The sequence below is a fragment of the Sedimentibacter sp. MB35-C1 genome (assembly GCF_030913635.1).
In the GTDB taxonomy this organism is placed as follows: Bacteria; Bacillota; Clostridia; order Tissierellales; family Sedimentibacteraceae; genus Sedimentibacter.
This window is the reverse complement of record NZ_CP133188.1, coordinates 1-57,671: the sequence shown is the minus strand read 5'-3', so window position 1 is coordinate 57,671 and position 57,671 is coordinate 1. Positions and strand designations below refer to the sequence as shown.

Genomic DNA, 57,671 nt, shown 5'->3' with positions numbered 1-57,671 from the left:
ATGATTGCAAGCATTTTTATTATGGAGATAGATTTCAAAGAATTAATAAAAAAAAGGCGGAGAAGAATAGAACAAGAATAAAAAACTTGTGGTTCATATAAAATAAACAAGGACTATCCATAAAGGAAAAATCCTTGTTTTTTGATAATCTTGCCAATATGCAAGAACGCTTTGTTTGATTTTACTTTCCCAAATTAACCCAATGCTCGTATGCCTCATTAAGCTCCATAAACGCATCGGACATATCTTTCGCCTCTATTGCGCCGTTTAACCTTGCTAGGCTTTTATAAAAGCCGTTTATTTCATCTTTTTCGGCACTGAATTGGACTCTTTTAGTAATTTTGTCCCAAGTGTTTGTCAATTGTAAGGCTTTATTACTTGCCTCTGCCCAATTATCTTTTTTGATTTCGTCTCTTATTGAATCTATTACAGCAGGTATATTATCATCATTAGTCAGTGGATTTTTCAGAACTTTGTCACTTAACATCACTAGAATAAATAATACAGTCGTAACAATTGGTATTGATATAACTAAAAATTTTCGCATATAACCTCCTTAGTAAGGGCCTTTATAATCGCCTATATCAATAACTTTTTTAATGTGATCTTCATATTTATCAACATAAAAGGAACCGGCTGGATTTAATGTAGCTAGAAAAACTTCTGAGACATCTTTTATTCCTTTGCTTTTTAGTTGATCCATAAGCCACTTTTTGTTTTTATTCAACTGCCTTAGATTTTCTTCTATCAAAATCCCGTCATAAATAAGTTCTGTACTTATACCGGAAGGTTTTTTGGTTATTTTCATGTCTTTGGCTGTTAACGGCTCGTATTCAGGCTTTCTAAGTACTGACAATTGGCCGTTGGGTTCGATAATGGCAAAATCAACCTGAGATAAATCAAACACATCTTTATTTCTAAGGAGTTGCATTATGTCAGATACTCTGAACTGCATTTTTCTTAGTGCATCCTCCATTATTTTTCCGTTCATTATAACTATTGTAGGTTCTCCTTCTATATACTTTGCTGAATATCTCCATTTCATAGTTATAAATTCCATTAAATAACCTAATGCTGCCCAGGTTAATAATGCGACCCAATGAGGCCATGCTCTGCTTGACAAATCAGAGGCAAGGCTAGCGGCAATTGATCCGATGGTAATTCCCAATACATAATCAAAAAAAGCCAATTGACTTATTTGCTGTTTCCCCAGTATCTTTGCAAATATAAGAAGAGTAAAAAAACTTATTATTGATCTTACTAAAACAACTAAACCTTCATTCAAATTAAACACCTCTACATTAAACTATATTTAGTATTGAACATAAATTAAATATTATCCATATAAAATTCCGTATATCTTAAGGCTTTGACAATAATAAGCTTCATGTGATATTATGATTAAATCTCGGCATAAGAAAAGAGAACACTATGAAATATAAAAATATAAAGAAGGCTAAATTTATTAACAGACCGAACAGATTTATTGCTAATATTGAAATCGAGGGGAAAAATGAAGTCTGCCATGTTAAGAATACAGGCAGGTGCAAGGAGCTTCTTATTAAGGATTCTAAAATATTTGTCCAGGAATTTGATAGTTCAAAACGAAAGACAAAATATGATTTGATTTCAGTTTATAAAGGAAACAGACTCATTAATATTGACAGTCAGGCACCAAATAAAGTATTTCATGAGTGGGTAAAGAAAGGGTATTTATTTAATAATATAAGTCTGATAAAACCGGAGTATAAATATAATAATTCTAGATTTGATTTCTATATAGAAGCAGACAATAAAAAAATACTAATAGAGGTTAAAGGTGTTACATTAGAGGAAGATAATATAGTTCTGTTTCCGGACGCACCCACGGCCAGGGGGTTAAAACATATTAATGAACTGGCAGAATGCCTGCATGACGGATATGAAGCATATGTTGTATTTATTGTGCAGATGAGCGATGTGCTATATTTTACTCCAAACTACAAAACTCATAGAGAATTCGGAGAAGCTTTAATAAGAGCAAAAAAAAGAGGGGTTACCATATTGGCTCTTGACTGTGAAATTACAGAAAATTCAATAGAAGCTAAAAATAATGTTGACGTTAGATTGTAATTCATTGTATAAAAATTGCTCCTCCATGCCTGTAATTATGGCAAGGAGGAGCAATTTATATATACTTGGATGTATCGATGGAGGAATTAATTGAAAGGTTAATTAATTAACAAATTAATGATAACACATATATGCACAATTTGTCAATTAATAGTTTGTCCTTTATTTATTTTGAACTAAACAAATAATTAAAAAGAAAAAAATGATTTGTTAGTTTTTAGAAGCAGAAGTAAAAGTAAATATTTTAACAATAAAACCCAGCGCTAAAGCACTTAAGCTTTTCTCTTAAAAAGAAAAAATACTTAATATTAATACTAAGTATTTTTATCCTCTGTTAACTATTCTTATCGTTGTCTGAATCTTTAGCTTCAGTAGTAGTGTCTTCTGAGACTTTGTTTGCATGACGCTTAAATTGTCCAAAAGCTTCGCCGATTGATCTTCCGATTTCGGGTAGCTTAGAAGGACCAAAAATTATTAATGCAATAGCTAATATTAATATTAACTCTGGTGCTCCAATTCTGCCCATGTAATCCCACCTTCTGTGCTTTTTTGTCTATTATACTATGAAACGTTACATTTTTCAATCTAAAAATTATTAAATAAACGAGGAAGAATAATCCTCGTTTATTTAATAATTTGCTTTTTATGCATATTGAGCATTAAGCAATTCTACCATTTTTCTGGTTACATCTGCTGCAACACCTGCACAGCGAGCTTTTCTTTCATCGCTTCCCATTTCGACTCCTGTTTTCTCCATAAAGGTTCCCACTGAGTCTGCACATAGAATAGAGTTTGCAACAGTTGTTTCTAATTTAATATCCGGTTGGTATATAGGAAGTTCAGCTTCTTTATACCAGCTTTCCAATTCTCCTAGTAGTTTTTTAGCTACATCTGGTTCGCAAACAGTTCCAAGACATAGTGCTGCTGCTCCTACAGATCCGCATAATGCGGCCTGCTGGAATCCTGCTCCAAAATTTGTAAATGCTGCTACAGGAACTTGATTGAATGGATATCCTACTTCTTGAGATAATACGCCGAAGAAACCTTCAGCCACTCCGGAGCCTCAGCCACCCTTTTCTTTATATCCTTGAAAAGCTGCCGCCTCTACTACTGCAGGGTCAAGCTTTTTATAAGGCCATGGAAACTCTGGAGCCTGAGAAGTATCAACATCTGCTGCTGGTGCAGAAGTTGAGCAACCTGTAAGAAGTCCGCCTAACGAACCGGCTGCAACTACACCTGCTGCCGTGTATCCCATGCTTTTGATGAATTCTTTCCTTGATATCTGTTTGTTTTCTGACATATTCACTCTCCTAATATAAGTAGTATGTTAAAACTATATAATAATTATAATCTAAAATTTAAAATATATCAATAATTAAATTTTGACATATGCCAGTAAATTGTGCTGGTATTTCAATGAAAACAAGCAAAATCAACGCCTTTAAAGCATGAATTTTTTTTAAAAATAGACAACAATTAATGAAAAAATATTATACAAAAAAGTTTGAGTGTAAAAAAACAAACAATCGTTATAATTATAATAAAATTTTGTTTGATATTCTAAAATAAAAAGCGGCATTATTTCTTGATGACAAAGTCACCAAGAATAATGCCGCTCAGATAGTTGAAGAAGATTGTTTTATTTAGCCTGGTACATTCCCTTGCTTTCCATATATTTATATAGAGTTTCCCCATGCTGCTGTTCTTCTTTTTGAATGTGATTTAAAATACTACGAACCTGTGGATCTCTAAATTCAAATATGGCTGTATCATACGTTGATGAAACATATTTTTCAGTCATAAGCAAATCACTGCACAAATCTTTGTCTGAATTGCTATAATTTAGAGATTGGCCTTTAGGCACAAAACTGGGCGATTGATTTGCCTGCTTTTGCTGACTGCCTTGCATTGACTGCAACTGCTGAGATTTCATCTGCATGCCGCTGCTCTGATTCTGCTGTGATCCTCCCTGCTGCATTTGTGGTACCTGCCCTTTTAAGAGCTGATCAATAGTGTTGTAATGCTGCTGTTCTGTTTGAGCAATTTGATTGAAAATATTCTTTAACTCTTGATCTTGTGCTAAACTTGCATAGTTAGTATATTTTTGTATGCAAATTTCCTCGTGGCTTTTTTGATCTTCCAGCAAAGTTCTTTCTTTTTGTGTAAAATTCATAAAAACACCTCCTGTAATATTATTTTCAAAATATCAAAATATATCCTGCTAATGTTAAAATATAAAAGATATAAATTCAAAATAAATTGAATTTTTTGGAAGTTACGATATAATATAATAAATATAAATATAAAACGAGGAGAGCGTGATGAAATATACAATTGATAAATCCGTTTTTGAATTAGAACAAAAAATAAAATTTGGAATTATAGTTGCGCATAATATTAAAAATTCTGAAACTTTGCCTGAGGACGAGCAGCGGCTAAGAAAGGCAGAATCCAGAATGAAAGAAGATATAAATCCTGCCCAGCTTAGGCAGTTGCACAATGTGTCGCTTTACAGAGAAGTAATGCTTAAGTCGGGGATAAATCCTAATAAATATCCGCCTTCTGTGGAAGCAATGTTTAAAAGAGTATTAAAAGGAGGGCATCTTCCTGTTATAAATGCTTTGGTTGACTTGTGCAATGCTGTTTCAATTGAAAACGGTATCTCTCTTGGTGGACATGATTTGAAAGACATTAGCGAAGATTTAGAAGTTCGATACAGTAGAAATAATGATATCTTTCTGCCTTTTGGTGCAAGCGAGTATGAGGGTGTGCCCGAAGGTGAACTTGTGTTTACAAGCGGGAATAAAGTCCAAACTTTAAAATGGGTTTGGAGACAGAGCGAGTTGGGAAAAATTACTTTAAACAGTAAAGATGTATTTTTTCAGCTTGTGGGTTTTGAATATGAGGAGGGGGCATCACTGTATAATGCTATGGCTGAAATTGAGAATTTAGTGGCAGAAAGGTTTCAAGGCACATGCGAAAAATATTTGGTGGATGTTAATAATCAATACATAGAATTTCATTAAATTAAATTACACCCCTAAATTTTATTTGCTGGTACCGAACATTATTGTGTATCTGGAATTTCAGAAGTAACAATTATAATTAGTAGTAAATGGAGGAAATTTATGAAAAGCAAAGTTTTAAGAATTATATCATCCACAGTTGCATTGAGTATGATATTTACAACTGCGGCATTTGCAGTGCCGTCGGCAAAGAAAGACAAATGGAAAACACATCAGAAAACATACCAAAAAACATACCAAAAAGTAGAAACGAAGGATTATGAAAATGCTCTGGATCTATTGATTAGAATGAATATAGTGAAGGGATACGGCAATGGGGACTTTGGCTTGAGCGGAAATATAAAACGTGCTGATGTGATTGTAATGATCACTAGGATGCTAGATCAATATGATGTAATTGACGAAGACGACTACGACGATAAAGCCGAAGAATTTAAAGAAATTTTTGATGATGTTGATTTTAACGAGTATTATTATGAATCGGTTAAAATAGCAAAGGATCTGGGCATTGCTAAAGGAGATGGAAAATATTTCAGACCTGGAAACCCGGTTACAATTCAAGAGGCAATATGGCTTATACAGCGTTCGGGAGAAATCTTAAATGTGGATTTTGAAGATGGTAAGATAGAGGAGTTAGAAGAAATCTACAAAGATGAATTAAACAGCTTTGCAAAGAGAAGAGATGTCTTTTGGATGATGTTTTATATAATGAACGAATATGATTATGATGAAAAGGAATATGACATAAACGATATTAAGGTAAATGTTGAAAATGGAGAACAGTTGGACTTTAAAGACAGCTGGTTTACAGAGGCTTTAGACGATGTTATAGAAGATGACATTGAATATGTGAAGTTCGAACTGCCGGAATCCGGAGGAAAACTATATTATGATTATGACGAAGATCAAAATGAAAATTCCTTGGTATCTGAGGTAACAAAGTATTATTTAGGCAAGTATGAAAAAAACATAATAAGAAATATTGCATTTGTTCCGGAAGAGTATTTTGAAGGAGAAGTTACAGTAAAATATACGGCGTATACAGAAGAAGATTCCTATGACGGGTCAATAATAATAAGAGTTGACTATGAGAACCTTAAGCTTATTACCTATGAAATTTCTGAAAACGAATATGTGCGCATAGATGAAGATGATTTTGAAGATTTTGTTGATACGGTTAAATTTGTAATTCCTTCAGAAAAACAGGGTGTTTTGTACTATGACAGTGATGGGGACGGAAAACCTGAAAGCAAGGAAGTTGTGACCAGAACAAAAACATATGATATAGAAGATGTTGATTACATCATATTTGAGCCAAATCAAGGTTTTGACGGGGAAGTTGTTATAAAATATTATGCAGAAGAAAAATCAAGCGATAAAGTATATGAAGGGGAAATAAAGATAACGGTTGAAGCTGTTCAAGAAATTTCTACGATGAAACTGACGACAGATTATGAGGATGAATTCATAGATGTTGATTTTGTAGAAGAACTGTTTGAACTGGTTGAAGATGACATAGACGAAGAAGAACTCGAGTATGCAATGTTTGTGATTCCTGACGAAGGAACTCTTAAAATTAAGCTTGATGGCAAGAGAAATTTAATCAATGTTCAAAATGATGTAAGCTATGAATTAGAGGATATTGAATATATAAGATATATTTTTGAGGATGAAGGTAATATAGAATTTAATTATACTGTTTTTGAAGATGAAGATGAAGATAACTATAATGTTTATGACGGATTAATTAAAATCTATGTAAGATAATAAGATAAAAAGAAAAAGCTGAGGTTTATATCTCAGCTTTTTTGTTGATTTAGTTTTTAGCTTTTTCTGAAGAGAAAAACTCTTTTGTAAGTTTAAATACTGTTCCGCTCAATGCTACAACGCCTATTAAGTTCGGAATAGCCATTAATCCGTTTAATGTGTCTGCTAAAGCCCAAATAACTTCAAGACCACCGATAGCGCCTATTAAAATAAACGGTATCCAAATTATTCTGTAAACCATAATTGCTTTAGGTCCGAATAAGTACTCAGCACATCTTTCACCGTAGTATTCCCATCCAACTATAGTTGAGAAAGCAAACATTACAATACCTATTGATACGATGTATCCTCCGCCTGGTAACGATACGTCGAAAGCCTGTGTTGTAAGTGCGGCTCCTGTCATGCCTGTTTCCCAAACACCTGATGTAATTATTGCCAAAGCTGTTATACTACATATAACAAGTGTGTCTGCAAATACTTCAAATACTCCCCAAAGGCCTTGACGAACAGGGTGATCTGTAGTAGCAGCAGCGTGAGCTATTGGAGCACTACCTAAACCGGCTTCGTTTGTAAATACACCGCGGGCAACACCGAATCTAACAGCCTGCATAACTGTTGCTCCTGCAAAACCGCCGACAGCAGCTCTTCCAGAGAATGCGCTTTCAAATATAGTAACGAAAGCAGCAGGAACCTTACCTATGTTAATTATAATAATTGCTAATCCACCAAGAATATAAATAGCAGCCATAAAAGGAACAAGTTTTTCTGTGAAGGCACCAATTCTTTTTATTCCGCCAACTATAACCAAAGCAGTGACAACTGCCAATACAATACCTGTAATCCAAGGATTAAGGCTGAAAGAAGATTGCAGAGCGTCAGCAACTGAGTTTGATTGAACCATGTTACCGATTCCGAATGCTGCAAGTGTACCAAACAGAGCAAATAGCACTGCAAGCCAGTTCCATCCTAAGCCATTCCTAATATAGTACATGGGTCCGCCGACAAAACGTCCGTCAGGTGTTTTTTCTCTGAATTTAATGGACAGTACAACTTCTGAGAACTTAGTAGTCATACCTAGTATTGCGGCAATCCACATCCATAATAATGCTCCTGGACCTCCGGCAGCAATAGCGGTTGCAACACCTGCTATGTTACCTGTTCCAACTGTAGCGGCAAGAGCTGTAGCAACAGCCTGGAATGCCGTTACTTCACCTTCTCCAGATTGGTCCTTAGAAAAGATTTTAAGAAGAGTGTTCTTCAAGATGTACCCTAACTTGGTAATTGAGAAGAACTTTGTACTTACTGATAAAAATAGTCCTGTTCCAACAATCAGTATTAACATTGGTGGTCCCCACACAATATTATTTAGCCAACTGTTGATGTTCATAATTGCTTCCATAGAGTAGCCTCCTATAATAATATAATGAATGAAAAAGCGTTATATTAGAGAACGTAAAATATAACGTTTTCACCATTCTATCACATATATGATATATAAACAATGCTGAAAAATGAAAAAATGTTCATATATGAGAAAAAATATGTAAGTTTTTAAAAGTTGTCCTTAACCGAAAAAATATGTATATTAGAAAAAAAAGTCAAGGGTGATAAATTTTACATTTTGTTAATATATAGTTAATTAACTAACGAAAAAATGTCTTACAGCCTTATAAAAAGTACTTCAAATTGAAGATAATACTAATTTTTTAAAAAATAGTTAGCGAATTTGTTAAAATTGTTACAATAATTGAAAAATTATAAACTTTTAAATTGAAAAATATTGCTTAGTAATAAGATTCGTGATTTGAAATATATTTCTTTTTTCACCTAATGATTTTTTTGTTCAATATTATAATAATTTGTGTAAAAAAACGGCCTGTAAGACCGCTTTTAACTATTTGCTTTTTATCTTTCAAAGACGAAATCTCCGTCGACCATAGTCTTAACCACTTTTATATCTTTAATCTTATTATGGTCGATGGTAAATATATCAGAGTCCAGTACAGCCAGGTCTGCAGCGAATCCGGGCTTGAGCCTTCCTTTTTCATGCTCCTTAAATTCGTTGAAAGCACTACCTATGGTATATGCATCAACAGCATCTTCAACACTCATCTTTTCGCTGGGAATAAATCCGCCTTCAGGTGTCATGCTCATTCTTTGTCTTGTTACAGCTGAATAGATGTTTGGAAACGGATTTAAATCTTCCACAGGCGAATCAGTACCGAAACTTATAGGGACACCTAGCTTATTCAATGTATTAAAAGCATATGAAGTTTCAGCCAATGTTTTCCCTACGCGGGATTCCACTATCTGTATGTCGTAGTCAAGGAAAATAGGCTGCAGCATTACAGGAATATTGAGACGTGCAATCCTTTCTATTTGACTGCGGTTTGTAATTTGGCAGTGGACAATGCCGTGTCGAAGAGTATTGCTGCTTCCTTTCATAGCCCGTTCATAAGCATTTATAACACTTTCAACAGCACCGTCTCCTATGGCGTGAGTAACGACTCTTATTCGGTTTTCCGTTGCTAAATTGCAGAGGGCCTGAAGCTGCTGGTCACTTAAAGCAGGAACGCCTTTTATTCCAGGTGCGTCATTATAATCATTAATCATAAGTGCAGTTCTGGCTCCTAAGGAACCATCCTTAAACAGCTTTAATGCTCCTTTTGATAAAAATCTACCGTTGTAACTGCCGTTTATATGTTCGGTTTCCAAGTATTCCTTAAATACATCTATATCCTGAAAATTGAACTGAGGGCTATATCTTAATTTTGTTTTGCCGTTATCGTAAATATTGTGTATTACCTTAAATACACTTTTAAAATCTTTGCTCATTACATCACATGATTGTACGGAAGTAATACCTGTACTTAATGCATAACTTGCGGCTTTAAGAATTTCATTTTCTCTGTCAAGAAGGCTTTTATCAGGCATGACCGGCAGCAGCAGCCTTGTGGCATTTTCCGTAAATATTCCGTTAGGCTTTCCATCGCTTCCTTTTATAACTTCACCGCCGTCAACCTCTGTATTTTCGTCAATTCCCAGCAGTTCAAGAGCTTTTGTGTTGCCGCATATAACGTGACCGCAAACTCTTTCCAATACAACAGGTATTTCTGATGATATTTTATCCAAATCATGGCGGGTTGGCATTCTTTGTTCCCCTGAAGTAAAATAGTCCTGGTTCCAGTTTTTCCCGTGGAGAGCGGTTGGATTTTCGCAGTTTTCCAAGTAATTTTTTCCCATGCTGATTATATCATCAATGGATTTGGCGCTTGTTAAGATGCATGCGTTCATTGACTCTCCAACCATGGCAATATGAAGATGGCTGTCGTTTAAGCCGGGTATAACGGTTTTTCCCTGCAAGTCTATTATCTTGTCCGCATGATTTAGCATAATATTTTTGCTGGGCCCGATTGCTTTAATGACTCCGTCTTCAATTAAAACAGCCTCTTGAAAAACGTTTTTTTCAATATAAATTTTTGCATTGTAAAGTATTGTTTTCATGATTATCACCACCCGGTATTTTTAAATAAGTATAGCAGAAATTACTAAATTAAACAATATGTAAGAAGAGCTGCTGAAATTAAGCTCCTATATTGATATCTAAAACTAATGGTATAAATTTTTAAAGTTTTTGCTTAAAACTTTAATATGAGGGTATAAAAAGAATGTACATTTATAATAAAAATAATTTCAGGAGGAATAAATGAAAATATATGATTTTAAAGTGAAGGATATAGAAAATAAAGAAGTATCATTATCGGAGTATAAAGGAAAGGTGTTGCTTGTAGTAAACGGTGCAACAGGCTGTGGTTTCACTCCTCAGTATGACGGATTACAGAAGCTGTATAATAAATATAAAGACGAAGAATTTGAAATACTGGATTTTCCAAGCAATCAGTTCTTAGAGCAGGCCCCTGGAACAAACGAGGAAATTGCCGGCTTTTGCAGACTAAACTTCGGTGTTGATTTTAAACAATTTTCAAAAATTGAAGTGAACGGTAAAAATGAGGAACCTTTGTACAAATATTTAAAAACTACTGCAGAAGAGTACAGAAGTGAAGATACATTAGGATTTTATGAAAAGGTAAAACAATTCACACCGGATATAAAAGAGAATGATATTAGATGGAATTTTACTAAGTTCTTGATTGACAAGGAAGGAAATGTAAAAGCGAGATTTGCTCCTAACATTACACCTGAAGAGTTAGATCAGCATATAGCTAAACTGGTCAGAGAAGAAGAAATAGAAATTGTTTGCCATCCGGATTTTTCTGATGGATGTATATAAAGATATTTATATCTAAAGTGAAAAATATAAAAGCCACAAAAAATCGTTGAAGATCAACGATTTTTTTTGTGACTTAAAAATGATGCCGTAAAAAAGAAAACGGCCGGAGTATCTTATCCGGAATAGGAAAAAGGGCGCAAAAATTCAATTCCAATAAATAACAAATAAGCAATAAAAAGGGAGTATGAAGATTTGTATATAAATTAGATATTCTTATAATTATTATTCATGGCTGGCTACCTTGACTTAATTTTTTAAAGCTGCTACCCTAAAAATGTTAATATATTAAACAAATTTGGAGGATGAAAATGAACAAAAAGTATTTATCTTTATTTTTAGTGCTAATGTTGATGGCAAGCGTATTTGCAGGATGCAGTGCTCAATCAGATGCACAGCCGCAAGATGCACAGCAAGAGTCTGCAGAGACGCAGTATATGACTGCTGATGAACTGAAAGCTATTATAACAGAAGGAAACAGCGACTACTTAATATTCGATGTTAGAAAAAAAGCAGATTATGACATTGAACACATCAAAGGTTCTATATCTACTGATGTAGATTCTATAATATCTAATGAGGATCCTGCACCAGCTAAAGCGAACATGGAAAAAGCATTAGCTGAAACTGACAGCAAAGATAAAAAATTTGTTTTGCTGTGCTATTCAGGTAAAAGATATGCTGCAGCAGGAACAGAATTTTTGAAGGAATTAGGCATAGATGCTGCTAATATCTATACTTTAGAAGGCGGCTACAAAGGCTGGACTTATTCTGATTTACTGGAAAAATAAAACTTATAAAACAAAAGAGGGAATGGCTTGATTACAGGCTATCCCTTTTTCAATGCATGTATTTTGAATAAAACTATTTTATAGTCAACGAACCTAGAATAAAAACAAGTTAGAGGTGCATAATGAACAAGTTAGTTAAAAATTTAACAAAAATATTAATTCCTGTTTTTATAATAGTCGCATGCCTTTCTCCTGCTTTTAACATAACATTTGCAGATACAGAAAACGGCTGGGCTGCGGAAGATTTTACATATGATGAATCCATAGTTACGGGACTTAGTGAAGCAGGCATAGCTAAGATTGAAACAAACAAAGATCTTGTAATACCGTCTCAAAATGTTACCGGTACTGCAATTACAGGTATTGGGGCAGATGCTTTTAAGGGTGAAGGCTTAACATCCATTACTTTTCCGGATACGATTGAGACTATAGGTAAGTATGCTTTTATAGGAAATAAAATTACTCAGGTTGAAATTCCTAAAGGTGTTACTGTAATTAATGCGGGTGCATTTGCTGCTAACAAATTAACTGAAATTGCCTTTGAAGAAAACCGGCATACACTTCCGGAAGGAATAGATATTCAAAGTACGGCATTTGGTAATAATCAGCTTAAAACAGTACGCCTTCCATATAATGTGAAAGGGATTTACAGTAATGCCTTTATGAGGAATCCCGGCAATGATCCGGAGGTTGATAAATTAGTTTATTTATATTCGGAAAACCCTTCCCATCTGAATAATCCTAATATTTATCATTATGACGGAGAAAGAGATCAGAACTACTCAGCTTTTGCGAAACTGATTGTGGAAGAAAAGCCATGGATAGCAGAGGACTTCACATATGATTCCGATGATGAAACAATCATAACCGGTTTTAGCCCTGAAGGTATTGATAAACTGACTGACAATAAAGTCTTAGAAATTCCTTTAAAAAATAAAGAAGGCAATATAATTACTGCTATTTCTTCCAATGCTTTTACAAATAAGGGTCTGACAAAGGTTATCTTTCCGGAAGGCTTAGACGAGTTTACAATCGACGGCAGTGCTTTTATGAGCAACAATATCAGTGAGGTTACGATTCCTGAAGGTATTCGTATTTTTGAAAGCCAATGCTTTCTTCACAATAAAATTACGGAATTAAGCTTGCCTCAAAGCACTCTAAAGGTAGGAAATTCTGCCTTTGGAGACAATGAAATTGCTTCTTTGACTATTGCAGATACAAAAGAAAAAATTCAAATAGACGGAAATGCTTTTTATGATAACAATATAAAATCATTTGTCCTTCCATATAGAGTAGAAAAGTTAGCAGGTACCGCATTTCTGAACAATCCTGGCATGGAACCTTCATCTACAGACGGCTCCGGCATTGTTTATATGTATACTTCAAATGCCAACCATTTTAACAATGACCGTATTTCACGCATTGGCGGAACAAATCCTGTTCCTTATCAAAAATTGATTTTGAGGGATTCAGAATATTCAGATGAGTGGGAAGTAAATGACTTTACATATGAAGAAGGAAAAATTACAGGTTTGTCTGAATCCGGAACAACAAAAGCGATCTCTAATAAAATTCTCGTATTGCCTGATATAAGCCCGCAAGGTGAGAAAATTACAGGAATTGCTGACAATGCCTTTGAGGTGGAAGCTGATTTTAGTGACGATGAAGTTATTTCTCCCGACGGGTTTACCAGCGTAGTTTTTCCAAAGGATTTGCAGTCAATAGGAAACAATGCTTTTAGGTATAATAATTTTACGGAACTATCATTTCCGCAGTCTTTGGAGCACATAGGAGCTCTGGCTTTCAACAGCAATAAAATTACAGCACTGACATTACCGGAAAATTTAACAACAATGGGTGCTGGTGCTTTTGGGGTTAATAAACTGACGACACTGGAGATAAATCATAAATTAAAAGTGATTCCGACAGGAGCATTTACTTCCAATACGACTTTAACAAATCTTGAGATACCGGAAGGAGTAGAGGAAATCGGCAGCAACGCTTTCGCAGGTGCCCCATTAAAGACTTTAGCTATTTCTTCCACAGTGGAGAAAATCGGCAGATCAGCTTTTAAATTGCACCGCTTGGATACGCTGACTGTTCCGGGAAATGTTAAATATATTGATAGAAATGCATTTGAAGGGGATGGAAATTTTAAAACTTTGAAATCCCTAAATCTTAATGAAGGATTGGCAACCATCGCTAAAGGGGCTTTTAATAAAAATCTGTTGACAAGAGTGGATCTTCCAAGCAGCGTTACCGCACTAGACAGCAAAAGTTTTGTTGATAATTCAGGCTGTGTGCGTGTTTACACCACAAATGAAGCTCATAAAGATTTTTCTTCAGATGAGAAAAGCCATGAGATAATATTTTATAGTACGGAAGAACTGTGGACAGCAGAAGATTTTATTTATGACGGAACAACTTTAATGGGCTTTTCAGAAGAAGGAAAAGCAAAAGCTGTATTATATAGATATGCAGTTTTACCCGATCTGAATCTTGAGGGAGAGAAGATTACAATAATAGGTCAGAATGCATTTGTTCCAGACGATTATGATATAATAAAAGAAGAGATTATTTCTCCTAACGGTTTGAACAAGGTTGTGTTACCGAAATATCTGGAAGTTATTGAGCAAAGAGCTTTTCAATATAATAATTTAACAGTTGTTGAATTCCCCGACACTTTAACTACTTTAAAGCTGCAATGCTTTAATGGTAATAAGCTGCAAAAGCTCGTTATTCCGGAGACTATTACCAACATTGAAGAAGGTGCATTTTCCACCAACAAGCTGACAGATGTTACTCTGCCCGATAATATGAAGGTGATTCCAAAAGGTTTATTTGCCCGCAACATTACATTGCAGCACATTGACATCCCACAGGGCGTAGAGATAATTGACGAATATGCGTTCAATGGTGCTCAGTTGAAAAGTCTGGACATTCCTGATTCTGTTACGGAAATCAGAAGGGGAGCGTTCTACTATCATCAAATCAAGGAATTGGAAATACCGGGCAGTGTTAAAGTCTTAGGACACAGGGCGTTTTCCGGTACAACAAAGGCCATCCGTTTGGAGAAGCTTGTACTTAATGAGGGATTAGAGGAAATCGGGTCTGAAGCCTTCGCTGTAAGTCTTTTAAAAGAAGTTTATCTTCCTAAAAGCCTGGAAAAGTTAGATGCAACTGCTTTTGATCATAATACAGGCTTTGAATCAAGCGGTAAGATTAACTTGTATACTCGTAATAAAAATCACTTAGATTTCCCGGATTCCGCATCCTATAATATTATTTATCGTAAATCAAGCAGCAGTGGAAGCCACAAGGGTTCGTCAACTGCGAAAACACCGGGTATTGTTTTGCCAAAAGAAACTCTCGGCGGGAAGGTAGCAATATCCGTTGATAATAGAACTGTAAATATAGTACCTGATGAAGGATATGAAATAGCTGATTTAATTATTGACGGAAACTCTGTGGGTGCTTTAAATTCCTATGAATTCTCTGATGATAAAGATCACAGTGTAGAAGTAATATTTAAAGAAAAAATCAATACAGGTAAATTTGCGGATATTAATGACCACTGGGCAAAAAACAGTATTGATTTTGTAATTGCAAATGGTCTATTTTGTGGAGTATCCGACGATGAATTTGCTCCTGATTACACCATGACCAGATCTATGCTTGTAACTGTGCTTTACCGCTATGAAAATAATCCTGAAATAAACAGTTCTCCGTCTTTTAAAGATGTGCAAGATAAATCATGGTACGGCGATGGAGTTGCATGGGCAGCTAACGCTGATATTGTTAAGGGCCTCACCGACGATTTCTTTGCTCCAAACGAGAAGCTGACAAGGGAGCAGCTGATTGTCATACTATACCGTTACGCTCAGTACAAAGGAATAGATACTACAGTTGGAAGTGATTTGAGTTCATACAATGACAGTAATGAAATTGCTGACTGGAGTAACTCTGCAATGGAGTGGGCAGTTTCTGCAGGCTTGTTACAGGGCAGAAACAATAAAATGTTAGCACCGGGTGATGTGGTAACACGTGGAGAATCAGCAATGATTTTAACAAAGTTTATTGAAGAGATTTTATAATTAAGCGTTTAAGTTTTACACAACAGGGAAAGCTGTGTATTAGCTTTCCCTGTTGTTATGTCTTAGTTTTTTTCTATATATATGTCTTTGTGCTCAGGATGTTTTTCAAACCAGTCGACAGCATATGAGCAGGTTGCAGCTGCCTTCCTGCTGTTTTTTTTCAAATCTTTAACTAATGAGGTCATTAACTTATCGGCAACTCCCTGTCCTCTTAGTGATTTGTCAACGTATGTATGGTTAACATTGACCATGTCTTCTGATACTGAAGGAAATGTAATTTCAGCAATACATTCTCCGCTTTCATTTTCCAAATATATTCTTTCCTTTTCGTGTATAAAGTCCATACTACCTCCGATAAAATTTATTTGCGCTTATGAAATAGACAATACATTAATAATTATAATATGTCAATCAGTCATTTTTACTATTATGTAACGTTTGGCTGTAGCTGCTTCAATGTTTTTAAAATAATATTAAAAATTTTCAAAAAGCGTAACAATTGTTACGGAAAAATATAATTATTTGCTTTATCATATAGTCATGAAGAAAAAAGAAATGAAAAAATTTAGGAGGAAATATATTAATGGAAAATAAAATGTTTTGTTATCAATGTCAGGAGACAGCAGGCTGCACAGGGTGTACAAAGGCAGGAGTCTGCGGTAAACAGCCGGAAACAGCAAGATTACAGGATTTGTTAATATATGTTTCCAAAGGATTGTCTGATGTGACAACTAGATTAAGAAAAGAAGGAAAAGAAATTTCATCAGATGTTAATCATTTAATAACTTTAAACTTATTTACTACAATCACAAATGCAAATTTTGACGATGATGTATTTTATGACAGAATAAAAATGACGCTTAATGTTAAAAATGATTTAATAAACCAATTGTTGTGCAGAGAAGGTTTATCAGAGGCGGCAATATGGTATGCTGATACTAATATGGCATTTGATAAAAAGGCATGGAACGTAGGTGTGCTGGCAACCAGAGATGAAGATGTCAGAAGTCTTAGAGAGCTGATTACTTACGGACTAAAAGGTATGTCGGCGTATATGAAGCATGCTAATGTTTTAGGTTACGATGATGAAAATGTAAATGCATTTATGCAGGGTACATTGGCTAAACTTTTAGATGATAATTTGTCGGCAGAAGAGCTTATTGCACTGACAATGGAAACAGGAAAGTTTGGCGTAAGCGGAATGGCTTTACTGGATAAGGCAAATACAAGCACTTACGGTAACCCGGAGATTACAAAGGTAAATATAGGAGTAGGCAAAAATCCAGGCATATTGATTTCGGGACATGATTTGGGCGATTTAGAGCAGCTGCTGAAACAAACAGAAGGCACTGGAATAGATGTTTATACACATTCAGAAATGCTTCCTGCTCATTACTATCCTCATTTGAAGAAGTACAAACACCTAGTGGGCAATTATGGAAATGCATGGTGGAAGCAAAAAGAAGAATTTGAATCTTTTAACGGGCCTATTCTAATGACTACTAACTGCATTGTGCCACCAAAGAGCAGCTACAAAGACAGATTGTTTACAACAGGTTCTGCAGGTTATCCCGGATGCAAGCACATTGACGGGTCTACGGGGACAGAAAAAGATTTCTCAGAAATTATAGAGATTGCCAAGAGAAGTCCTGTACCTACTGAAATTGAAACAGGAGAAATTGTGGGCGGATTTGCCCATGAGCAGGTGTTTGCGCTTGCCGACAAGGTTGTTGATGCGGTTAAGTCAGGAGCAATCAAGAAATTTTTTGTAATGGCAGGGTGTGACGGCAGAGCTAAATCAAGAAACTACTATACCGAATTTGCTAAGGCACTGCCAAAAGATACTGTAATATTAACTGCCGGCTGCGCAAAATACAAGTACAACAAACTTGATTTGGGAGATATAGGCGGTATTCCGAGAGTATTGGATGCGGGGCAGTGTAATGATTCGTATTCACTGGCGCTTATTGCTCTTAAACTAAAGGAAGTGTTTGAGCTTGAGGATATTAATGAACTTCCTTTGGCATTTAACATTGCATGGTATGAGCAGAAGGCTGTTATAGTATTGTTATCACTTTTATATCTTGGAGTTAAAAATATTCACTTAGGGCCTACACTACCTGCATTTTTATCGCCGAATGTTGCGGATGTTTTGGTTAGAGATTTTGGAATAGCAGGAATAGGTACTGTTGAAGACGATTTGAAAATATTTCTTGACTGATTGGTTAGAATACAATAATAATTCAGCGGTAAAAGATTATGTCTTTTACCGCAAAATAAAATGAAGAGGTGAATTATATGGAAAAAGTTACAAAGGATATGTATATAGGCCAAATATTGCAAATGAACCAAGGCTTTGCAGACATTCTGATGAATGCCGGAATGCATTGCTTAGGATGTCCATCTTCTCAGATGGAAACACTGGAAGAGGCAGCAATGGTTCATGGCTTTAATGTTGAAAATCTATTAGAGCAGTTGAATAGTTTTTCGAAAGCGGAGTAGTAATATGAATATGAGCATGGAGAAATTCATGCTCATATTTTTAAATAATAATGGAGGAAGTATGAGTGCATTTTTGGGACCTATACATTTTTGGCTGTATAATAAGATAAAAATACAAAATAAAATTGTAGAAGATATATTAGATTTACAATTGGTCATTAGTTCAGAGATAAGAGAACGAATTAATGTGAAATACGGTGACGGAGAATTAAAACCATTGGATGAAGTAATAGATGAGGACAATATACACAAGTGGCTTCAAAATCAGATATCAAAAGTTGAATATAAGCTTGCTGAGTCTGTAACCGAAGCAATAAAAAATGAAGCGGATAATATTGAGGATATTAAGGAAGTATTCAAATTAAATGGGGAAAGGTATTCTCCATTGGACAAAAATTCCGGAATTGAAGAGGCGTTTAAAGCCATTAATGATACACTGCTTGACGGCATGCCTTGCGATCACATCAATGCTATAGTCAAGCAGGATAAGAATGAAGCCGTATGGAAGAGATATGAATGTGTCCATTGTAAGTATTGGGATGAATTTAACAGTGATGTGCGCGTATTTTATATTTTAAGAGATGAGTTTATAAAAGGTCTTCTGCATTCTACAAATATAAAATACAAGAAATTAAATGATACAACTTATAAAATTTTGAGGATAGATCTATGAAAAGTGTGGAAATAATGGTAATGGAGCATGACTATATTTTGCGTATGCTAAATGTTATGCGCAAGGCATGCATTAATGCTATGAATGGTGAGAATATTAATTATGACGATTTCAGCAAAATAATTGAATTTATAAGAAAGTATGCTGATGCACACCATCATGGCAAGGAAGAAAAATTTCTTTTTAAGGAAATGCAGATAAATTTGGGAAAATTAGGAGAGAATTTAATAACACACGGAATGCTGGTTGAACACGATTACGGAAGGTTGTATGTAAGTAATCTTGAGGATGCTTTGCATAAGTTGAAAAAAGGCGATGATGAAAGTAAGCTTGATGTAATAAGCAATGCCGTTGCCTATACAAATCTCCTTAAAAGACATATAGCTAAGGAAAACGAAGCAGTTTATATGTTTGGTGAAAAGAATCTGCCAAAAGAAGTGATAGATAAGATTAATGAAAAAACGGATAAGTTTGAAAGAGAAGCTGAAAAGATGGGAACTCAAAAATATTTTATTGATATTCTTGAAAGCCTAGAAAAGAAATATATTTAAAAGAGGAGATAATAATGAATTTAAAAAATTTGAATGAATGCATAGTATTTAATGATAACCAGCTGACCAAAAAAATTGCGTTTAATGATGATGAGGTATTGGGATTTGTGCTAAATCTTAAAGCAGGTCACACACTTCCTGTTCATCAGCACAATGATTCTGCCCTTACATTGCTGGTACTTCAGGGAAGTGCAGAATTGCAGGTTGGCAATGACGTGCAGAAAATCCAAAAAGGTACGGCTGTAATGGCTAAGGGAAAAGAAGAGTTTGGTATTCCAAAGGTATATGAAGACATTTCATTATTTGTTATACTTTCTCCTAAACCCTCAGACCCCAAATTTTCAAAGGAAATATAATGAATCAAGCCTGTCGGATTAATATATTTTGACAGGCTTCCAATATATATAACCAAAAATAAGTTAAAATGTTAAGTAGTAAAAGGAGGGATTATGTTTAAAATTTCGGAAACGGTAAAATGGGTAGGAAAAATAGACTGGGAGTTGGAAAAATTTCACGGAGAAGAATATTCCACACACAAAGGATCATCGTATAATTCATACTTGGTTCAGGACGAGAAAAATGTTTTGATTGATACGGTTTGGGAGCCTTTTTCAAAAGAATTTGTTTCAAATTTGAAAGAAGAAATTGACTTGAAAAAAATAGACTACATAGTAATGAATCATTCGGAGGTCGATCATGCGGGAGCATTAGGAGAATTGATGAAGGAAATTCCGGATACTCCGATCTATTGTACAAAAAATGGTGCTAAAATTATAAAGGGCCTTCATCATAAGGATTGGAATTTTGTTGAGGTTAAAACCGGAGATTCGTTGAGTATAGGAAAAAACAAACTTATATTTGTTGAAGCAAAGATGCTTCATTGGCCTGATTCAATGATGACATATATGTCCGGAGAAAATATACTGTTCAGTAATGATGCTTTTGGACAGCATTATGCTTCAGAGCTTATGTACAATGATAAGGTTGATCAATATGAACTTTACAATGAAGCAATAAAGTATTTTGCAAATATTTTGACGCCATTCAGTAAATTTGTGGTGAAAAAAATTGAAGAGGTTGTTTCTATGAATATACCAATTGAAATGATTTGCCCCAGTCACGGTATTATATGGAAAACAGATCCCTTGCAAATTGTTAACAAATACATGGAATGGGCTAAAGAGTATCATGAAAATCAAATTACTATAATTTATGATACAATGTGGGGAGGAACAAGGAAAATGGCTGAAGCCATTGCAGAAGGAATAAAGTTAAAGGATAAAAACGTTACTGTTAAGCTATATAATTGTGCCAAAAAAGATAAAAACGATATAGTAACCGAGGTGTTTAAGTCAAAATTAATACTTGTGGGGTCATCTACAATAAACAACGGAATTCTGTCAGCTTCATCGGGTTTTTTGGAAATGATAAAGGGTTTGAAATTTGCTGAGAAAAAAGCGGCAGCATTTGGATGTTACGGATGGAGCGGAGAATCTGTAAAAATAATTACAGATTTACTTAAAGAAGCAAAATTTGAAGTTATTTCAGAAGGGATTAAGGAACTTTGGAATCCGGATGAAGAGGCAATTAACAGATGCAAAAAGTTCGGTGCGGAATTGGTTTAACACACTAGATTGTCTAAAAACAGACAATTTAGTGTGTTAATAATATAACTTTTCGAACGGCTGAATGATTGCAGTAAGTAAAGACGCATAATATTTTAGACAGAAGCTGGTAGCCTGTATTTCAGAATATCGGCTTTTTTGCATGCCTGAAATCCTTGCTGCAAACAAAATGTATTGAATAATAAATGTAAATGGATTACAATACATTATGTTGGGTAAAGGAGGAAAATATGACCAATTTAATTAAAAGGATATATTCCAATAAATATATGGTAAAAGCCGAAAATATAGTTGGAGACATTCCTTCTGACAAGGAAATATACAAAAATGCTGCAGAGGTCGCATGGCCATCTGCTTTAGAGGCAGTATTGGTTCAGCTTATATCGTCTGCGGATTTGATTATGGTTGGAAGTTTGGGACCTGTTGCAATATCAGCAGTTGGAATTACAACTCAGCCCAGATTTATACTGCTTGCGGTGATTCTTTCACTTAATATTGGCGTAACAGCTGTTGTAGCAAGGAGAAGGGGAGAAGGAAACAGGGAAGAGGCTAATAAGACACTGAGACAGTCTTTATTAATATGTGCAGTGCTGTCAGTAATATTATCAACATTAGGAATAATATACGCGGAGCCGCTGATTATATTTGCTGGAGCACAAAGCGACGTGGTTGAAAGCGCAATAATATATTTTAGAATTATTTGTATAGGAAATTTTTTTACATCACTAAGTCTTACAATAAATGCAGCTCAAAGAGGGGCAGGCAATACAAAAATATCTATGAAAACAAATGTTGCAGCCAATCTGGTAAATTTATTCTTTAATTACCTTCTCATAAACGGGCACCTAGGCTTTCCTGCATTAGGTGTTATAGGAGCTGCTATTGCTACGGCAATAGGAAATCTTATAGGGTTTTTGCTCTCGTTAAAGTCTGTTACTTTTGCATATCATTTCCTGGAACTTAAGAGAAATCAAAGCTGGAAGCTTGAAAAAGAAACAATACAAAGTATTTTGGGCATAAGCGGAAGTGCTTTTGTAGAGCAGGTTTTCATGCGTGTAGGTTTTTTTACCACAAACAAGCTTATAGCCGGTCTTGGAACGGTTGATTTTGCAACACATCAAATATGCATGAACCTGGTAAGCATATCTTTTGCATTTGGTGACGGCCTAGGAATAGCTGCATCAGCATTGGTGGGGCAAAGCCTTGGTGCAAAACGAGGAGATTTAGCTACCATTTATGGAAAAACTCTTCAAAGAATTGCTTTAACTATGGGATTAATGTTTGTAGTTATATTTATTACAGGAAGGTATTTTCTGATCTCATTATATACAAACGATGCAGCAGTAATTTTAGCTGGCTCACAAATTATGATTTTAATAGCATTCACGTCACCGATTCAGACTTCGGGTGTCGTTATTTCAGGAAGTTTGAGGGGGGCTGGAGATACAAAGTTTGTAGCTTTGACTTCGTTTATCAGCATAGGAATAGTCAGACCTGGAGCTACATGGTTATTTTGCTACCCGTTGGGTCTAGGGCTGATAGGGGCATGGATTGCATTCGGTACTGACCAGTCACTTCGGCTTATTATTAATTATACAAGATTTATAAAGGGAAATTGGACAAAAATAACAATATAATTAAATGGAAGAATGGCTGTTTAAACAGTAGTTGTAACAGGTAAGCTAAATGTTTTTAAAGCTGTCCCAATTAACATTATTTTACTCTTTAAAAGCCTTGATATATATTTATATATAGTTTATAATGAAAAAAATTTTAATTAAGAAAGGTAGTGGTGTTAGGGTTGGAAAAAAAGCTGACATTGTATGGCTTTAATAATCTTACCAAATCGCTTAGTTTTAACATCTACGATGTATGCTATGCTAAAAGCGAGAGGGAACAGAAAGAGTATATTGAGTATATTGATGAGCAATATAATTCAGAAAGACTTACACAGATACTATGCAAGGTGACTGAAATTATCGGAGCACATATTCTTAATATATCAAAGCAGGATTATGATCCGCAGGGAGCGTCGGTTAATTTATTGATTGCCGAAGCGGCGTTGAATGTCGAAGAGATTGATGAATCATGCAATCAAGGAAAGCTGGTATGCAATAACGTGTGTTATCAGGAAACAGTCCATGCACATTTGGACAAGAGTCATGTAACTGTGCACACATATCCGGAATATCATCCGAACAAGGCTATTTCAACATTCAGAGTAGATATAGATGTATCCACATGCGGCAAAATTTCTCCTCTTAATGCGTTGGACTATTTAATAGGGAGTTTTGATTCCGACATTATCACAATTGATTATCGTGTAAGAGGATTTACAAGAGATTTAGGCGGCAAGAAATTCTATATCGATCATGATATTAAATCAATACAGGATTATATAGATAAGTCGACGTTGAAAAAATACGATGCTATTGATGTCAATGTTTTTCAATCTAATACATTTCACACAAAGATGCTAATAAAAGATATTGACCTTCAAAACTATCTTTTTAACAAAGATGTTTATGAACTGCTTCCCAAAACGAGACTTGAGATTTCAGACAGCTTAAGAAAAGAAATGATTGAGATTTTTAGCGGCATGAATATATTTCAGGAGGAGAATTAAATGGAATTATGGTTTACTGAAGAGCATACAGACAATGTAAGATTTTCTGTCAGAGTTGACAAGCACATAGAAAGCATGCAAAGTGATTTTCAAAAAATAGATGTTTTTCAAACACCTGAATTTGGAAAGGTTCTTGTAATTGATGGATTTATAATGCTGACAGAAAAAGATGAGTTTATATACCACGAAATGATAACTCATGTTCCCATGGCAGTTAACCCGAGCATAAAAAACATTCTGGTAATCGGTGCGGGAGACGGAGGAACTGTCAGAGAATTGACAAGATATTCAACCGTTGAAAAAATTGATATGGTCGAAATAGACAAAATGGTTGTGGATGTGTGCATGGAGCATATTCCGCAGACAGCTTCAAAATTAAATGATAAAAGAGTCAATCTATTTTTTGAAGATGGATTGAAATTTGTAAAGGCAAAAACAAATGAATATGATTTGATTATTGTAGACTCAACCGATCCCATCGGTCCGGGAGTCGAATTGTTTACGCAGGAATTTTACAAAAATTGCTACAATGCATTGAAGGAAGACGGAATTCTTGTAAATCAGCATGAGAGTCCATATTATAGAAGAGAAGCCGAAACTATGCAAAGGACTCACAAAAAGATAAAATCTGTTTTCCCTGTTGCAAATGTATACCAGGCTCATATCCCTACTTACGGCTCAGGTCACTGGCTGTTTGGATTTGCTTCGAAAAAATATGATCCTGTTAAGAACCATGAAGCAGGCAAGTGGGAATCTTTGGGAATCTCCGCAAATTATTATAATTCGAATCTCCACAAAGGAGCATTTGCACTGCCGAATTATGTAATTGATTTGCTTAATAACGCGAAATAAAACAGCATTTTTCTGTTTTAGCTTTGCATATCGTAAGCTTAATTTGATTCTTTAAGCAATATGTAATGATTTAATTAATTTAATGCATTGCATAAAGAGAATAATTCTATTATAATATATTGCGATGAGTTTGTTTTAAAAAATAAATCGGGTGATAGATATGAATATAAAAACGGTTGCACTTATAGGAATGGGTGCAGTGGGAACTGTGTACGGAAATTTGCTTTTTAAACGATACGGTAAGAATTTTGCTGTAATAGCTGACGATTCAAGACAGGAAAAATTAAGGAAAAACGGATTTACGTTGAACGGAAATACTTTTTACCCTGAAGTAGTATCAGGCGGAAATAACGGCGTAAAATACGATTTGGTAATATTCGCGGTTAAGAACTATCAGCTTGAACATGCAATCGAAGACGTAAGGCCGTTTGTTGGAGAAAGAACAATTCTAATAACATTTCTCAACGGCGTAACGGCGAGAGAAAAGATTAAAGAAGCATATCCGGACAATAATGTTCTCTACGGATTATCAATGAAAATTGATGCAATAAGGACTGAAAGCGGCGTAGTAAATACCGAAGATGGTGAAATACATTTCGGTGAAGCCGATAATACGGTTGTTTCTGAAGAAGTACAAGCAGTTAAAGAATGTTTTGACAATTCAGGAATAAGAAACCTTGTATTTCCAGATATGAAAAGAATGGTATGGAAAAAGTTTATGTTAAACGTTGGAGTTAATCAGGTAACTGCCGTTACAAGATCTCCATATGGAAAGGTTACAAGCCTTGAAACAAACCTAACACTGTTCAGAGAGGCAATGGAAGAAGTGCTTACAATTGCAGAAGCTTCTCAAATAGATTTAAGAGAAGAAGATATTGAGGAATTTGTTGTTCTAATGAGCAATTTTTCACCAAATGGCAAAACATCCATGCTTCAGGATGTTGAAGCAAAGAGAAAGACAGAAGTCGATTACTTTGCGGGAACAGTTGTTGAAATGGGGAAAAGGTTGAATATTCCGACACCCGTTAATCATGTACTTTACTGTATAATAAAATCAACAGAAGAATTATATCAATAGCAGAGCAGGGCTTATTATGAGAAAAAAAAATAAAAAAAATGAGAGAAATTTAACGCTGGTAGGGCATCTATCCGAGCTTAGGAAAAGACTTATTTATTCAAGTGTTGTTCTTATAGCAGCTGTCTTTATATTTTATAATTTTGCGGAAGTAGTAGTTAAGCATATAATAGATATTGCTCCTGAAATCAATTTTGTATTTATAGCTCCCGCAGAACTTTTGCTGTCATATGTGAAGATTGCGGTAATCGGAGGGTTAGTTATAGCAGCTCCGTTTTTGATGCTTCAGCTGTGGCTTTTTGTAAGTCCGGGACTTACAAAAAGTGAGAAAAAAACAATTGCGGTTTCGTTGTTTGTAGGAGGTATGTTTTTTATTCTAGGTGTTGTATTTGCATATCTTGTGGTACTTCCAATAATGCTTCAGTTCTTTATGGGATTTGAGATAGAACAGATTGATGAAATGATCAGCTTCAGCAATTACTTGTCATTTGTAATCAATACACTGCTGTCGTTTGGATTAATATTTGAGCTTCCTATTTTAATGGTTATTCTGACAAAATTCCATATACTGAAAGTAAGCTTTATTAAGAAAAATAGAAAATATACAATTTTGATTATATTTGTAGTAGCAGCATTGCTTACTCCGCCGGATATTATAACACAGTCGTTATTGGCGCTGCCTATGATACTGTTGTTTGAGGTGGGTGTAATTTTCGCATCAGTTGTTGAGAGAAAAAATAAAAAGGATGAAATTGAGTAACCTTTTAAATGTTAACTTTCAAAATATTTGACAATGTTTTGCGCAAGTTATATAATTGCTGTATACAAAAGATACTATAAACAGGACAGAAATGTCCTGTTTTTTAAGATAGGAGAAAGTATGAATAAAAAAGTTATGGTTGCCATGAGCGGAGGAGTTGACAGCTCAGTGGCAGCAGTCCTTCTAAGGGATCAGGGCTATGATATATGCGGTGCAACATTGAAATTGTTCAGCAACGAAGAAGTTCTTGACAGTTGCAAAACAAGAACCTGTTGTTCTCTTGAAGATGTGGAAGATGCAAGAAGCGTATGCTACAAGCTGGGGATTGAGCATTTTGTTTTTAACTTCGGTGACACATTCAAAGAAGAAGTAATAAAAAAGTTTGCTGACAGCTATGAAGCAGGAACTACTCCAAATCCGTGTATTGACTGCAACAGATACGTTAAATTTAGTAAGCTGATCAAACGAGCTCTTTTAATGGGAAAAGATTATATAGCCACCGGTCATTATGCTCAGATAGAATATGATAATGCAAGCGGCAGATATTTACTAAAGAAATCAGTTGATATGTCTAAAGACCAGAGCTATGTGCTGTATGTTCTTTCTCAGCATGACTTGTCAAGAACTTTGCTTCCTCTAGGCTCTATGAATAAAACTGACGTACGAAGAATAGCGGAGGAAAGAAATCTGATAAATGCTAGAAAACCTGACAGTCAGGATATATGCTTTGTTCAGGATGGAGATTATGCGGGATTTCTTGAAAACAAAATGGGAATTATATCTAAAAAGGGAAATTTTGTTGACATTGATGGAAATAAAGTAGGTGAACATAAAGGCATTATTCATTACACCGTAGGCCAGAGAAAGGGCCTTGGAATTGCTTTAGGGAAACCTGCTTATGTAGTGAGCAAGAATAAGGATGAAAACACGGTAATTTTGGGAAATGAGGACGACCTGTACACAGACAGGATGGAGGTTCGTGATATTAACATGATTGCTGTGGAGAAACTTACATCTCCAATGAAAGCAACGGTAAAAACAAGGTACAGTCAGAAAGAGGTAAAAGCAGTGCTACACCCTGAGGGTGATGATAAAATTATTGCAGAGTTCGAAAACAAACAGCGTGCTGTGACACCGGGGCAGGCAGCTGTGTTTTACGACGGGGATGTTGTAATTGGGGGAGGCACAATTATTTAATATTGTTAAAACGGCAGTGTATTGCAAAATAAAATATTTAAAAAAGTATGACAGGGTTATCTTAAATGGAGATTAGTTCCTAATAGGAGATAACCCTTTTAAGATGACTGGCAACTAAAGGAGTATGCTAATAATGAAAAAACTGCTTTTAAAAACTAAAGTATACTATGGATGGATAATCGTACTCGCTGGGTTTTTAATTATGGCTACTGCATGGGCGATTATTTTTAACTGTGCAAGTATATTTGTCAAGCCAATAAGCGATGAATTTGGTTTTAAACGTTCTTATGTCAGTGCAATAGTTACATTGTCTATGTTCTCTCAGACAATTATATCTGTTGTATCAGGCAAAATATTTTCAAAAATTAATATTAAACGATTAATGAGGGTATCATCGGTAGTTATTTCCGTATCATATTTTATGTATTCCTTAGCTGACTCGCTGTTTGAATTTTATGCAATAACAATAGTTGCAAGTGTATCCGCAGCATTTTTAACAACACTTCCTCTCTCTCTTATTATTAACAACTGGTTCAGCGATAAAAAGGGGCTGGCCATAGGCTTTGCATTTATGGGAAGCGGAGTGGGAGGAATGCTGTTTAATGCATTAGCTGGCATTTTGATGGAATCTTATGGGTTTAGATTCGCCTATATGGCTTTGGCTGTTATAATGGGAATAGTAATAATACCATGCGTGTTTTTAATTATAGAGATTCATCCCAGAGACGTATATACAGAATCATCATATTATAAAGAAAATAAATCTCAGATTATGGATTACGATGATGGAATAACACTTCAAGAGGCAAGAAAAACATATAAATTTTGGATTTTAATGATCTGTTTTATCGCCGGAAGCATTGGAATGGCTACAACATTTTTTACAATATCTCCTCACATGAGCGATTCAGGATATTCCTTAACAACCAGTGCAAATATTACAGCATTAACTATGGGAGTATTAGCAGTAAGTAAATTGGCTCTGGGCAGGATGTTTGACAGATTCGGGGTAAGAACATCTTCTATACTATCTATTTTGTTAAATGTGGTAGGACTTGTTGGTCTGCTGTTTGCCAAGTATAGAATATTTTTGATTTTCATTGTTTTAGGAACTGGATTTGGAAGTGCGTTTTCAACAATTGCATTTCCCATCATAACAGACAAATTATACGGACAAAAAGATTTCAGCAACATTTATGGATTGTTTTGTGCAGCAAGCAGCATAGGGGGAGTGGCCGCTCCGATAATAAACGGTGTGGTATTTGACATGACAGGAAGTTACAACTATTCATATATTTTTATGTTAATTGTATCAATTGTTTTAATATTAATTTATAATATAATACTTCCTGGTAGAAATAGCGTGCAAAATTAAAGCTTTTCATGCGAAAGAGTCTTCGTTTAAGGATAAAGGGATTGTGGCAAAAATTAAGATGCTGCAATCCCCTTTTATACTAAATTTTATTCCGGTGAAAATTGATCTTTTCCGACTCCGCAAAGAGGGCAAACCCAATCTTCTGGCAAATCATTAAATGAAGTTCCTGGAGCTATACCGTTATCCGGATCTCCTTCAGCTGGATCATATACATAACCGCAAGCGTCACAAACATATTTTTGCATAATTTTCCTCCTTAAAATTGTACTTACTATTATTTTAACGTAATACTAATAATTGTCAACAAAAAAAGCGCTTGATTTTAAAGAATAAATAAAATTATGGACACGTGTAATTTTTATATATATAATGGTGTAAACTAAACAGTGAGGTAATCATGGCTATAAATAAGGTCGTCAGAGCTGCACTAAAGGCAATAACATACAGAGATATTGATATTAAGAAGAACTATCTTCTTCATAGAAATTTTGTGAATCTTGCCCACAGAAATTATTTAAAACCGCCTTTCAATACATGGGATTGCTCAATTGATTCGGGAAACCACAGCATTCCTATCAGAATATATGCTCCGGGAGATAAAGGTAATTATCCTGTGTTGCTTTTTTTTCACGGTGGCGGATGGGTAGTAGGAAACATAGACAGCTATAGTAAGGTTTGCGTAAATATGGCAAAACTGACAGGTCACAAGGTTGTTTCCGTAGACTACAGGTTGGCACCTGAGAACCCGTTTCCTGCCGGGCTTGAGGATTGTTATAATGTTGCGAAAGCATTTATTTCTAACAAAGTAATTAATGAAAAAGAGGTTACAATAATAGGAGATAGTGCGGGAGGTAACCTGGCTGCCGCGTTGTCGCTGCTGGCAAAAGAAAGAAATGAATTTAAAATTAAAAGGCAGATATTGATTTATCCGGCAACGTATAACGACCATAGTGAAAAAACACCGTTCCAATCAGTTCATGATTACGGAAAGGAGTATTTGCTCACGTCAAAAAAAATCTGTGATTACATGGACCTGTACAAAAGCAGTGAAGAGGACAGAAACAGTAAGTATTTTGCTCCTTTGCTGGCAGAAGATCTTAAGGGCCAGCCTGATACCCTGATAATAACAGCGGAGTTTTGCCCTCTGAGAGATGAAGGGGAGCAATACGGGAAAAAATTAAGAGCTGCAGGAAACAATGTGGAGATATTCAGAATTAAAGACGGTCTGCACGGCTTTTTTGCCCTTCCTCCGAGATTTCCGCAGGTCAGGCTGTGTTATGAGATAATTAACACTTTTCTTTCAAGCTACGAGGTGAAATAATTGAAAAGAAAAAAAATATCAGAATGGAGTAAATTAGATAATGCGGCAAAGATATTTCCGCCAAACAGCAAGAGCAGCGATACGAAGGTTTTTAGATTTGCGTGTGAACTGTATGAGAATGTAGATAAAAATGTTTTGCAAAGGGCGTTGGACATAACAGTAGATGCGTATCCACTATATAAATCTGTAATTAAGAGCGGACTGTTCTGGTATTATTTTGAGCGAAGCCATTTTAAAGCTGTTGTAACGGAAGAACACCTTCCTCCATGCACGACTCTTTATGATAAAAATAATAAAACATTGCTTTTCAGAGTCATGTATTATAAAAAAAGAATAAGCTTTGAAGTTTACCATGCCCTGTCAGACGGAGCCGGTGCTTTGCAGTTTTTAAAAACTTTGGTTTTCCATTATATTACTATCAAGCATGAACATAAATTTCGAGATAAAGTACCTGTGCTGGATATTGAGTCATCAAAGACACAGAAAATGGATGACAGCTTTCAGAGATATTATTCGGGGGAAGTCGGCAATGAGAAGAAAAAAGGGAAGAAGGCTTTTAAACTTCGAGGATCCAAGATACCAGAGTACAGAATCAGCGTTATAGAAGGGGTTATTCCGGTTGATTTATTGCTGGCAAAGGTAAAGGAATATAACACTTCCATGACAATTTTTCTTGCTGCAATCCTCATGTGTGCAATCAATGAGGAAATACCTGTCAGACTTAAGGAGAGACCTGTTGTTTTAAGCATACCGGTTAATTTGAGAAACTACTATTATTCTCATACAGCCAGAAACTTTTTTGGTGTAATAAATGTGGATTATAATTTTTCTGCAGGGAGCGGAGAATTGCCTGATGTAATAGAACACCTTAAGCAAAGTTTCAGAGAAAACCTAACTCCTGAAACTTTAGGCAGGAGAATAAACATGCTTTCATCATTGGAGCATAACTTTATTCTTCGCGCAATTCCTCTTTCTATAAAGGACATTGCGTTGAAAATTGCAAACAGCATAGTAGACAGAAGCTACACTTCAACCTTGTCAAATGTGGGAATTGTAAGTATGCCGGAGGATATCAGACCTTTCATATCTTCCTTCGATATATTTGTAAGCACAAATAAGCTGCAGGCATGTGCATGCTCTTTTGAGAATAAGTTCAGAATCAGTTTTACGTCTGCATTTGTCAGTACTGAGGTGCAGAGAAGATTTTTTAAAACTCTAACGGATATGGACATTCCCGTAACCATAGAATCAAACATAGTACACGAGGAATAGAAGGTGAGCCATTGAAATATTGTAATAATTGCAAGATAAATGTGAAAGGAAACAGGAGAAAATGCCCTCTCTGTCAGGCAACGCTCAATGGAGATAAGCACAGCGATGAGGTGTTTCCGGCTATTTCATTTGTATACAAGGAGCATGGCCTGTTTTTTAAAATAATGCTTCTTGTTTCAATTGTAATCGCATCTGTTTCTGTAGCTATAAATATTTTGTTACCGCGGAGCGGGGCGTGGTCGATATTTATTCTCGGAGGCCTGGGCTCGGTTTGGGCAAGCATGATATCAGCCATAAACAAGCGAAATAATATTCCAAAAAATATTGTTTACCAGGTAATGATTATTTCTGTAATAGTAGTTATATGGGACTTTTTAACAGCCTGGAAGGGATGGTCAATTACGTATGTTATTCCATTCGTATGCTGTTTTGCAATGATTTCAATGGCTATAATATCAAAAGTACGCAAGCTTTACGTTGAGGATTATATATTGTATATAATAATAGACGGTTTATTCGGCTTGGTTCAGATAATATTTATATTTACGGGAGGATTGACTGCATTGTATCCTTCGCTTATATGTATAGTTACAAGCATAATATCATTGTCAACAATACTCATCTTTGAAGAAAAAAGGCTCCATGCGGAGATAAAAAGAAGGCTGCATCTGTGATAGTCACATGCAGCCTCGGTTTGTTTAAATGGTTGTTATAAAAGGTGTATTCCGTTTTTTCTACATACATCCTTCATTTCTTCGGACCAAACGGAAGCCTGAACTTCTCCAATATGCGCCTTTTGTAGGAAAAACATGCATATTCTTGATTGTCCGATACCGCCTCCAATTGTGAAAGGAACTTTTTCATTTATAATATCCTGGTGGAATGGATATTCGGCTTTGTACATCTGATCCTTTTCCTCAAGCTGGCTCATAAGTGCATTCTTATCTACTCTTATGCCCATGGAAGAAAGTTCTAAAGCAATATCCAGAGTAGAGAAATAAAATAGTATATCTCCGTTCAGTGACCAGTCATCATAGTCTGCAGCGCGTCCGTCATGGACAGTTCCGTCAGAAAGTTTTTTGCCGACTTCCATTAGGAATACAGCTTTCTTGTCCTTTGTAATCAGATATTCACGTTCCTTAGGTGTTTTATCAGGATAGAGTTGAAGAAGCTCCTCTGTCGTCATGAAATGAATTTGCTCAGGAAGCTCATTCCTTAAAAATGGATATAGACTTCTCAAGTAGATTTCTGTTGATTTAAATGCGCCGTATATTTGGTTTACAACTGCCATCAAAGTTTCCTTTGTTCGGTCTTCCTTCTTTATTACTTTTTCCCAGTCCCATTGGTCAACGTAGATAGAGTGGATATTATCTAACTCTTCATCGCGTCTGATTGCGTTCATATCTGTATAAAGTCCTGTGTATGTATCAAAGCTGTAGCTTCCAAGAGCCATCCTTTTCCATTTTGCAAGAGATTGAACAATTTCAACATCATACTTTGTCTCGAGCATGTCGAAGCGCACCGCTCTTTCGTGCCCGTTCAGATCATCATTAAGCCCTGACTCTGGACGAACCATTAAAGGCGCGGATACTCTAATGAGAGAAAGATTTTTTGCAAGCCCGGCTTCAAAAAAATCCTTTATTCTTTTAATTGCAATTTGTGTTTCCAGAAGAGAAAACTTGTTTACGTATCTTTCCGGAATCAATAATTTTTCTAATGACATAAAAAACCTCCGATGTTAAATACTTTCATTCTTTGTTTTTCTGCTTATAGCAACGAGCATTCCCAGACAGCAAATTATTGATATCGGTGCCATGTAAAAGGCGCCGTATGATCCCAATAAGTCATTTAATGCTCCTGTTATGTTAAATAAAACTAAAAATAATATATTGCTTAATGTGACGATCAACCCGATTGCAAATGAAGAGTTTTGGCTGAAGGCTGAACTGATTAGTACCATCATTGTAGGGAAAGTGATGGAAATAAATATACCTGATGCTGCTACAAGAATAAGCCCTTCTCGCTTCAGCTGAAGCCCGACAAGCATGAATACTGCCGCTGCAATAAGGAACAGTTTCAATCCTCGTGAAGTACCAGTTTTATTGATTATAAATCCTCCAAGAAGCCTCCCCAGTGCAAATAAAAGGAAAAATATCGAAGCATACTTTGCAGCAGCTGCAGGGCTTAGGCTGTATGAATCTGTCATATAGCTGATAAACCATGTTTGCACAATAGTTTCTGCTATCAGTGCAAAAGTAAGAGCTACTACAAACATATAAATCAGATTATTTTTGTACATACCTTTTCTATTGAATGATATCTCGCTGCTTATTTGTATGCTAGGAGTTTTGATCATTAAAGTTAATATTACGGTAATAACAAAGAATATACCTATGTAAAAATAAATAATTCTCCATGAAATTCCGTTGGATAGTAACCTTCCGTAAACACTTTGTCCAGCAAAGCTTCCTAAACCAAACATAAAATGTGTAATATTCATTAGTATTGACTCGAACCCCACAGACAGAACAGGAATCATTGAATCAATTCCTATACACAGGAATTGACGTCCAACACCGTATATAAAGTAGAAAAGTCCAAGCATAAATACATTATGAGTAAACGGAGCAATTAATATGCCTATTGTTGAGGTGACTGACCCAATTATGTATACTGTTTTGTGGCCGTATTTTTCGCAAAAGTGACCGCCCAAAAAGCTCCCTATTATATTTCCCAATGTGGATAAGCTTAATATTAAGCTCATAATTGTGTTGTTTATATTAAATTCCTTAATAAAAAAAGGTAAGAAATTACCTCGGGAACTGTCAAACAGAGCCATCGTAAAATATATGTAAAAGAGAGTAAATATCAAGAATACCTTATTGCCTTTAGTTATCATTTTTTGCCCTTTCATCCAATTCATTGAATTCTGTATTATACTAACATAAAAAAAATATATAGTAAAGCAAAATAAGTTGACTATTTAAGTTGCAAATTATAAAATTAGAACTGAAATTTACAAGGGAGATAAAAATGTTCAAACAGACTAGATACGACTCAGAAAGATTATATTTAAGGATATTAAAGCCCAGGTACGCGCAGGAGGTTCTTGATTACTACAAAAGAAATCATAATTTTCTAAATGAGTGGGATCCTGCACATCCCAGAGATTTTTATACGCTTTCATATCATAAAAGAAAATTATACAACGAATACAACCTGTTTAAGAATGATTTGCAGGTGAGATTTTGGATAATTAAAAAGGAAGACAACAAATTAATAGGGAATGTTTGCTACTCCAATATAATTATGGGCAATTTCAAATCTTGCTTCTTGGGATACAAACTTGATAAAGATGAAATTAACAAGGGATATATGACGGAAGCCATTGAAAGAACAGTAGAAATTATGTTTGACAATTTCGGACTTCACAGGATAGAAGCAAATGTTGTGCCCAGAAATGGCAGGTCGCTCAGAGTGATGGAAAAGCTGGAGTTCGAGCAAGAGGGTTTCTCAAAACGATACTTGGAAATAAACGGAAAGTGGGAGGATCATATCCACTTTGCGTTTTACAACGATAGAATATAATCACTTCCAGGAACTAAATGTTTTTTTTAGATAGATGCTCATTGTTGGTACAGCTATTAGAACTGATAATATTTCCGAAAGGGTAAATGAATACCAGAATAAATCTAAACCGCTTATTTTTGAAAGCACATATGCAGCAGGCAACAGTATTAAAAGCTGTCTTGTAAATGATATGACAAGGCTGAGCATTCCCTTGCCAAAGGCCTGAAACGAAGTGCTTATTATAATCCCAACGGCAGCGACTGGGAAGGTCAAGCTTATTATTCTTAAAGCTTTGGTTCCTATGGACATCATTTCAGCATTGCTGTCAAACATCCCGAGAAGTTGCTCGGTAAATATTTGAAAAATAAATGTTCCTGCAAGCATGATGCACACAGAAAATAAAAGGGTGATTTTTAATGCATTTAAGACTCTGCCCTTATTTTTTGCACCAAAATTGTATCCGAGGATAGCTCTAAACGCCTGCATCATTCCGAAAATAGGCATGAATATAAATGATTGCAGCTTGAAGTATATGCCCAGCACAGAAACGGCGGCATCACTGAAAGCTATCAGGATCAGGTTTAATCCACTTACCATTACGGAAGCAAGGGACTGCATTATAATTGCAGGAAGTGCCACAATATACATATCCTTTAAAATTGCCTTTTCAAATTTAAAATTCTTAAGCTTAATCTCAAGAGACTTGTCCTTCTTAAACATTATAACGATCAAAATAAATGAAACAAGCTGACCAATAATAGTAGCTAAGGCCGCTCCCGATACGCCCAAGGCAGGCATGCCAAAGTAACCGAAAATCATTATGGGATCAAGAATAATGTTTGTTAAAGCTCCTGCAAGTTGTGAAACCATGGGCATCATTGTATTTCCCGTAGACTGCAGTATGGAAATTCCGGCATTGGAGATAAAATTAAAAAAGGAAAAAATTAATATAATTCTTAAATATTGAGCTGTTAACCCTTGAAGCAATGAATCGTCTGTAAACAATCGAATAAAGAAGTCTGTTAGAAAAATTCCTATTATAGCAATCAATACAGAGTATATAAGGCTTACCATAAAACCGTGGCTTGCAGCCTTACTTGCAGCATCGCGATTTCCTTCACCTAAACGTCTTGATATCAGGGATGAAACTCCAGCACCCGTTCCCACAAATAAGGCTACAAGAATAAGCTGCATTGGAAATGCAAGTGAAACAGCGGTTAATGCGTCCATCCCTATCTTTGAAACGAAGATGCTGTCAACTATGTTGTACATAGCTTGAATAAACATTGAAACGATAGGCGGAAGAGACATGGTAACAATTAGTTTTGTCATTGAGCCGGAGGCCATTTTGTTTTGTCCAGAGTTGTTCATATTATGCTCCCTTAATCTTATAGTTATTAATATGGTAAACAATGATAATAAAAATGTCAAATAATAATATTGTAATCGCTAGGCTACTTGATATATACTATTGTAAAGTGAGGGATAAATTATGAATTTAACAAAATTATCATGTGAGGAATTCGCAAGTGAACTTGCGTCAAAAAAACCCGTTCCGGGCGGAGGTGGAGCTGCTGCATTGGCAGGTGCACTAGGTGTGGCCTTAAATTCAATGGTGGCAAACTTCTCCAAAGGAAAGAAAAAATTTATTGGTTTTGAAAAGCAACACGAGGAAATATTGGAAAAGGGAGAAAAATTAGCTCAAAAGTTGTTGACTGCAATTGAAAAAGATGCAGAGAACTTCGAACCATTATCAAAGGCATACGTTATGCCGTCAGGTACCGAAGAGGAGAAAAGAATTAAAAATGAGGTTATGCAGAAATGTCTCAAGGATGCAAATGAAGCGCCGCTGGAAACACTCCGCCTTGTGTATGAGGGAATACTTCTTCATGACGAGCTTGTGGACATAAGCTCCAAAACTATAATAAGCGATATAGGAGTCGGTGTTCAGCTGCTTAAAGCTGCTTTGAACAGCGCTTATTTAAATGTTTTGATAAACATTAATTCTATATCGGATCAGGAATACGTTAATAAAAACAAAGAAATGGTCAAAGGACTGTTGAAAGACGGAAATGTAAAAGCTGACAAAATATATGAAAAGGTATTAAAAATATTAAGCTAACAGGAGAGAGAGATGGGTGACTTAATAAAGGGAAAGCCGGTTGCGGATGCAATAACAACTGAGGTTAAGAAAGAGGCCGAAGCTTTAAGAGAAAAAGGAATCATGCCAAAACTTAAAATTGTTAGAGTGGGAGAGCGCGAAGATGATCTTGCCTATGAGAGGGCTGCAGTAAAAAGAATGAATGCATGCAGTATAGAATGTGATGTTCTTAGCTTGCCTGCTGACATAAGTCAGGCGGATTTTTCAGAGGAGTTAGAAAAGGTAAATAACGATGAATCGGTACATGGCATACTGCTTTTTAGACCGCTTCCTAAGCAATTAAATGAAAATGAAATTAAATATATTATAAGTGCTGAAAAGGATATTGATTGTATGAATCCGATCAATGTTGCCAAGGTAACCGAAGGTGATGAATCAGGCTTTGCTCCTTGTACTCCTTCTGCGGCCATAGAAATTTTGAAATACTACAAAGTGGAATTAAAGGGAAAAGAAGCTGTGGTTTTGGGAAGGTCAATGGTTGTAGGTAAACCTTTGTCTATGCTTCTGTTAAAAGAAAATGCTACAGTTACCATATGCCATTCAAAAACTGCAAGTCTCAGTGAAATGTCATCAAGGGCAGATATACTTGTAGCTGCAATCGGAAAATCAAAAATGGTTACGCCGGATTATATTAAAGAAGGTGCAACTGTTATAGATGTGGGTATAAATGTAGATGGCGAAGGAAAAATTACAGGTGATGTAAATACATCCGACTGCATCGAAAAAGCCGGGCTCATTACTCCTGTACCTGCAGGAGTAGGTTCGGTAACAACAGCCGTGTTGGCAAAAAATGTTGTGAAAGCGTGCAAATTAAACATTGGGGGTAACATATGAAATACATTGATTTAAGAAGTGATACGGTTACTATGCCAACTGAGGAAATGAGAAAGGCAATGATGTCTGCTGAAGTTGGTGATGATGTTTACGGAGATGATCCAACTATAAACATGCTGGAAAAGATAGCTGCAGAAAAGGTAGGCAAGGAGGCAGCGTTATTTGTTCCCAGCGGTACGTTCGGAAACCAGCTGGCTTTGTTTACCCATGCAAGAAGAGGCCAGGAGGTTATTCTAGGAAAGAATAATCACATAGTGGTCCATGAAGTAGGCGCATCTGCAGTAATCGCCGGTGTACAGCTGAGAACGCTTGAGACATCCAATGGAGCAGTGAGCCCGAAGGACGTTGAAAAAGCAATTCGCCAAGATGATATTCACGAGCCTGAAACAGGGCTTATTTGTGTGGAGCAAGCTCATGGATGCGGTGCTGTTATTCCTATGGATACATTAAAAGAAATAAAGCAGATAGCAGAAAAAAATTCGATTCCTGTTCACATGGACGGAGCAAGAATTTTCAATGCAGCGGCTTCTCTGGGAGTAGATGCTAAGGAAATAGCATCATGTTGTGATTCTGTTATGTTCTGCCTTTCAAAGGGATTATCAGCTCCGGCAGGTTCCATGGTTGCCGGAAGCAGAGAATTTATTGACAGAGCCAGAAAAAAAAGAAAGCTCATGGGCGGCGGTATGAGACAGGTAGGAATACTGGCAGCAGCAGGTATAATAGCTCTCGAAAAAATGACCATGAGACTTCAGGAAGACCATGATAATGCAAAATACATGGCTGAGAGGCTTGAAGAAATACCAGGCGTAGAAGTAATAAAGAGCAGACTTGACATAAATATGGTGTTCTTTAAAATGGGAGAGGACATAATTCCGGAGAAAACTCTTGTGGAAAAACTTTATGAAAATAACATAAAAATTAATGGAATTGAGGACGGAGAATACCGGTTCGTAGCGCATATAGGCGTGACAAGAGAAGATATCGACTATGTAGTCGGTACTATGAAGGGTCTTGTGAAAGATAAATAATTTTTTAATTTAGAATAATGCGCAGGTGGATATAATTTCCTGATTAAAGGAATACTTGTATCCTCCTGTTTTTTGTGTTATTATTCCTATTATAATTATTACTTGTTGCTTATAACTATGATTTTTCATAGGAGGATAAAATGAATTGTGACTTTATAGAAACTTACGGAGAATATTTACGAGACGAATCCCGTCAGACAGGTGCTGCCGAAAGTATAATATTCCCAAAAACAGAAGAAGAAATTATGGCATCGGTTAAAGAATGTGCTTCTAAATGTGTGCCTATAACTATACAAGGAGCGCGCACCGGGCTTGCCGCTTCTGCGGTTCCCATGGGAGGACATGTTATAAATCTGAGCAGGATGAACAGTGTAATTGGAGCAAGGTACGATAAAAAGCAGGACAGGTTCTTTTTAAGTGTACAGCCAGGTGTTCTTCTTGCCGAAATCAGAAAATACCTGCTTAACAAGTCATTTATAACGACGGATTGGGGCAAGGAATCAAAAGATGCCTTGGAACATATGGCGAAAAATGAATGGTTTTATTCAACTGACCCTACCGAGGCGTCTGCATCCATAGGCGGTATGGTATCATGCAATGCTTCAGGTGCAAAAAGTTTCAGATACGGTTCCTCAAGAGATCATGTGACAGCCATAAGAGTGGTTCTTGCGAATGGAGATGTTTTAAGCATGGCAAGAGGGAGAAATATTGTCTCTGAAGGAGGGTTTACCCTTGTAACCGAGAGCGGAAGGAAAATTTCGGGTGAACTTCCGAAATATAAAATGCCTGATGTGAAGAAGAATACTTCAGGATACTACAACAAGCCTGCCATGGATATGATAGATTTATTTATAGGCTCTGACGGAACTCTGGGAGTAATAACGGAGATTGAAATTGAGCTAAACAGAACACATAAATCAAACTGGGGCGTTACTATTTTTATGCCGGATGAGGACAAGGCTTTGGATCTGGTGAGGGCATTGAGAGGGGAAAAACTGTTCGACAATATGGAGCCGCTTAACATCAAACCTTCGGCCATCGAATTTTTCAGCCATAAGGCATTGGAAATGCTTAAAGTGCAGCAGAAGACAAACCCGGCTTTTTCCTCTGTGCAAGAGATAAAGGAAGGCTACCATACGGCAGTGTACACAGAAATTGAAGGAGATTCAGACACAGAAATCTGGGCTGGAATTGAAAAGCTGGGAGATGTTATTGCAAAGCTGGGCGGCGATGAGGATGCAACGTGGGTTGCAAATAATCCTGTCAGTCTTGAGAAGCTGCACGCTTTCAGGCATGCATGTCCCGAGTGCGTAAATATGCAGATAGATGAAGTGAAAAAGATAGATCCAAATATAACAAAGCTGGGAACAGATATGTCGGTTCCGGATGATAAACTTAAGGAAGTTATGGAAATGTACAACGAAGATATAGAAAAGAATAAACTTCATGCTGTTATATTTGGTCATATAGGGAATAATCATCTTCATGTAAACTTAATTCCGAGAAATATGGACGAGTATAAAAAGGGAAAGGATCTATTCCTGTTGTGGGCTGAAAAAATTTCCGCAATGGGCGGCGCTGTGTCGGCCGAACATGGAGTCGGGAAGTTAAAGGTTCCTTTTCTTCAAAAAATGTACAGCCACAGTGAATTGAATGAAATGAGAAACATAAAGAAAATATTTGATCCGAAGCAGCTGTTTAATAGAGGAACAATATTTCCCTATGAGAAAGAGGAGGGAAACATATGAAAATTATCGTATGCATTAAACAGGTCCCCGGAACAAACGAAGTAAAAATGGACCCTGAAACAAATACAATCATAAGAGAGAACGTACCGGCAATAATTAATCCTTTTGACACATATGCCATAGAAGAAGCTGTGAGAATAAAAGAGAAATACGGAGCGGAAGTTTTCGGAATAAGCATGGGAATTCCCGCTGCGGCTGAAATGATGAGAGAAGCAGTATCATTAAAAATCGATAAGGCTATGCTTCTTACGGACAGAAAATTTGCAGGCTCTGATACTCTGGCAACGTCTTATGCTCTCAGCAAAGGTGTGGAAAAAATCGGTGACTATGATTTGATAATCTGCGGAAAGCAGGCAACAGACGGAGATACGGCGCAGGTAGGGCCAAGCCTTGCAAAAACTCTAGGAATCGCATATGCAACAAATATCAGCAAAATAATTGAAATAAAAAAAGATACCATGTGCTGCATGAAAATAACAGATGATGGATATGAAGAAATTGAAATTAAATTACCGGCGCTTATTACAGTTGTCAAAGAGATAAACATGCCGAGACTTCCTTCCATAAAAAGCATCAAGAAGTCTAAGAAGGCGGAGATAGAAATTGTTACTTTTGGCGACATCGACGCTGATGAAGAGAGAGCAGGATTGAAAGGCTCTCCGACACAGGTAAGAAAGACATTTGTGCCTGTTCATGAAGTGAACAGCGTCGAAATAAATGGCAGTCCCGGGGAGAAGGCAGAAAAACTGGCCGAGATACTGCTTTCCATAGAAGTTTAAGGACGGTGAAGATAATGGCAAGTATAAGCATCATAAAGGAAAAGTGTGTTGGCTGCAAAAGATGTATAGGAACATGTCCCTTCGGAGCTATAGAATTAAAGGATAAAAAAGCTGTTATAGGGTCTAAGTGCACCCTCTGTGGTTCCTGTGTGGAAAGCTGCAAATTTGGAGCAATTGAATTTATAAGAGATGAAAGTACAAAAAAGGATTTAAGTGCATACGAGGGTATATGGGTTTTTGCTGAGCAGAGATACGGCAAACTAAAACCAGTTGCACTGGAGCTTCTGGGAAAGGCCGAGGAATTGGCAGCGGAATTAAATACTCATGTTACAGCTGTAATACTGGGTTCAGACATAGGAAGCCTTCCGGGAGAGCTCATTGCATATGGAGCTGATGAAGTTATGATAATGGATGCTCCATGGCTTAAAGATTTCAATGACCACATTTACGGCGAGGTAATGCTTGATCTAGTAAAGAAATACAAGCCTGAAATAGTGCTCATAGGAGCGACATCAAACGGAAGGTCTCTTGCTCCTCATATTTCGTCGGCGCTTCGTACAGGACTTACTGCCGACTGTACATTATTAGAAATAGATAAAGAAGAAAGGCTGCTTCTCCAGACGAGACCGGCTTTTGGTGGAAATTTGATGGCGACTATAGTGTGCCCCAATAACCGACCTCAGATGGCCACCGTTCGCCCCAAGGTTTTTAAACAAAAGGAACCTGACTATGAAAGAAAAGGCAGAATAACATTTTTGGATGTCCCGTCTCCCGTAGAAAGTTTTGTTAAAAAAATAAGAGATATTGACAATGACGAGGGGTTAAATCTTTCAGATGCAGATATAATCGTAAGCGTAGGAAGAGGAATAGGAAGCCAGAAAAACATTCATATGGCTCAGGAACTGGCAGATGCTCTGGGAGGTGCGCTGGGATCTTCCAGACCGGTTGTTGATTCAGGGTGGATGCCTTACAGCCAGCAAGTAGGACAGACGGGCAAGACAGTTGCTCCCAAAATATATATAGCCTGCGGTATATCCGGTGCTATACAGCACCTTGCAGGTCTTGCAGATATAGAAACTATTGTGGCAATAAACAATGACCCTGATGCACCAATATTTAAAGTCGCAAATTACAAAATAGTAGGTGATATCAAAGAAATTCTTCCCATACTTACAGAAAAAATAAAGGAAACGAAATAAATTTTGCGAACAGGCAAAAATGCGGCTGCGATAAATTCGCAGCCGCATTTAAAAGTGTATTATGGATATTACATAATTTTGAATAATTTATATTATTCCTCAAAAAAGCCATAAAGCTGTTCCATTTGCTCGTATGAAAGCATTCCTACATATCCTTGTACGGCTTCGCCTTTTTTATTTATGGATATTGTTGTAGGGAAGGAGCGTACGCCGTATGTGCCTGCAACACTCATATCTTCATCCAGAACTACATTAATGTCAAGTCCATTTTCTTCAAGAAAGCCTTGCACAACCTCTTTTGATTCTCCAACGTTGACAGTCAGTACCAAAAGGTCGTCCTTATGTGCTTCCTGCAATTTTTGCAAATCTGGCATTTCAATAACGCAAAAATCGCACCATGTTGCCCAGAAGTTCAGTATTACATTTTTATCTCTCAATTCACTTAATTTAACGGTAGTGCCATCCAGCGATTTAAGTTCGAAATCAGGGGCGATTAGTGCAGCACTTTTTTCTTGTTCAGATTCGGTTTCTTGTCCGCCTATTTCTTCTTCATTGGGGATTTCTTCAATTTGTTTGGTGCAGCCCGTTGCCAGCAAAGCAATCAGTCCAATAATTAGCAGCAATTTTTTCATAATTTACCTCAGTCTTTTTATTTATTATGCTGATACCCTCATATAAATTGCTCTAAACAATTATTTGATAACCTTTATTAATTGTTTTAGTTATAAATGTTTGAGGATATATGCTTGAAATGTTTTTATATGCCTCTTCAAGGCTCAATTTGTCAGCAAACAACCCGTACACTGCTGATCCGCTTCCTGTCATAAGTGAATTTATTGCTCCTTTTTGTATCATCATTTTTTTTATTTTATTTATTTCAGGATGAAATATTTCAACAACCTTCTCAAGAGAATTGCATGCAGATTGGGCAGTGCTACAGAAGTTGTTTGAATTAATATAATCTAATATTTTACTGTTTTTATGCAAGTTGTAATGGCGTGGTTCAGTATTGCTGTATACAAACTTCGTCGACATTGAGAAATCCGGCTTTACTACTAAAATATTATCCCAAGTAAAATCATTTAACTTAGCAAGCTTTTCGCCTGTACCTTCAGCCTTATAAGTTCCTCCCGTTAGGCAGAATGGAACATCAGATCCTACTTTGAGAGCTACTGCCTGCATTTCAAGTTCAGACATATTCAGATTCCAATAAATATTCAATCCTCTTATGACAGCTGCTGAATTGCCGCTTCCGCCTGCCAGCCCGGCTTCGGAAGGTATTGTCTTATTAATTTGTATGACTATTCCTGAATTTATATGATATATTTCTTTTATAGCAGCTGCAGCTTTATAGCATGTATTCCTTTCATCAACCGGAATATTCGGAGTGCTGCATTGTATAATAATTTCATCTTTATCGTAATTACTTATTTGAATTTCATCATGCATGTCTATGGACTGCATGATTGTTTTTATAAGGTGATATCCGTTTTGTAGCTTTCCCTCTATATCTAAAAATAAATTTATTTTTCCATAAGAATAAATTTTCATCACTATAACCTCATCAGAATACAAAGTTAGTGTTTATTATATATTAACCAGCAAATTATAACAACTTAAAAATTTTTTTAATTATTTGAAAAACTGTGATTAATTAAAATTTAATTGGGTATATAATAAATACAGCAAATGTTTTATTTAAATTTATCGTTTAGATTATTTCAAATAAACTTTAAAAGACAGATTTTAGTTTATTGGTAAATGTATTGAGAAGTATGATAAAGATAATTATCTGATTTGTTTATGTAAGATTTAAAGTAAGAATGAGATGAGTTAATACTTTTAAACTAAATTTTGACTGAGTTTGAATTGAATGTATTCTCTACAGAATCTAAACGGTAGTAAATAAAACAGGCGTTAATGTATAGATTAACAGAAGAGGTGATTCCCCCAAAAACAGAAATAGATAATCAGAATGAATAGCACCCGATTTTCCAGTGTGTAATTGAAGAAAATCGGGTGCTATTCATTTGTTAAAATAAATTCTTTTTCAGCAGAACAACCCCAACGATTGCGGCTGTAACTACTGATACTCCTAATACGATCCAAAAGCCGAAAGGAGATGTAGCAAATGGTATGTTTGCAACGTTCATTCCAAAAACTTGAGAACATTGTTGGAATAGCCATCAATATTGTTATTGATGTTAACAGCTTCATTACAATGTTAAGATTGTTTGAAATAATTGATGCAAATGCATCCATTGTTCCGCTAAGTATTCCACTATATATGTTAGCCATTTCGATGGCCTGCTTGTTCTCGATTATTACATCTTCAAGAAGATCTTCATCCTCAGAGTACTTTTTAATTATGTTGATTCTAAGAATTTTTTCAAGCACCACTTGATTTGCCTTTAGCGCTGTGGTTATATAAACAAGTGATTTCTCAAGATCTAAAAGCTGAATAAGTTCTTTATTTTTCATCGACTGATGCAGCTGTTTTTCAACGTAATTGCTCATTCTGTCGATTTGTCTCAGATAGAGAAGATATCTCTGTGCATTTTTGTAAAGTATTTGATACAAGAATCGATACTTTTTATAAGTGTAAAATGTTCGTATGCTGTTCTTTTCAAATTGGTCAAGGACAATAGAATTTTTCAGGCATACGGTAATAATGTTTTTTCCAGTTATAATAATTCCAAGAGGCAGCGTTTCATATATTATGTGATCATCAGTTTTTTCCACATAAGGTGTATCCACAAGTATTAAAACCTGATCATTTTCTGTTTCTAAACGTGCAGATTCTTCCTCATCAAGTGCTGCTCTTAAAAAATCTCTGTCTACTGAAAGTTCGTCTTCAATAAAATCCAGTTCTTCGGGTGTCGGATCAACCAGATTGATCCATGCTCCGTCTTCTATTTCTTCCAGTGTGAAAAGAGTGTCGTTAATAGATTTGAATATATCAAGCATTGTTCACCTCAATTTAATAATAGATTTCCTCTATTACCAAATTGATGATAAGTTCAGTAATAGAGAAGTATTAAGTTTATTTTGTGCAATCTGTTTGACCGTAGGGACCTCGTCCATTACATTCACTTCCTTTTTTATATGTTTAATTGCCTTAATTATAATAGTCTATTTTCTTATTATTTGCAAGTTAAAAATAAGTAAATTAAAGAAAAAGCACATATTTTTCATTGTTATGGTAAAGATATTAATAAATGAATAAATTTTACCTGATTTTCATTTAATATAGTGTAGAAGGTGATTTTTTGACGGCAAATTCTGTAGCTAGGGTAAAAGGATTGGTAGAAGGATGTGTAGGCCAAAAAGTTAAATTTAAAGTAAGAAAAGGGAAAGCCAGGTCGCATATTAGTGAAGGGGTAATCGCTGACACGTATCCTTCAGTATTTACGGTTCACGTTGATAACAAAGGATTAAGAAGAGTGGTGTCATTTAATTATATTGATATTTTAACTAATTACGTTGAATTTTTCATATGTGATGAAGAGGAAACAAAAATCGTATAATAGTGTAAAAGATGAAACTCGAAAAATAAAGTAAACTTATATTCAATACATAAATTACTTTTTGTATGAATTAAGTTTCGCTTTATTTTTTTTGCCGAATTTGATATACTTCAACTTGAAATCTCTTATGGAGTGTTACAGTGAAAAAATTTTTAAGATTTATAAGTACTCTTTTGTTGATTGCTTTTGTTGTGTATATATACGCCCGATATGTTGAGACTAACCTATTAATGGTCCACTATATAAATGTAAAGGACAGTCGTATCAGTTCAAGCGATAAAGATTTAAAAATACTTCAGTTCTCCGATATGCATATATCGGAATATTTTGATGAAAAAGACATTAAGAAGGTCGCAGAAAAAATAAATGGCGAAAATCCTGACATAGTAGTTTTTACCGGAGATTTATTAGATGAGTACAGCAGCTACGAAGGTAAGGACAATATTGATGGAATAAGCAAAATACTTGGGTCGATCAAGGCTCCTATGGGTAAGTATGCTATTTACGGCAATCACGATTATGGAGGAGGAGCAGAATACGCATATAAAAAAATAATGGAGAACAGCGGATTTGTTATATTGAAAAATGAGAAAATTGTTTTGGATGAGTATAATGTTAATATTATAGGAATGGACGACTCAATATTCGGAAAATTTGACAAAGAAATGCTCATAAGCCTGCTGGATGAGGAATGCTATAATGTGGTGCTGAGCCACGAGCCGGATGTGATTGATTATTTGCTGGAATATGAAATAGATTTGTATTTAGCAGGGCACAGCCACGGGTGTCAGGTTAATCTTCCCTTTATCAAATGGCTTCCGCTTCTGGCGAAAAAATACACGGGCGGAATATATACTTTTAATAATTTCAGACAGACCATGGTATATGTGAACACAGGGCTTGGGACATCACAATTACCTCTCAGGCTGATGGCTCCTCCGGAGCTGTCTGTATTTTGCTGAATAATCAATAAACAAAAGGATTTGTGCACACTTGCACAAATCCTTTATTACATTTAGTCAGGTAATTATTTTACGGGAATCTTAATTGCCTGGTCAGGGAAAATCAGGTGAGGATTAGCTAAGTTGTTGTATTCAGTCAATATTTCCCATGTAGTGTCGTATTTTTCGGCTATTTTCCATAAAACGTCTCCTGAAACAACTATGTATGTTACTTCAGCTGCAGGTTCCGGAACTGTTTCAACGGGAGCAGGCTCCGGTTCGGGAACGGACTCCGGTTCTTCGGGCTCAACGGGTTCAACAGGAGCAGGTTCTTCAGCAACAGTTTCTTTAACAGTTATTCTTCCTGAAACTTCGCTTCCGGCAGTTCCGTTAGTGTTCAGATAATTTGCAAAAATTTCTTCATATGTACCAAATTCAGCTTCCACGTCATATTTTGACAGCATTTCATAACCGTCTCCACCCACTGATATAAAATCATTTATAGCAACAGTATATTCTGCTGTTAAATCAAGAGGGCTGTCACCGATTTTTACATCTATAACTCTCAGACCTTGCAGGCTGTTCGGGATCAAACTCAAACGTCAATCCGCTGACATGAAGGAATGCTCCCTGCGGAGACGGATAACCACTTACTGAATGTTCCAGCATTGCCAATAAATCTTCACCGGTTATTTTCTTAATTTGTACTATATTTCCAAACGGGAATAGTTCTGCTATTCTTCCCAGGGTAATGTCGCCTGGTTGAATGTCTACTCTTATTCCTCCGCCGTTAACGAATGCCACATCTGCACCGGACTCTGCTCTTACGGCATCAGCGGATAAATTACCAAGGTTTGTCTCTTGAGCTCTTACATGCTCTCTTATACCGTCAAGATATACATCTGTTTTTGCAACAACCTGATCAAATGTTTCCTTATTTTTTGGAATTTATTTCTTCAATAATAGCTGCTAACTCAGGATCAGCTTCAGTGTTTGCAGCAGCTTCAGCCGAAACAAGGCGAGCTGTTTTTTCTATAACTTCGCCGTCCTGAACACTTATATCAACATAGCCAAGATTCTTATCATAATTTCCGGACTGTGCAATCAGTGTATTGTTTACAATCATGCCTTCCTCTAAAAGAGTGTGGCTGTGTCCGTCTATTATTACATCAATTCCATCTACTTCTTGGGCTATTGCCTTGGAAGTAATAACAGAACTTTCATCAAGACCTATGTGTGCAAGAGCTATTATTACATCAGTCTGATCCTTTAATTCTTCAACCATTTCTTTTGAAATTTCAACTGGATCAGCAAATGTCAAACCCTCAACGTTTAACGGGCTGGTTTTATACATGGTTTCCGGAGTGGCTAATCCAAATATTCCTATTTTTACTCCGTCCATTTCTTCAATGGTGTATGGAGTGAAAACTGGTTTTCCTTCTTCATCTAAAACATTGGCACACAGCATGCCGATTCCGGACATATCTCTAAGTTCAAACAATCTTTCTTTTCCATAGTTAAAATCGTGATTGCCGATAGTCATATAATCATACCCTGCGGCTTCTAAAACATTTAAGGCATTTTCACCCTTGCTTATATTAACTATGGGCATTCCGTGGAGAACATCACCGGCATCTAGCACAAGAGTGTTAGGATTTGCTTCTTTGGCCTCTTTAATCAATGCAGCTATTTTAGCAAGGCCCATTACATTATTATAACTGTCTTCTTCAATCCTTCCGTGAATGTCATTAGTGTGGATAATAGTAATAGCAGTAATTCCTGTTTCGTCTGCAAATGCAAAGCTGAAGCTGCTTAGTATTAATAATGCTACTAAGACTAAACTTGTTACTCTTTTTTTCATACTTACTTTCCTCCTAATTATATTATTGTTATGCTTTTACTTATTATAATAATAGTTGGAAACATTTTCAAGCACCTAAAAAATATTATACCCATATAAATATAAGAAAAATATCAAAAATGATTGACAAAACTAAACTTTTTCTATAATATGAGTTATAAATAAATATTTACGATGAAGAGAAGCAGTAGAACTTACATGGCAATAGAGAGAAAACTGATTGGTGAAAGGTTTTTGGCCCTCTGTATATCGAACCCGTCTCGGAGTATTTGGGAGTAACAACCCAAAGGGAAATCCCCTTATTTGAATGAGATGCTGCAAATAATTGCAGCAATTAGAGTGGTACCGCGGAAATCCGCCTCTTGATTTAGAGGCGGTTAATTTTTATACCCTAAATCCATTTTTATTATGGATAACTGAGTAGGGTTACTTCAATAAGTTTCTGATTTACGGGAACTATAGTAATTATATTTTAATGCGAGACTGCAATGTGAAAGGAGAAATTATGGCTAAAAAAGAAAAAGATTTTGTAAAAGAAATAACACCAATGGAAGAAGACTTCAGCAGATGGTACACAGATGTTATACTAAAAAATGAATTAGTGGATTATTCACCAGTTAAAGGGTTCATGGTAATAAGGCCTTACGGATATGCTTTGTGGGAAAGAATACAGGAATTTGCCGACGAAAAATTTAAGGCAACAGGTCATAAAAATATGTATTTTCCTCTGTTGATTCCTGAAAGCTTATTGACAAAGGAAAAAGAGCATGTTGAGGGCTTTGCTCCTGAGGTGGCATGGGTTACTCACGGAGGAAGCCAGAAGCTGGGAGAGAGATTGGTTATCAGACCAACATCAGAGACAATCATATGTCATATGTACGCAAAATGGTTGAATTCATACAGGGATTTACCTTACCTTTATAATCAGTGGTGCAGTGTTGTAAGATGGGAAAAAGCCACAAGACCATTCTTAAGAACTTCGGAATTTTTATGGCAGGAAGGACATACACTTCATGAGACAAATGAAGAGGCTCAGGCTGAAACTCTTCAGATGCTTGATATTTACAGACAGGTGGCGGAAGATCTAATGGCTATACCTGTAATTACAGGACAAAAAAAGCGAGAAAGAAAAATTTGCAGGTGCACATGCTACCTATACCATGGAAGCATTGATGCATGACGGTCAGGCTCTGCAGGCAGGAACTTCTCACAACCTGGGGCAGCATTTTACAAAAGCATTTGATATTAAATTCCAGGGAAGAAACGGACAGGAAGAGCATCCGTATCATACATCATGGGGAATATCAACAAGGCTTATAGGAGGACTTATAATGGTTCACTCTGACAACAGAGGGCTTGTGCTTCCTCCGAAGATGGCTCCGACTCAAGTTGTAATCATTCCTATTGCAATGAACAAAGAAGGAGTTATGGAAAAAGCAAACAATCTGTATGATTCTTTAAAGGCTGCCGGAATAAGAGTCGAGCTTGATGACAACAAGGAAAACTCAACAGGATGGAAATTTAATCAGTATGAAATGAAGGGATATCCAATTCGTATAGAAATAGGTCCGAGAGATATAGAAAACAATCAGGCAGTTGCTGTGAGAAGAGATAAGCTTGAAAAAGAAACATTGTCGCTTGACAATATTGAGGAAACTATTTCATCAATGCTTGATTCAATGCAGGTAGATATGTTTGAAAAAGCTAAGACTCACAGAGAGACACATACTTATGTAGTTGATGACTACGAACAGTATAAAAAAGATCTTCCAAACCGCCCGGGATTTGCAAAAATGATGTGGTGCGGAGACAGAGAGTGCGAAGACAAATTAAAAGATGAAACAGGCGCTTCGATCAGATGCATCCCGTTTGAGCAGGAGAATTTAGGGTGCAAATGCCACATTTGCGGCAAAGAGGCAAAGCATATGATTTACGTTGCCAGAGCATATTAAAATAGAAATCCGGCAATACAGGCCAACTAGCCACTAATAGGGATGTAGCAAAAGAACATATAAAAACAGATCATAACGACTTAAAGAACGGTCGCAAAGATCTGTTTTTTTATTTGATTTTAATATTTAAAAAGTAAATATTATGATATAATGAAAAAAATGTGATTTAACTAATACTGAGACAAAGTTATATTTTTCTGTATTTTAACTTGGGAGGTAGATAACTATAATGAAAAGCTTAAAGGATATATACAGAGAATTTCTATCACTGTTTAATTTTCCTTATATATCCGAGGAGATTTTAAAAAGAATTAAAAGGGCCTATACTGCTTCATATAAGTGATACTCCTGTAGATATCTACGATTATATTTTTAGAATAATTAATATCATAAAGCCTCAATACGTTATACATACAGGAGATATGGCGGATAATATTAAGTTGGGAATTTATAAAAATAAAATTGATTGCTACTCTAGAGGTGTTACAAAGCTCATAGAAGGTTTAGAGAAGAATGAATTTTCAAAAAATCTACTATGTGTTGGGTAACCACGATGATTATGAAACTGTAAGCCAACTGACTAAGAGAGGAACAATTCTTGAGGATGGTTTGCTGACAATAGAGGATTGTAAAATTACAGTGGGACACTACTACAAGGAATATTTTTATGAGGCAGATTTTAATCTTTATGGACATACTATTGAACCCGGACATTACAAGAAAAATAAAACGGTCTGTTTAAATGGGGTGTTGAATATAAATATAATTGATTTATCAAATAAAAATGTATTCCATTTAGAGTATCCTGTGGGGACAAATGAGTCAAGAGGCGTTGTATTAAAAAGAATCGGCTTATAAGTGAAAGGGGGCATGTACTATGCTGTTATTTAGGATGGGACCACGATATTTATTTATTAGAACTGAAGATATTGAAGGAACCACAAAGTTTTTAGAGAAAAGCCTTAATGGAGAAGTTATAGGCTTCCAGCAGGGCATGGGCAGGGCATCAGAGAATAGCACTCTTTGTTTTATAACAGGCATTAATTATGAAAAGACCTACATAGAGGATGCAAGAAAAATTGTGCTCATTAATGATGTTGCTTCAGTGATACTATCTACAATTATTAATAGTCGCGGATATAATCTTTTGCAAAATTGACATGGGTCCAACATCAATGATTATGCGTATAGCAGGTGATGAAAGCAAGCTAATAGATAGGGTTAAGGATCTATTTGACGGCAAAAGAAGTTGATTGGATAGAGGGCATTGGAATGGGAGAAAAGGATGATACTATTCTGGCCTTTACCAAAAAGTCAATTAACGGTCCATTGGTTTCATCAGATATTTTGGATACAAAGATATTAGTCCCACGCCCATCCATAGAGGTTCGTGGAAAATTGCGATTAGAGGGATTGAGACTTATGACCCAAAGCTTAAAAGACAGCCAGTGGTATGAGCTTAGAATTAACATATATGATTCTATGGGCGAGTATCAGAAGCACTATGACAGGCTTATGTTCATACTGTCAAAGCTGGAAATGGGAATGGTTTTAGGAGAAAGCTGGACTAAGGATTATGCAGTGCTTCTATATTCAGTGATGACCTACCAGGTTAGATTATTTACATTTTTTACGCCCCAGGAGGTTAAACGAATTTTGGCGGCATTGGAATATACAATTGATGGCAAAAGGCTGGTAGATTTTGACTTATATCACAAAAATAAAAAATTTCTTGGCTTGATGTTAGTCCGGCTAATAGAAAAGTAAAAAAAGCTGATGAAGTTAAAGCCTACAGACAAAGCATGTACGAAAAACTTACACCGGAAGATATTAACACTTTAGAGTCAATGGAAGAAGCAATTGTTTCAAGCCATACAAAGGCACCAACACATTCCGGCAGCAGAAGAAGAAAAGTTACCGATTAACGCTAAAGATACATTGTTCAATGCAATAAATAAATTAAGAGATTGTGGGTTAGTCAATTTAATGGCTTAGTCTAAAATCTCTTATTTTTTACATGATTATGACCTTATTTAATCAAAACATAATTATAATTTAAGAGAAATATAATTAATTGACTTTATAATAAAGCAGTGCTATAATTTTTATAGAACTGACCGGTCGGTCGGAAATTGAGGGAGGAAAACTTGAAGAAATTATTGACATTATTATTAATTACTGCATTCGTTTTAGCAGGATGCAGCGGCACAGGCAGCGAGTCTGCAACGGAAGAAGTATCTTATACGGCAGTAGAAGTTGAAACATTAAAGCCGATGGAACTATACATAGAAAATATCATGACAGCTAAAGCATATGCGGACAAAGATGTCTACGTAGTTCCTCTTACAGCGGGAAAAGTTGAAAAAATAAATGTCAGCGTAGGAGACAAAGTTCAAAAGAATCAGGTTCTATTCGTTATGGATAAAGATGATATTAACAAGCAGGTAAATCAGGCATATACCGCATATGAAGCCGCAAAGGCGGGGTATGATGTAAGCGCCGCTCAAATTCAGACGGCAAAGGATTCCTTTGAGAAGATGAAGAAGCTGTACGAAGAAGGCGCAGTAACCGAGACACAGTATGAACAGGCAAAGCTGGCGGCATCGGACGAATCGCTGGAAGCGGCGAGGATGGGAGCGGAGCAGGCAAGAGTAGCATATGAAAATGCAGCATCCATGCTTGAAAATGCGGAAGTAAAAGCTCCGATTTCAGGAGTTATTTCTAATATTAGCATTGTAGAAGGCGAATATGTAACATCAGCCAATCCACCTATAACAATTGTTGATTCCGACAGCATAACAATTGAGTTTGGTGTTCCGGGCAATATGATAAACAAGATAAAAAAAGGTGATGCAGCAACTGTGGAAATAAAAGCTGCCGAGTTTAAACAGGAATCCGTCATAAACAGTGTAAGTTCATCTGCTGATTTAATGACAAACTTGTATAATGTTGATATAATTCTTGACAATAACGGTATGATTAAGCCAGGGATGTTTGCCAAAGCGTCTACTTAGACACAGACAGAATAGAAAACGCACTTGCAGTTAAGACGGAAGCTGTAAAGGAAAATGGAGACAAAAATACGTGTTTGTAGCTGAAGATGAAGCTGCGGTTGAGAGAGAAGTTACAACCGGACTTGACACTGGAGTTTATACAGAGATTATATCCGGTTTAAATGAAGGAGATCAAGTAATCGTAAAGGGCCAGGATTATGTAAGCGACGGCAGCAATATAAAGGTTGTAAGGGGTGAATAGTAATGCTTTCAAGATTTTCGGTTAAAACCCGTTACAATTACAATGATGATATTAATTGTCATTGTTTTGGGAGTGGTGTCATTAAGTAAATTGCAGATAGATTTGCTTCCGCAGATGGAACTGCCGTATGTTATGGTTCAAACAGGATATTCCGGCGCAGGACCGGAGGAAATTGAGAATTTAATTACGAAGCCGGTGGAACAGAGTGTGGCTACTGTTGAAAATATTGAAGGTATGATATCATATTCAAATGAAGGAAGCTCGTTGGTATTGATCCAATTTTGCATTTGGAACGGATATGGATAATGCAATGCTTCAGCTTAGAGAAAAACATTGGATTTGATTGAAGCCGATTCCTGCCGTGGACGGTATAACATCACCCATAGTAGCGAAACTTCGGACCCAAGTGCAATGCCAATTATTCAGATGGCTGTTTCAAGCGGCGGAGATCTGTATAATGCCTCAAAAAATGGCTGAGACACATATTATAGCTCCGCGCCTTTGAAAGAATTGAAGGAACGGCTTCAGCTTCTGTTTCCGGCGGTCTTGAAAAAGCAGGATTGAGGTAATGCTTAAAGAAGAGGCGCTAAAGGGCTTCAATCTTAGTCAGGCCTACGTGACACAAGTGATTCAGGCAGGCAAATATCAATTCTGCCGGGAGGCAGTGTCAAAAAAGGAAGTAATGAACTTACAGTCAGAACAATAGGGGAGTTTAAATCAATAGAAGACATAAAGAAATCTGACAATTCCTCTTACTACAGGGGGAACAGTAAGGCTTCAGGATATTGCCGATGTTAAAATGGCTGATAAGGATCAATCTACTATAAATTCGAAGATGGACGGCAAAGAAGTAGTTCAGATTTCCAATATGAAGCAGTCAGATTGAAATACAGTTAATGTTTCAAAAAAGTAAACAAAGAATTGGAAAAAATAAAAAAAAGAATATCCGGATTTTAAATATGATATCTCTTTTTTATCAGGCAGATTATATAAATTTTGCAATTAAAAATATGATAAGAACAGCGATTTTAGGTGGAGTTTTATAAAATCGTACTTATGATATTTTTAAGAAGCTTTAAAACCGACACTTGTAATTGCGCTTTCTTATACCTATTTCCGTAATCATTACATTTGTTATTTTATTCTTTACATAAAAAGATAACACTCAATATGATGACCATAGGTGGGATTGCTCTCGGAATAGGTATGCTTTCGGTAGATAACTCTATTGTTGTTCTTGAGAATATATATAGAAACAGAAGCCTGGGTGGCGATGGGACAGAACAACGGCGTCTATAAACGGTGCAAATGAGGTTTCAATGGCAGTAACAGCTTCTTCACTCACCACTGTAGCAGTTTTCCTGCCGATTGTATTTACGGGAGGGTTGGCTGCAACCATATTCAAGTGACTTTGCTCTTGCCATAGTAATAGCTCTTTATGAGTTCATTGGTCATTGCACTTTACACTGGTTCCTATGTTGTCATCCAAACTCGTTACAGCTAGAAACCTTTGAATCTGAAGAAACTCCAGGAAAAAAGCATGGACCGCTGGTTGTGCTGTACAAAAACTGTTTTAAGCTGGAGTTGGCGCATCGCTTTAGTTACAATAGCGGCGAGTATAGGGTTGTTTGTTGCCAGCATTACATAAGCTTTCATCGGTGGGAGCGGAATTTTTTCCTGCCACAGACGAGGGGATAATAAATGTTAGGTGTTAGCTCTTCCAGCAGGATCTGGAGATGAACAGATTGATGAGGATTCTAAAGGAAATCCAGTCATCAATACAGGAAATACCGGAAGTTGTTTCGATATTTACTCAGGCGGGCAGCTCCGGCATAATGCGAGTATGGGAGGTAAGTTCAGGTACCGGTTCTATGACTGTTATTCTGAGCGAGCTGGAATGGGAGAGAGACAGAAAGTGCAAAAGAGATATAAGCGAGTGAGATTCGAAAATGGTTGGGCATGTCCCCGGAGCCGAGATAAGTGCGTTTCTGGAAGCATCAATGATGATGATGGGGATGAGTGCTGGTTCCATAAGTATCAGCATCAAGGGAGACGGCGAACAGATGTAGCCTCTTATGGATATTATTGGAGATGATTTCAAGGAAATAATCGAAAGTGCTGAAGGAACAAGAGAAGTAACTACAAGTTATGATGATGGAATACTGCAGGGTTCAGATAAAAGCCGACAGGGGCATAGCTTCTCAGTATGGACTGACTACAGCACAGATAGGTTCTGGAAGTAAATAATGTTTTATCAGGGTCAACCGTTACGAAGTTTAAAGTTGACGGTGACGAGCTGACGTTATATTAAAGGGAGATAATATATACGGACAAAAGCATTTCTTTGCTTGAGATGCTTCCAATACAAACACCGCAGGGAGGAAGTGTGTCACCAAGCTTTCGGAAATAGCAGCAGAAATCAGCATTGAAAAAGGTCCTATCAGCATTATGAGAGAAAATCAGACAAGAGTTCTGACAGTAAGCGGAAGTGTTTTGGGAAGAGATACTCAGTCTGTTTCAACAGAAATAGAAAGCTTGCTCAGCAAGTATGAAATGCCAAACGGATACAGCTATACTTTCGGAGGAGAGACGGAGCAGATGGAAGAGACATTTACAGATTTACAATGGTTATGCTTGTTGCAATCATTCTTGTGTACATGATTATCGCAGCGCAGTTTGAATCGCTCCTTCAGCCATTGTCCATAATGTTTTCGGTTCCACTTGCATTGTCTGGAGGATTTAGAGTAGGGCTGTTTTTAGCAAGTGTCTTCCTCTGAATGTAATAGGAATAATCGGGTTGATTATTCTTGTAGGTATAGTAGTTAACAATGCCATAGTTCTTGTAGACTATATAAATAACCGAAGAAACAGGGGTGAAGACAGAACAACCGCTATAATGAAAGCAGGAC

At 36.2% G+C, this 57,671-nt stretch carries 60 protein-coding genes, 3 pseudogenes and 1 other annotated feature (1 of these 64 running past the window's edge); of the genes and pseudogenes, 44 read left to right on the top strand and 19 right to left on the bottom strand.

Annotated elements, in window-relative coordinates; all coding sequences use genetic code 11:
• A protein-coding gene (locus RBQ61_RS00315) for a DMT family transporter (RefSeq protein ID WP_308138562.1) crosses the window boundary here: on the top strand, positions 1–81 show its 3' portion. Its footprint begins 828 nt before the window's first position; the window shows 81 of its 909 coding nt (coding positions 829–909); its start codon lies beyond the left edge, outside the window; its stop codon occupies positions 79–81.
• A 100-nt stretch (positions 82–181) separates the two neighbouring features.
• Here RBQ61_RS00315 and RBQ61_RS00310 read toward each other — a convergent pair whose 3' ends face one another.
• Entirely contained in the window at positions 182–547 is a 366-nt protein-coding gene (locus RBQ61_RS00310) for a DUF4363 family protein (RefSeq protein WP_308138561.1), read from the bottom strand.
• Positions 548–556: 9 nt separating this feature from the next.
• Positions 557–1,285, bottom strand: a complete 729-nt coding sequence (locus RBQ61_RS00305; RefSeq protein ID WP_308138560.1) for a DUF421 domain-containing protein — start codon at positions 1,283–1,285, stop codon at positions 557–559.
• A 146-nt stretch (positions 1,286–1,431) separates the two neighbouring features.
• Between RBQ61_RS00305 and sfsA the strand changes: the two genes are divergently transcribed.
• The gene (gene sfsA / locus RBQ61_RS00300) at positions 1,432–2,112 is read left to right on the top strand and encodes a DNA/RNA nuclease SfsA (RefSeq protein WP_308138559.1); all 681 of its coding nucleotides are present in this window, start codon (positions 1,432–1,434) and stop codon (positions 2,110–2,112) included.
• Between the two features lie 334 nt (positions 2,113–2,446).
• Here the strand turns inward: sfsA and RBQ61_RS00295 are convergent, their stop codons facing one another.
• The 4 genes from RBQ61_RS00295 to RBQ61_RS00280 all read right to left on the bottom strand — a co-directional run bounded on the left by RBQ61_RS00295 (position 2,447) and on the right by RBQ61_RS00280 (position 4,285).
• Entirely contained in the window at positions 2,447–2,638 is a 192-nt protein-coding gene (locus RBQ61_RS00295; protein WP_308138558.1) for a twin-arginine translocase TatA/TatE family subunit, read from the bottom strand.
• A 117-nt stretch (positions 2,639–2,755) separates the two neighbouring features.
• On the bottom strand, positions 2,756–3,166 hold the full coding sequence (locus RBQ61_RS00290) for a C-GCAxxG-C-C family (seleno)protein (protein ID WP_308138557.1): 411 nt from the start codon (positions 3,164–3,166) through the stop codon (positions 2,756–2,758).
• A gap of 9 nt (positions 3,167–3,175) precedes the next feature.
• The gene (locus tag RBQ61_RS00285) at positions 3,176–3,412 is read right to left on the bottom strand and encodes a hypothetical protein (protein WP_308138556.1); all 237 of its coding nucleotides are present in this window, start codon (positions 3,410–3,412) and stop codon (positions 3,176–3,178) included.
• Positions 3,413–3,751: 339 nt separating this feature from the next.
• Complete coding sequence (locus tag RBQ61_RS00280; protein ID WP_308138555.1) at positions 3,752–4,285, bottom strand: spore coat protein; 534 nt, start codon at positions 4,283–4,285, stop codon at positions 3,752–3,754.
• A 148-nt stretch (positions 4,286–4,433) separates the two neighbouring features.
• Here RBQ61_RS00280 and RBQ61_RS00275 point away from each other — a divergent pair, with 148 nt between their 5' ends.
• Both RBQ61_RS00275 and RBQ61_RS00270 read left to right on the top strand, forming a co-directional pair.
• Entirely contained in the window at positions 4,434–5,138 is a 705-nt protein-coding gene (locus tag RBQ61_RS00275) for a B3/4 domain-containing protein (protein ID WP_308138554.1), read from the top strand.
• 102 nt (positions 5,139–5,240) lie between these two features.
• Positions 5,241–6,905 (top strand): S-layer homology domain-containing protein, encoded by a 1,665-nt coding sequence (locus RBQ61_RS00270; RefSeq protein WP_308138553.1) that lies wholly within the window; start codon positions 5,241–5,243, stop codon positions 6,903–6,905.
• A gap of 49 nt (positions 6,906–6,954) precedes the next feature.
• Here the strand turns inward: RBQ61_RS00270 and RBQ61_RS00265 are convergent, their stop codons facing one another.
• Together RBQ61_RS00265 and RBQ61_RS00260 are read right to left on the bottom strand one after the other, a co-directional pair.
• Entirely contained in the window at positions 6,955–8,304 is a 1,350-nt protein-coding gene (locus RBQ61_RS00265) for a sodium:alanine symporter family protein (protein WP_308138552.1), read from the bottom strand.
• 506 nt (positions 8,305–8,810) lie between these two features.
• Positions 8,811–10,409: an amidohydrolase gene (locus RBQ61_RS00260; protein WP_308138551.1), complete on the bottom strand. Its 1,599-nt coding sequence runs from the start codon at positions 10,407–10,409 to the stop codon at positions 8,811–8,813.
• Between the two features lie 202 nt (positions 10,410–10,611).
• On the opposite strand from RBQ61_RS00260, the gene RBQ61_RS00255 reads away from it, so the two are divergent.
• The 3 genes from RBQ61_RS00255 (at position 10,612) to RBQ61_RS00245 (ending at position 16,078) form a co-directional block, all read left to right on the top strand.
• Positions 10,612–11,196, top strand: coding sequence for a glutathione peroxidase (locus RBQ61_RS00255; protein WP_308138550.1), 585 nt, complete (start codon positions 10,612–10,614; stop codon positions 11,194–11,196).
• Between the two features lie 308 nt (positions 11,197–11,504).
• Positions 11,505–11,984 carry a rhodanese-like domain-containing protein gene (locus tag RBQ61_RS00250; RefSeq protein WP_308138549.1) on the top strand — a complete coding sequence of 160 codons (480 nt, stop codon included), beginning with the start codon at positions 11,505–11,507 and terminating at the stop codon, positions 11,982–11,984.
• A 122-nt stretch (positions 11,985–12,106) separates the two neighbouring features.
• On the top strand, positions 12,107–16,078 hold the full coding sequence (locus tag RBQ61_RS00245; protein ID WP_308138548.1) for a leucine-rich repeat protein: 3,972 nt from the start codon (positions 12,107–12,109) through the stop codon (positions 16,076–16,078).
• Positions 16,079–16,140: 62 nt separating this feature from the next.
• On the opposite strand, the gene RBQ61_RS00240 is transcribed toward RBQ61_RS00245, so the two are convergent.
• Positions 16,141–16,422: a GNAT family N-acetyltransferase gene (locus RBQ61_RS00240; RefSeq protein ID WP_308138547.1), complete on the bottom strand. Its 282-nt coding sequence runs from the start codon at positions 16,420–16,422 to the stop codon at positions 16,141–16,143.
• 239 nt (positions 16,423–16,661) lie between these two features.
• Here RBQ61_RS00240 and hcp point away from each other — a divergent pair, with 239 nt between their 5' ends.
• From hcp to RBQ61_RS00175, 13 genes are all read left to right on the top strand, one after another.
• Positions 16,662–18,299 (top strand): hydroxylamine reductase, encoded by a 1,638-nt coding sequence (gene hcp, locus RBQ61_RS00235; protein ID WP_308138546.1) that lies wholly within the window; start codon positions 16,662–16,664, stop codon positions 18,297–18,299.
• A 77-nt stretch (positions 18,300–18,376) separates the two neighbouring features.
• Positions 18,377–18,580 carry a DUF1858 domain-containing protein gene (locus RBQ61_RS00230; RefSeq protein ID WP_308138545.1) on the top strand — a complete coding sequence of 68 codons (204 nt, stop codon included), beginning with the start codon at positions 18,377–18,379 and terminating at the stop codon, positions 18,578–18,580.
• Between the two features lie 61 nt (positions 18,581–18,641).
• Positions 18,642–19,253, top strand: a complete 612-nt coding sequence (locus tag RBQ61_RS00225; protein ID WP_308138544.1) for a hypothetical protein — start codon at positions 18,642–18,644, stop codon at positions 19,251–19,253.
• Positions 19,250–19,804 carry a hemerythrin domain-containing protein gene (locus RBQ61_RS00220; protein ID WP_213924969.1) on the top strand — a complete coding sequence of 185 codons (555 nt, stop codon included), beginning with the start codon at positions 19,250–19,252 and terminating at the stop codon, positions 19,802–19,804. The genes RBQ61_RS00225 and RBQ61_RS00220 overlap by 4 nt, the downstream gene beginning before the upstream one ends.
• 14 nt (positions 19,805–19,818) lie before the next feature.
• The gene (locus RBQ61_RS00215) at positions 19,819–20,160 is read left to right on the top strand and encodes a cupin domain-containing protein (RefSeq protein ID WP_308138543.1); all 342 of its coding nucleotides are present in this window, start codon (positions 19,819–19,821) and stop codon (positions 20,158–20,160) included.
• Between the two features lie 93 nt (positions 20,161–20,253).
• Entirely contained in the window at positions 20,254–21,429 is a 1,176-nt protein-coding gene (locus RBQ61_RS00210; RefSeq protein ID WP_374049893.1) for an anaerobic nitric oxide reductase flavorubredoxin, read from the top strand.
• Between the two features lie 230 nt (positions 21,430–21,659).
• The gene (locus RBQ61_RS00205; protein ID WP_308138542.1) at positions 21,660–23,066 is read left to right on the top strand and encodes an MATE family efflux transporter; all 1,407 of its coding nucleotides are present in this window, start codon (positions 21,660–21,662) and stop codon (positions 23,064–23,066) included.
• A 152-nt stretch (positions 23,067–23,218) separates the two neighbouring features.
• A complete protein-coding gene (gene speD / locus RBQ61_RS00200; RefSeq protein ID WP_308138541.1) occupies positions 23,219–24,055 on the top strand; it encodes an adenosylmethionine decarboxylase in 837 nt (278 codons plus the stop codon).
• Complete coding sequence (speE, locus tag RBQ61_RS00195; protein WP_308138540.1) at positions 24,056–24,907, top strand: polyamine aminopropyltransferase; 852 nt, start codon at positions 24,056–24,058, stop codon at positions 24,905–24,907.
• A gap of 160 nt (positions 24,908–25,067) precedes the next feature.
• A complete protein-coding gene (locus tag RBQ61_RS00190) occupies positions 25,068–25,985 on the top strand; it encodes a ketopantoate reductase family protein (RefSeq protein ID WP_308138539.1) in 918 nt (305 codons plus the stop codon).
• A 16-nt stretch (positions 25,986–26,001) separates the two neighbouring features.
• Positions 26,002–26,742 (top strand): twin-arginine translocase subunit TatC, encoded by a 741-nt coding sequence (gene tatC / locus RBQ61_RS00185; RefSeq protein WP_308138538.1) that lies wholly within the window; start codon positions 26,002–26,004, stop codon positions 26,740–26,742.
• Between the two features lie 33 nt (positions 26,743–26,775).
• Positions 26,776–27,939 (top strand): tRNA 2-thiouridine(34) synthase MnmA, encoded by a 1,164-nt coding sequence (gene mnmA, locus RBQ61_RS00180; RefSeq protein WP_308138537.1) that lies wholly within the window; start codon positions 26,776–26,778, stop codon positions 27,937–27,939.
• Positions 27,940–28,072: 133 nt separating this feature from the next.
• The gene (locus RBQ61_RS00175) at positions 28,073–29,314 is read left to right on the top strand and encodes an MFS transporter (RefSeq protein WP_308138536.1); all 1,242 of its coding nucleotides are present in this window, start codon (positions 28,073–28,075) and stop codon (positions 29,312–29,314) included.
• A gap of 86 nt (positions 29,315–29,400) precedes the next feature.
• Here RBQ61_RS00175 and rd read toward each other — a convergent pair whose 3' ends face one another.
• Positions 29,401–29,559, bottom strand: coding sequence for a rubredoxin (gene rd, locus RBQ61_RS00170; RefSeq protein WP_308138535.1), 159 nt, complete (start codon positions 29,557–29,559; stop codon positions 29,401–29,403).
• A 152-nt stretch (positions 29,560–29,711) separates the two neighbouring features.
• Here rd and RBQ61_RS00165 point away from each other — a divergent pair, with 152 nt between their 5' ends.
• Genes RBQ61_RS00165 through RBQ61_RS00155 form a run of 3 tightly spaced genes read left to right on the top strand, consistent with a single transcriptional unit; the run spans position 29,712 to position 32,581 of the window.
• The gene (locus RBQ61_RS00165) at positions 29,712–30,635 is read left to right on the top strand and encodes an alpha/beta hydrolase (RefSeq protein ID WP_308138534.1); all 924 of its coding nucleotides are present in this window, start codon (positions 29,712–29,714) and stop codon (positions 30,633–30,635) included.
• On the top strand, positions 30,636–31,907 hold the full coding sequence (locus tag RBQ61_RS00160; RefSeq protein ID WP_308138533.1) for a hypothetical protein: 1,272 nt from the start codon (positions 30,636–30,638) through the stop codon (positions 31,905–31,907).
• Positions 31,908–31,948: 41 nt separating this feature from the next.
• Positions 31,949–32,581, top strand: a complete 633-nt coding sequence (locus tag RBQ61_RS00155) for a DUF6320 domain-containing protein (protein WP_308138532.1) — start codon at positions 31,949–31,951, stop codon at positions 32,579–32,581.
• Positions 32,582–32,616: 35 nt separating this feature from the next.
• Here the strand turns inward: RBQ61_RS00155 and asnA are convergent, their stop codons facing one another.
• Both asnA and RBQ61_RS00145 read right to left on the bottom strand, forming a co-directional pair.
• Positions 32,617–33,630: an aspartate--ammonia ligase gene (gene asnA / locus RBQ61_RS00150; RefSeq protein WP_308138531.1), complete on the bottom strand. Its 1,014-nt coding sequence runs from the start codon at positions 33,628–33,630 to the stop codon at positions 32,617–32,619.
• Between the two features lie 15 nt (positions 33,631–33,645).
• Complete coding sequence (locus RBQ61_RS00145) at positions 33,646–34,806, bottom strand: sugar MFS transporter (RefSeq protein WP_308138530.1); 1,161 nt, start codon at positions 34,804–34,806, stop codon at positions 33,646–33,648.
• A 134-nt stretch (positions 34,807–34,940) separates the two neighbouring features.
• Between RBQ61_RS00145 and RBQ61_RS00140 the strand changes: the two genes are divergently transcribed.
• Positions 34,941–35,495: a GNAT family N-acetyltransferase gene (locus tag RBQ61_RS00140; protein ID WP_308138529.1), complete on the top strand. Its 555-nt coding sequence runs from the start codon at positions 34,941–34,943 to the stop codon at positions 35,493–35,495.
• Here the strand turns inward: RBQ61_RS00140 and RBQ61_RS00135 are convergent, their stop codons facing one another.
• Positions 35,496–36,848, bottom strand: coding sequence for an MATE family efflux transporter (locus RBQ61_RS00135; RefSeq protein WP_308138528.1), 1,353 nt, complete (start codon positions 36,846–36,848; stop codon positions 35,496–35,498).
• Positions 36,849–36,969: 121 nt separating this feature from the next.
• On the opposite strand from RBQ61_RS00135, the gene RBQ61_RS00130 reads away from it, so the two are divergent.
• The 6 genes from RBQ61_RS00130 (at position 36,970) to RBQ61_RS00105 (ending at position 43,226) form a co-directional block, all read left to right on the top strand.
• The gene (locus RBQ61_RS00130) at positions 36,970–37,599 is read left to right on the top strand and encodes a cyclodeaminase/cyclohydrolase family protein (RefSeq protein WP_308138527.1); all 630 of its coding nucleotides are present in this window, start codon (positions 36,970–36,972) and stop codon (positions 37,597–37,599) included.
• 12 nt (positions 37,600–37,611) lie between these two features.
• Positions 37,612–38,472, top strand: a complete 861-nt coding sequence (locus tag RBQ61_RS00125; RefSeq protein WP_308138526.1) for a bifunctional 5,10-methylenetetrahydrofolate dehydrogenase/5,10-methenyltetrahydrofolate cyclohydrolase — start codon at positions 37,612–37,614, stop codon at positions 38,470–38,472.
• Positions 38,469–39,500 carry a low-specificity L-threonine aldolase gene (ltaE, locus tag RBQ61_RS00120; RefSeq protein WP_308138525.1) on the top strand — a complete coding sequence of 344 codons (1,032 nt, stop codon included), beginning with the start codon at positions 38,469–38,471 and terminating at the stop codon, positions 39,498–39,500. The genes RBQ61_RS00125 and ltaE overlap by 4 nt, the downstream gene beginning before the upstream one ends.
• Positions 39,501–39,640: 140 nt before the next feature.
• Positions 39,641–41,248, top strand: coding sequence for an FAD-binding oxidoreductase (locus RBQ61_RS00115; RefSeq protein ID WP_308138524.1), 1,608 nt, complete (start codon positions 39,641–39,643; stop codon positions 41,246–41,248).
• Complete coding sequence (locus RBQ61_RS00110; protein WP_308138523.1) at positions 41,245–42,027, top strand: electron transfer flavoprotein subunit beta/FixA family protein; 783 nt, start codon at positions 41,245–41,247, stop codon at positions 42,025–42,027. The genes RBQ61_RS00115 and RBQ61_RS00110 overlap by 4 nt, the downstream gene beginning before the upstream one ends.
• A gap of 14 nt (positions 42,028–42,041) precedes the next feature.
• Complete coding sequence (locus tag RBQ61_RS00105; protein WP_308138522.1) at positions 42,042–43,226, top strand: electron transfer flavoprotein subunit alpha; 1,185 nt, start codon at positions 42,042–42,044, stop codon at positions 43,224–43,226.
• A 92-nt stretch (positions 43,227–43,318) separates the two neighbouring features.
• Here the strand turns inward: RBQ61_RS00105 and RBQ61_RS00100 are convergent, their stop codons facing one another.
• From RBQ61_RS00100 to RBQ61_RS00090, 3 genes and pseudogenes are all read right to left on the bottom strand, one after another.
• Complete coding sequence (locus tag RBQ61_RS00100; RefSeq protein ID WP_308138521.1) at positions 43,319–43,858, bottom strand: TlpA disulfide reductase family protein; 540 nt, start codon at positions 43,856–43,858, stop codon at positions 43,319–43,321.
• 52 nt (positions 43,859–43,910) lie between these two features.
• Positions 43,911–44,777, bottom strand: a complete 867-nt coding sequence (ispE, locus tag RBQ61_RS00095; RefSeq protein ID WP_308138520.1) for a 4-(cytidine 5'-diphospho)-2-C-methyl-D-erythritol kinase — start codon at positions 44,775–44,777, stop codon at positions 43,911–43,913.
• Between the two features lie 482 nt (positions 44,778–45,259).
• Positions 45,260–46,193, bottom strand: a pseudogene (locus RBQ61_RS00090) (magnesium transporter CorA family protein).
• Between the two features lie 302 nt (positions 46,194–46,495).
• Between RBQ61_RS00090 and RBQ61_RS00085 the strand changes: the two are divergent.
• A complete protein-coding gene (locus RBQ61_RS00085; protein ID WP_308138495.1) occupies positions 46,496–46,753 on the top strand; it encodes a Veg family protein in 258 nt (85 codons plus the stop codon).
• Positions 46,754–46,893: 140 nt separating this feature from the next.
• Positions 46,894–47,715 carry a metallophosphoesterase gene (locus tag RBQ61_RS00080; protein ID WP_308138519.1) on the top strand — a complete coding sequence of 274 codons (822 nt, stop codon included), beginning with the start codon at positions 46,894–46,896 and terminating at the stop codon, positions 47,713–47,715.
• A 65-nt stretch (positions 47,716–47,780) separates the two neighbouring features.
• Here RBQ61_RS00080 and RBQ61_RS00075 read toward each other — a convergent pair whose 3' ends face one another.
• From RBQ61_RS00075 to RBQ61_RS00065, 3 genes are read right to left on the bottom strand one after another with little or no spacing between them, the layout of a single operon-like run.
• Entirely contained in the window at positions 47,781–48,287 is a 507-nt protein-coding gene (locus RBQ61_RS00075) for a LysM peptidoglycan-binding domain-containing protein (protein WP_308138518.1), read from the bottom strand.
• A complete protein-coding gene (locus RBQ61_RS00070) occupies positions 48,235–48,579 on the bottom strand; it encodes a 5'-nucleotidase C-terminal domain-containing protein (protein WP_308140071.1) in 345 nt (114 codons plus the stop codon). Before RBQ61_RS00070 ends, RBQ61_RS00075 begins: the two co-directional genes overlap by 53 nt.
• 49 nt (positions 48,580–48,628) lie before the next feature.
• The gene (locus RBQ61_RS00065; protein WP_308138517.1) at positions 48,629–49,555 is read right to left on the bottom strand and encodes a bifunctional UDP-sugar hydrolase/5'-nucleotidase; all 927 of its coding nucleotides are present in this window, start codon (positions 49,553–49,555) and stop codon (positions 48,629–48,631) included.
• 165 nt (positions 49,556–49,720) lie between these two features.
• Positions 49,721–49,921 (top strand) — a binding site (T-box leader).
• Positions 49,922–50,060: 139 nt separating this feature from the next.
• On the opposite strand from RBQ61_RS00065, the pseudogene proS reads away from it, so the two are divergent.
• From proS to RBQ61_RS17610, 12 genes and pseudogenes are all read left to right on the top strand, one after another.
• Positions 50,061–51,507, top strand: a pseudogene (proS, locus tag RBQ61_RS00060) (proline--tRNA ligase).
• Positions 51,508–52,020: 513 nt separating this feature from the next.
• Positions 52,021–52,365, top strand: coding sequence for a hypothetical protein (locus tag RBQ61_RS00055; RefSeq protein ID WP_308138516.1), 345 nt, complete (start codon positions 52,021–52,023; stop codon positions 52,363–52,365).
• A 19-nt stretch (positions 52,366–52,384) separates the two neighbouring features.
• Positions 52,385–52,666: a hypothetical protein gene (locus RBQ61_RS00050; RefSeq protein WP_308138515.1), complete on the top strand. Its 282-nt coding sequence runs from the start codon at positions 52,385–52,387 to the stop codon at positions 52,664–52,666.
• Positions 52,667–52,740: 74 nt separating this feature from the next.
• Positions 52,741–53,274, top strand: coding sequence for a hypothetical protein (locus RBQ61_RS00045; protein WP_308138514.1), 534 nt, complete (start codon positions 52,741–52,743; stop codon positions 53,272–53,274).
• Positions 53,275–53,309: 35 nt separating this feature from the next.
• Entirely contained in the window at positions 53,310–53,432 is a 123-nt protein-coding gene (locus RBQ61_RS00040) for a hypothetical protein (protein WP_308138513.1), read from the top strand.
• Positions 53,433–53,654: 222 nt separating this feature from the next.
• Positions 53,655–54,521 (top strand): efflux RND transporter periplasmic adaptor subunit, encoded by an 867-nt coding sequence (locus tag RBQ61_RS00035; RefSeq protein WP_308138512.1) that lies wholly within the window; start codon positions 53,655–53,657, stop codon positions 54,519–54,521.
• A gap of 70 nt (positions 54,522–54,591) precedes the next feature.
• Complete coding sequence (locus tag RBQ61_RS00030; RefSeq protein WP_308138511.1) at positions 54,592–54,762, top strand: hypothetical protein; 171 nt, start codon at positions 54,592–54,594, stop codon at positions 54,760–54,762.
• Positions 54,763–54,798: 36 nt separating this feature from the next.
• Entirely contained in the window at positions 54,799–55,068 is a 270-nt protein-coding gene (locus RBQ61_RS00025; protein ID WP_308140153.1) for an efflux RND transporter permease subunit, read from the top strand.
• An 825-nt stretch (positions 55,069–55,893) separates the two neighbouring features.
• Positions 55,894–56,061, top strand: coding sequence for an efflux RND transporter permease subunit (locus RBQ61_RS00020; RefSeq protein WP_374049892.1), 168 nt, complete (start codon positions 55,894–55,896; stop codon positions 56,059–56,061).
• A gap of 437 nt (positions 56,062–56,498) precedes the next feature.
• A complete protein-coding gene (locus RBQ61_RS00015) occupies positions 56,499–56,702 on the top strand; it encodes a hypothetical protein (RefSeq protein ID WP_308138509.1) in 204 nt (67 codons plus the stop codon).
• A 135-nt stretch (positions 56,703–56,837) separates the two neighbouring features.
• A complete protein-coding gene (locus RBQ61_RS00010; protein WP_308138508.1) occupies positions 56,838–57,005 on the top strand; it encodes a hypothetical protein in 168 nt (55 codons plus the stop codon).
• Between the two features lie 205 nt (positions 57,006–57,210).
• Positions 57,211–57,539 (top strand): annotated as a pseudogene (locus RBQ61_RS17610) (efflux RND transporter permease subunit).
• The last annotated feature ends 132 nt before the right edge of the window (positions 57,540–57,671 follow it).

Coding starts and splice junctions, on each gene's coding strand:
- RBQ61_RS00225 (WP_308138544.1), top strand. CDS start 18,642: ATGAGTGCATTTTTGGGACCTATACATTTTTGGCTGTATAATAAGATA.
- mnmA (WP_308138537.1), top strand. CDS start 26,776: ATGTTTTGCGCAAGTTATATAATTGCTGTATACAAAAGATACTATAAA.
- RBQ61_RS00040 (WP_308138513.1), top strand. CDS start 53,310: ATGTACGAAAAACTTACACCGGAAGATATTAACACTTTAGAGTCAATG.
- RBQ61_RS00190 (WP_308138539.1), top strand. CDS start 25,068: ATGAATATAAAAACGGTTGCACTTATAGGAATGGGTGCAGTGGGAACT.
- RBQ61_RS00270 (WP_308138553.1), top strand. CDS start 5,241: ATGAAAAGCAAAGTTTTAAGAATTATATCATCCACAGTTGCATTGAGT.
- RBQ61_RS00100 (WP_308138521.1), bottom strand. CDS start 43,858: ATGAAAAAATTGCTGCTAATTATTGGACTGATTGCTTTGCTGGCAACG.
- RBQ61_RS00135 (WP_308138528.1), bottom strand. CDS start 36,848: ATGAACAACTCTGGACAAAACAAAATGGCCTCCGGCTCAATGACAAAA.
- rd (WP_308138535.1), bottom strand. CDS start 29,559: ATGCAAAAATATGTTTGTGACGCTTGCGGTTATGTATATGATCCAGCT.
- RBQ61_RS00125 (WP_308138526.1), top strand. CDS start 37,612: ATGGGTGACTTAATAAAGGGAAAGCCGGTTGCGGATGCAATAACAACT.
- RBQ61_RS00105 (WP_308138522.1), top strand. CDS start 42,042: ATGGCAAGTATAAGCATCATAAAGGAAAAGTGTGTTGGCTGCAAAAGA.
- RBQ61_RS00065 (WP_308138517.1), bottom strand. CDS start 49,555: ATGAAAAAAAGAGTAACAAGTTTAGTCTTAGTAGCATTATTAATACTA.
- RBQ61_RS00175 (WP_308138536.1), top strand. CDS start 28,073: ATGAAAAAACTGCTTTTAAAAACTAAAGTATACTATGGATGGATAATC.
- RBQ61_RS00205 (WP_308138542.1), top strand. CDS start 21,660: ATGACCAATTTAATTAAAAGGATATATTCCAATAAATATATGGTAAAA.
- speE (WP_308138540.1), top strand. CDS start 24,056: ATGGAATTATGGTTTACTGAAGAGCATACAGACAATGTAAGATTTTCT.
- RBQ61_RS00280 (WP_308138555.1), bottom strand. CDS start 4,285: ATGAATTTTACACAAAAAGAAAGAACTTTGCTGGAAGATCAAAAAAGC.
- ispE (WP_308138520.1), bottom strand. CDS start 44,777: ATGAAAATTTATTCTTATGGAAAAATAAATTTATTTTTAGATATAGAG.
- RBQ61_RS00145 (WP_308138530.1), bottom strand. CDS start 34,806: ATGATAACTAAAGGCAATAAGGTATTCTTGATATTTACTCTCTTTTAC.
- RBQ61_RS00310 (WP_308138561.1), bottom strand. CDS start 547: ATGCGAAAATTTTTAGTTATATCAATACCAATTGTTACGACTGTATTA.
- RBQ61_RS00240 (WP_308138547.1), bottom strand. CDS start 16,422: ATGGACTTTATACACGAAAAGGAAAGAATATATTTGGAAAATGAAAGC.
- RBQ61_RS00245 (WP_308138548.1), top strand. CDS start 12,107: ATGAACAAGTTAGTTAAAAATTTAACAAAAATATTAATTCCTGTTTTT.
- RBQ61_RS00165 (WP_308138534.1), top strand. CDS start 29,712: ATGGCTATAAATAAGGTCGTCAGAGCTGCACTAAAGGCAATAACATAC.
- RBQ61_RS00275 (WP_308138554.1), top strand. CDS start 4,434: ATGAAATATACAATTGATAAATCCGTTTTTGAATTAGAACAAAAAATA.
- RBQ61_RS00115 (WP_308138524.1), top strand. CDS start 39,641: ATGAATTGTGACTTTATAGAAACTTACGGAGAATATTTACGAGACGAA.
- RBQ61_RS00140 (WP_308138529.1), top strand. CDS start 34,941: ATGTTCAAACAGACTAGATACGACTCAGAAAGATTATATTTAAGGATA.
- RBQ61_RS00215 (WP_308138543.1), top strand. CDS start 19,819: ATGAATTTAAAAAATTTGAATGAATGCATAGTATTTAATGATAACCAG.
- RBQ61_RS00130 (WP_308138527.1), top strand. CDS start 36,970: ATGAATTTAACAAAATTATCATGTGAGGAATTCGCAAGTGAACTTGCG.
- RBQ61_RS00265 (WP_308138552.1), bottom strand. CDS start 8,304: ATGGAAGCAATTATGAACATCAACAGTTGGCTAAATAATATTGTGTGG.
- asnA (WP_308138531.1), bottom strand. CDS start 33,630: ATGTCATTAGAAAAATTATTGATTCCGGAAAGATACGTAAACAAGTTT.
- RBQ61_RS00250 (WP_308138549.1), top strand. CDS start 11,505: ATGAACAAAAAGTATTTATCTTTATTTTTAGTGCTAATGTTGATGGCA.
- hcp (WP_308138546.1), top strand. CDS start 16,662: ATGGAAAATAAAATGTTTTGTTATCAATGTCAGGAGACAGCAGGCTGC.
- RBQ61_RS00285 (WP_308138556.1), bottom strand. CDS start 3,412: ATGTCAGAAAACAAACAGATATCAAGGAAAGAATTCATCAAAAGCATG.
- sfsA (WP_308138559.1), top strand. CDS start 1,432: ATGAAATATAAAAATATAAAGAAGGCTAAATTTATTAACAGACCGAAC.
- RBQ61_RS00255 (WP_308138550.1), top strand. CDS start 10,612: ATGAAAATATATGATTTTAAAGTGAAGGATATAGAAAATAAAGAAGTA.
- RBQ61_RS00050 (WP_308138515.1), top strand. CDS start 52,385: ATGCTGTTATTTAGGATGGGACCACGATATTTATTTATTAGAACTGAA.
- RBQ61_RS00110 (WP_308138523.1), top strand. CDS start 41,245: ATGAAAATTATCGTATGCATTAAACAGGTCCCCGGAACAAACGAAGTA.
- RBQ61_RS00010 (WP_308138508.1), top strand. CDS start 56,838: ATGGATATTATTGGAGATGATTTCAAGGAAATAATCGAAAGTGCTGAA.
- RBQ61_RS00015 (WP_308138509.1), top strand. CDS start 56,499: ATGAACAGATTGATGAGGATTCTAAAGGAAATCCAGTCATCAATACAG.
- RBQ61_RS00220 (WP_213924969.1), top strand. CDS start 19,250: ATGAAAAGTGTGGAAATAATGGTAATGGAGCATGACTATATTTTGCGT.
- RBQ61_RS00260 (WP_308138551.1), bottom strand. CDS start 10,409: ATGAAAACAATACTTTACAATGCAAAAATTTATATTGAAAAAAACGTT.
- tatC (WP_308138538.1), top strand. CDS start 26,002: ATGAGAAAAAAAAATAAAAAAAATGAGAGAAATTTAACGCTGGTAGGG.
- RBQ61_RS00055 (WP_308138516.1), top strand. CDS start 52,021: ATGAATTTTCAAAAAATCTACTATGTGTTGGGTAACCACGATGATTAT.
- RBQ61_RS00295 (WP_308138558.1), bottom strand. CDS start 2,638: ATGGGCAGAATTGGAGCACCAGAGTTAATATTAATATTAGCTATTGCA.
- RBQ61_RS00230 (WP_308138545.1), top strand. CDS start 18,377: ATGGAAAAAGTTACAAAGGATATGTATATAGGCCAAATATTGCAAATG.
- ltaE (WP_308138525.1), top strand. CDS start 38,469: ATGAAATACATTGATTTAAGAAGTGATACGGTTACTATGCCAACTGAG.
- RBQ61_RS00210 (WP_374049893.1), top strand. CDS start 20,254: ATGTTTAAAATTTCGGAAACGGTAAAATGGGTAGGAAAAATAGACTGG.